Source organism: Schlesneria sphaerica (assembly GCF_044336245.1).
Lineage (GTDB): Bacteria > Planctomycetota > Planctomycetia > Planctomycetales > Planctomycetaceae > Schlesneria > Schlesneria sphaerica.
This window is the reverse complement of the sequence record NZ_CP172346.1, coordinates 1926079-1983749: the sequence shown is the minus strand read 5'-3', so window position 1 is coordinate 1983749 and position 57671 is coordinate 1926079. Positions and strand designations below refer to the sequence as shown.

The 57671-nt window shown below is 55.3% G+C and carries 34 protein-coding genes, 2 tRNA genes and 1 rRNA gene (1 of these 37 running past the window's edge); 21 read left to right on the top strand and 16 right to left on the bottom strand.

Annotated features, from left to right (window positions below):
- The 4 genes from ACGY09_RS07315 to ACGY09_RS07300 form a co-directional block, all read left to right on the top strand.
- Positions 1 to 1149, top strand: partial view of a zinc-dependent metalloprotease gene (locus ACGY09_RS07315; RefSeq protein ID WP_397571040.1) — the final stretch only. It extends 1569 nt beyond the left edge of the window; the window shows 1149 of its 2718 coding nt (coding positions 1570-2718); its start codon lies beyond the left edge, outside the window; the stop codon is at positions 1147 to 1149.
- 342 nt (positions 1150 to 1491) lie between these two features.
- Positions 1492 to 2850 (top strand): hypothetical protein, encoded by a 1359-nt coding sequence (locus tag ACGY09_RS07310; RefSeq protein WP_397571039.1) that lies wholly within the window; start codon positions 1492 to 1494, stop codon positions 2848 to 2850.
- A 141-nt stretch (positions 2851 to 2991) separates the two neighbouring features.
- The gene (locus tag ACGY09_RS07305; RefSeq protein WP_397571038.1) at positions 2992 to 3807 is read left to right on the top strand and encodes a hypothetical protein; all 816 of its coding nucleotides are present in this window, start codon (positions 2992 to 2994) and stop codon (positions 3805 to 3807) included.
- Between the two features lie 180 nt (positions 3808 to 3987).
- A complete protein-coding gene (locus tag ACGY09_RS07300) occupies positions 3988 to 4626 on the top strand; it encodes a flavin reductase family protein (RefSeq protein ID WP_397571037.1) in 639 nt (212 codons plus the stop codon).
- Positions 4627 to 4763: 137 nt separating this feature from the next.
- On the opposite strand, the gene ACGY09_RS07295 is transcribed toward ACGY09_RS07300, so the two are convergent.
- From ACGY09_RS07295 to ACGY09_RS07270, 6 genes are all read right to left on the bottom strand, one after another.
- Entirely contained in the window at positions 4764 to 6320 is a 1557-nt protein-coding gene (locus ACGY09_RS07295; RefSeq protein ID WP_397571036.1) for an ABC transporter permease, read from the bottom strand.
- 52 nt (positions 6321 to 6372) lie between these two features.
- Entirely contained in the window at positions 6373 to 6819 is a 447-nt protein-coding gene (locus ACGY09_RS07290) for an acyl-CoA thioesterase (RefSeq protein ID WP_373650939.1), read from the bottom strand.
- Positions 6819 to 8069 (bottom strand): glycoside hydrolase family 15 protein, encoded by a 1251-nt coding sequence (locus ACGY09_RS07285; RefSeq protein WP_397571035.1) that lies wholly within the window; start codon positions 8067 to 8069, stop codon positions 6819 to 6821. The genes ACGY09_RS07290 and ACGY09_RS07285 overlap by 1 nt, the downstream gene beginning before the upstream one ends.
- Positions 8070 to 8429: 360 nt before the next feature.
- Positions 8430 to 9368, bottom strand: a complete 939-nt coding sequence (locus ACGY09_RS07280) for an ABC transporter ATP-binding protein (RefSeq protein WP_397571034.1) — start codon at positions 9366 to 9368, stop codon at positions 8430 to 8432.
- 106 nt (positions 9369 to 9474) lie between these two features.
- Positions 9475 to 11670, bottom strand: coding sequence for a hypothetical protein (locus ACGY09_RS07275; RefSeq protein WP_397571033.1), 2196 nt, complete (start codon positions 11668 to 11670; stop codon positions 9475 to 9477).
- 643 nt (positions 11671 to 12313) lie between these two features.
- Positions 12314 to 12970 (bottom strand): HAD family hydrolase, encoded by a 657-nt coding sequence (locus ACGY09_RS07270; RefSeq protein ID WP_373650943.1) that lies wholly within the window; start codon positions 12968 to 12970, stop codon positions 12314 to 12316.
- 546 nt (positions 12971 to 13516) lie between these two features.
- Here ACGY09_RS07270 and ACGY09_RS07265 point away from each other — a divergent pair.
- The 3 genes from ACGY09_RS07265 (at position 13517) to ACGY09_RS07255 (ending at position 25519) form a co-directional block, all read left to right on the top strand.
- On the top strand, positions 13517 to 17386 hold the full coding sequence (locus tag ACGY09_RS07265; protein WP_397571032.1) for a secretin N-terminal domain-containing protein: 3870 nt from the start codon (positions 13517 to 13519) through the stop codon (positions 17384 to 17386).
- Between the two features lie 31 nt (positions 17387 to 17417).
- On the top strand, positions 17418 to 18563 hold the full coding sequence (locus ACGY09_RS07260; RefSeq protein WP_397571031.1) for a hypothetical protein: 1146 nt from the start codon (positions 17418 to 17420) through the stop codon (positions 18561 to 18563).
- 1295 nt (positions 18564 to 19858) lie between these two features.
- A complete protein-coding gene (locus ACGY09_RS07255; protein WP_373650946.1) occupies positions 19859 to 25519 on the top strand; it encodes a secretin N-terminal domain-containing protein in 5661 nt (1886 codons plus the stop codon).
- Positions 25520 to 25839: 320 nt separating this feature from the next.
- Here ACGY09_RS07255 and ACGY09_RS07250 read toward each other — a convergent pair whose 3' ends face one another.
- Positions 25840 to 26517, bottom strand: coding sequence for a hypothetical protein (locus tag ACGY09_RS07250; protein WP_397571030.1), 678 nt, complete (start codon positions 26515 to 26517; stop codon positions 25840 to 25842).
- Positions 26518 to 27362: 845 nt separating this feature from the next.
- On the opposite strand from ACGY09_RS07250, the gene ACGY09_RS07245 reads away from it, so the two are divergent.
- From ACGY09_RS07245 to ACGY09_RS07205, 9 genes are read left to right on the top strand one after another with little or no spacing between them, the layout of a single operon-like run.
- Complete coding sequence (locus tag ACGY09_RS07245; protein ID WP_397571029.1) at positions 27363 to 29057, top strand: GspE/PulE family protein; 1695 nt, start codon at positions 27363 to 27365, stop codon at positions 29055 to 29057.
- A 29-nt stretch (positions 29058 to 29086) separates the two neighbouring features.
- On the top strand, positions 29087 to 30295 hold the full coding sequence (locus ACGY09_RS07240) for a type II secretion system F family protein (RefSeq protein WP_373650949.1): 1209 nt from the start codon (positions 29087 to 29089) through the stop codon (positions 30293 to 30295).
- A 36-nt stretch (positions 30296 to 30331) separates the two neighbouring features.
- Complete coding sequence (gene gspG / locus ACGY09_RS07235; protein WP_373650950.1) at positions 30332 to 30802, top strand: type II secretion system major pseudopilin GspG; 471 nt, start codon at positions 30332 to 30334, stop codon at positions 30800 to 30802.
- Complete coding sequence (locus ACGY09_RS07230; RefSeq protein WP_397571028.1) at positions 30802 to 31434, top strand: Tfp pilus assembly protein FimT/FimU; 633 nt, start codon at positions 30802 to 30804, stop codon at positions 31432 to 31434. Before gspG ends, ACGY09_RS07230 begins: the two co-directional genes overlap by 1 nt.
- Positions 31434 to 31964: a hypothetical protein gene (locus ACGY09_RS07225; RefSeq protein WP_373650952.1), complete on the top strand. Its 531-nt coding sequence runs from the start codon at positions 31434 to 31436 to the stop codon at positions 31962 to 31964. Before ACGY09_RS07230 ends, ACGY09_RS07225 begins: the two co-directional genes overlap by 1 nt.
- A gap of 38 nt (positions 31965 to 32002) precedes the next feature.
- Positions 32003 to 33394: a hypothetical protein gene (locus ACGY09_RS07220; protein ID WP_397571027.1), complete on the top strand. Its 1392-nt coding sequence runs from the start codon at positions 32003 to 32005 to the stop codon at positions 33392 to 33394.
- Positions 33394 to 35016: a hypothetical protein gene (locus tag ACGY09_RS07215; RefSeq protein ID WP_397571026.1), complete on the top strand. Its 1623-nt coding sequence runs from the start codon at positions 33394 to 33396 to the stop codon at positions 35014 to 35016. The genes ACGY09_RS07220 and ACGY09_RS07215 overlap by 1 nt, the downstream gene beginning before the upstream one ends.
- Complete coding sequence (locus tag ACGY09_RS07210; protein ID WP_397571025.1) at positions 34994 to 36685, top strand: hypothetical protein; 1692 nt, start codon at positions 34994 to 34996, stop codon at positions 36683 to 36685. The genes ACGY09_RS07215 and ACGY09_RS07210 overlap by 23 nt, the downstream gene beginning before the upstream one ends.
- A gap of 20 nt (positions 36686 to 36705) precedes the next feature.
- The gene (locus tag ACGY09_RS07205; protein ID WP_397571024.1) at positions 36706 to 37566 is read left to right on the top strand and encodes a hypothetical protein; all 861 of its coding nucleotides are present in this window, start codon (positions 36706 to 36708) and stop codon (positions 37564 to 37566) included.
- A gap of 251 nt (positions 37567 to 37817) precedes the next feature.
- Here the strand turns inward: ACGY09_RS07205 and ACGY09_RS07200 are convergent.
- The 3 genes from ACGY09_RS07200 to ACGY09_RS07190 all read right to left on the bottom strand — a co-directional run bounded on the left by ACGY09_RS07200 (position 37818) and on the right by ACGY09_RS07190 (position 39148).
- Positions 37818 to 37891, bottom strand: a tRNA-Val gene (locus tag ACGY09_RS07200).
- A 34-nt stretch (positions 37892 to 37925) separates the two neighbouring features.
- Positions 37926 to 37998, bottom strand: a tRNA-Thr gene (locus ACGY09_RS07195).
- A gap of 229 nt (positions 37999 to 38227) precedes the next feature.
- A complete protein-coding gene (locus ACGY09_RS07190; protein WP_373650957.1) occupies positions 38228 to 39148 on the bottom strand; it encodes a DUF6263 family protein in 921 nt (306 codons plus the stop codon).
- Positions 39149 to 39770: 622 nt separating this feature from the next.
- Between ACGY09_RS07190 and ACGY09_RS07185 the strand changes: the two genes are divergently transcribed.
- Positions 39771 to 41309: ribosomal RNA gene (locus ACGY09_RS07185) — 16S ribosomal RNA — on the top strand.
- 1281 nt (positions 41310 to 42590) lie between these two features.
- Complete coding sequence (locus ACGY09_RS07180; RefSeq protein ID WP_397571023.1) at positions 42591 to 44225, top strand: hypothetical protein; 1635 nt, start codon at positions 42591 to 42593, stop codon at positions 44223 to 44225.
- A 246-nt stretch (positions 44226 to 44471) separates the two neighbouring features.
- On the opposite strand, the gene ACGY09_RS07175 is transcribed toward ACGY09_RS07180, so the two are convergent.
- The 4 genes from ACGY09_RS07175 to ACGY09_RS07160 form a co-directional block, all read right to left on the bottom strand.
- A complete protein-coding gene (locus ACGY09_RS07175; protein WP_397571022.1) occupies positions 44472 to 48146 on the bottom strand; it encodes an AAA family ATPase in 3675 nt (1224 codons plus the stop codon).
- Positions 48147 to 48315: 169 nt separating this feature from the next.
- On the bottom strand, positions 48316 to 49311 hold the full coding sequence (locus ACGY09_RS07170; protein ID WP_397571021.1) for a 3'(2'),5'-bisphosphate nucleotidase: 996 nt from the start codon (positions 49309 to 49311) through the stop codon (positions 48316 to 48318).
- A gap of 35 nt (positions 49312 to 49346) precedes the next feature.
- Positions 49347 to 50402, bottom strand: coding sequence for an Ldh family oxidoreductase (locus ACGY09_RS07165; RefSeq protein ID WP_397571020.1), 1056 nt, complete (start codon positions 50400 to 50402; stop codon positions 49347 to 49349).
- Positions 50403 to 50605: 203 nt separating this feature from the next.
- Positions 50606 to 51436, bottom strand: a complete 831-nt coding sequence (locus tag ACGY09_RS07160; protein WP_397571019.1) for a glutaminyl-peptide cyclotransferase — start codon at positions 51434 to 51436, stop codon at positions 50606 to 50608.
- Between the two features lie 119 nt (positions 51437 to 51555).
- On the opposite strand from ACGY09_RS07160, the gene ACGY09_RS07155 reads away from it, so the two are divergent.
- Complete coding sequence (locus tag ACGY09_RS07155) at positions 51556 to 52722, top strand: iron-containing alcohol dehydrogenase (protein ID WP_397571018.1); 1167 nt, start codon at positions 51556 to 51558, stop codon at positions 52720 to 52722.
- A 169-nt stretch (positions 52723 to 52891) separates the two neighbouring features.
- On the opposite strand, the gene ACGY09_RS07150 is transcribed toward ACGY09_RS07155, so the two are convergent.
- A complete protein-coding gene (locus ACGY09_RS07150) occupies positions 52892 to 53938 on the bottom strand; it encodes a TerC family protein (protein ID WP_397571017.1) in 1047 nt (348 codons plus the stop codon).
- A gap of 435 nt (positions 53939 to 54373) precedes the next feature.
- On the opposite strand from ACGY09_RS07150, the gene tsaB reads away from it, so the two are divergent.
- Positions 54374 to 55105: a tRNA (adenosine(37)-N6)-threonylcarbamoyltransferase complex dimerization subunit type 1 TsaB gene (gene tsaB / locus ACGY09_RS07145; RefSeq protein ID WP_397571016.1), complete on the top strand. Its 732-nt coding sequence runs from the start codon at positions 54374 to 54376 to the stop codon at positions 55103 to 55105.
- 32 nt (positions 55106 to 55137) lie between these two features.
- Entirely contained in the window at positions 55138 to 55707 is a 570-nt protein-coding gene (locus ACGY09_RS07140) for a M50 family metallopeptidase (protein WP_397571015.1), read from the top strand.
- Between the two features lie 68 nt (positions 55708 to 55775).
- Here the strand turns inward: ACGY09_RS07140 and ACGY09_RS07135 are convergent, their stop codons facing one another.
- The gene (locus ACGY09_RS07135) at positions 55776 to 57212 is read right to left on the bottom strand and encodes an efflux RND transporter periplasmic adaptor subunit (RefSeq protein WP_397571014.1); all 1437 of its coding nucleotides are present in this window, start codon (positions 57210 to 57212) and stop codon (positions 55776 to 55778) included.
- Positions 57213 to 57671 lie beyond the last annotated feature (459 nt).

Genomic DNA, 57671 nt, shown 5'->3' with positions numbered 1-57671 from the left:
CCATACGACTACTGGGCGATTGAGTACGGCTACAAACCGATCTCGGGTGACGAGAACGCCGAACTGGCAAAAATCGCCTCTCGCAGCGGTGAAAGTGGCCTCGACTTTGGAACCGACGAGGACGCAGAGTCCAACGATCCCGACCCCCTCACCTTCCGGTTTGATCTGGGCAAGGATCCTGTCGTTTACGCACAGCGCCAAATCGCCATCGTAAACGGACTTCTGCCGAAGTTCCTGGAGCGGACCGTCGACAACGGCGAGGGATACCAGCGCGCACGGCAGTCGTTTGGAATCCTGATAGGTGAGTATTACAGAACCATCCGCTTTGCTTCGAAGCTGATCGGCGGAGTGCACATTTACCGCGATCATAAGGGCGACAATCAGGCTCGTACTCCCTTTAAGCCGGTTGATGCAGCACAGCAGCGAAGTGCGACCCGATTGATCCTGGACCAGGGGTTGGTGGCTCACAAGTTCGACCCTGCCCTGCTGAATTCCCTCGCGGCAACCCGATGGCGACATTGGGGCACCTCCGAGATCCGCCGGATCGACTATCCAATTCACGACCAGATTGGGAGCCTGCAGGCAGGCATGCTGAGTGGATTGCTCAGTCCTCAGGTTTTGGCACGGCTTCAGGACGGGGAACTGAAGGTGGCACCTGGTGAAGACGTCTACACCCTGGCCGAACATCTCAAGACCTCTGTTGAGGGGATCTTCTCGGAAGTAATGTCTCCCCCTGCTGGCGAATACACGAACCGAAATCAGTACATTGGCAGTTTCCGCCGAAACACTCAGCGAGCCGCGCTGAAACGTCTGAGCGACATGGTTCGTCGCTCTCCAACGGATACTGCTTCGCAGTTGAAATTGCCCGAAGATGCACGGGTTCTGATTCGTGTGCTGCTGACCGATTTGCAGACGCGAATCGATGCAACTCTGGCGAAGGAAGATTTGAAGCTGGATGACTATACTCGAGCCCATCTGATTGATGCGAAACTTCGTATTAAGCAGACGCTTGAAGCTGAGTCAGAAGATTTCGGCAAACCTCAGTCTTCGGGCGGGGGCGGCAGCTTCCTCTTACTGGGGCAACCCAACGGCGGGAGTGGAAGCGAAATTGTCGGGGAACTGCAACTGGTCCCGGAAGACCAGCCCTGAGAATAATTCACCGCGAAGTGACGACTCTGGAATTTGCTTTATGAAAAGTGAAAACTGAAAACAGCCAACCTGACCGTAATTCTGCTCGGATCGGTCCTTTGCGCATTCGTTCTCTGGTTTACGAACGTTCCTCTGGGGATTCCGGGAGAATGGACATGGGAACGCGTACCGACTGAACCCGATTTACTGTTAAACCTTTGCGGTGGCGCCGTCGCTGCCGCATTTTTCATTGCTTACGTCGGGTTCGGGCTGCGTCGGTTTTCCCGTGATCGTATCTCGGTCGTTGAGAGCGGCGTCTGGCTGGCAGGACTTGTCACCGCGAGCTTCTGCTGGCTCTGGATCGTGCAAGAAGTCGCTCCCGTCAAAAATCGCCTCGGGAAATCGGCGTTCGTCCTCTACTACACCAACTCATCCGGCTATTACACCCGAGCCCGTTATGATGAGTCCGACCCTGCCAAATTGCTGAAGGGGTATGAGGCCCTGATGCGAGAAGGGGATGTTCTGCATACGGGGACTCATCCCCCAGGACTGTTTCTGGCATTTCACGGCCTGCTGAGAATCTGCGACAGTTCATCCGTGCTCGCTTCGTTTCTTGACGCGACTCAACCCGCTTCGTTCCGTGAGGCGACAGACGTTATTGCCGCGAATAATCTGAGGCGACGAGTGCCGATTCCGCTGGTCCCTCTCGACAAGCGGGTTTTGTGGCTGGCAACTCTGCTCGTCATGGTGTCCGCTTCGCTGGCCGTTGTTCCCTTGTTCGGTCTTTTGCGACGGACTTGCTCGCCGCCGATCGCATGGGTGGGGACATCATTGTGGCCCTCGCTTCCGGCACTGGCGATTTTTATTCCCAAGTCCGATGCCCTGTTTCCCTTGATCGGCCTGGTTCTCTTGTGGTGCTGGCTCACCGCCTGGGATAACAGGTCGATACTGCTTTCGCTCATTAGCGGTTTAGTGGCATGGCTGGGGATGCTTTGCAGTCTGGCATTTATTCCCGTTCTGATCCAGGCGTTCTGTCTTTCAATCGTTACTACTTTCATTCAGCAGCTGTTCCGGCGCGAGGACAACCATATTCCCGAGGACGCGAAGCATGTTGACGTGCGGGGATCAGCTCCGTTCGATTCTCGGAGATGGCTCTGCATCGCGACCGGAGTGCTTGGGTTCGTGCTGCCAACATTTCTGATGTGGGGCTTTGCTAAGGTCAACCTTCTTGTTGTCTGGTGGCTGAACTATGGCAACCATGCCGGCTTTTATGTTCAATACCCGCGCAGTCACTGGAAATGGCTGCTAGCCAATCCTGTTGAGCTGACATTCTCGTCAGGTTTCCCTGTCGTTTTTCTGGCAGCATCTGTCTTAAGTTGCCTCCGATTGAGTGAGTTCACCGGCCGACGGCGGGTTGACGTAGCGGAACTCGATCAGGACGAACGACAAAAAGGAAACGCGTCGGCGACAGTCATTTGCACCGCGGTGGTATGGGGGCTCCTGTGGCTAACTGGCAAGAATTCAGGGGAAGCGGCCCGGTTGTGGCTCCTGTTTCTCCCTTGGCTGGTCTGGCTGGCGGCCATTCAGCTTGAACGGCAGATGAATGGGAAAATGAAGTTCTTGCCGTCCGACTGGAGAGTCTTGACTCTGCTGGCTGTTCAATTCGCGGTCTCACTTCTCACGGTGACACGGGTGAGTGGCTTTCACTCGGACGCTGGATAGATCAATTGACACGACTCCAGTGGATTTTCTAAAGATCGCGCGTCGGGCTGTCGATAACCATTCATCTTCGGTCGGTTAAGGCGCAATTTCCGCCTTCTAATTACTTCCGATGGAGAGAAACACGTAACAAGGATGTTGCAAATGCTTCTCAATCGATCGTTGTATTGCCGACTTATCGATCATGGTTTGAATGTGGTGTCGAAGACAGAGCCACAGGATTATCCTTTTCCCCACGTTCTATTCGATGGGATCTTCCCTGACGATATCTATCGACGTCTCTTGAAGTCGTATCCTTCCGCTGAGCATTTCGTGAAGGCCAATCAGAAGCACCATTCCAACGAGTACGGCGGAAGCACTCGTCAGCGAATGTCGCTCTGTGAATCCGCACTGAACTCATTGAATGAACAAGATCACATGCTGTGGTCAACTGTTCGCGCGGCCATCAGTAGCACCGAGTTTCGTGACGCCGTGTTTCAGAAGCTTTCCACTGGGCTGTGCCGTCGGTTCAAGGTAAGGGCTGCAGAGCTTCCCACGATCCCGGCGTACCCTCGCGGTCAGTTATATAGCGAAACCGAAGGGTACCGGATTACTCCGCATCCCGACACGCGTGAGAAAATTGTCACGATGCAGTTTGCTTTCCCCAGTGACGACTCACTGGCGAGCGTCGGGACCGAATTCTACACGCGCAGCCTGAACCCGGCTCATTATCTGCGGGAACCTCGTGGGTTCACGATTTCCAAAACAATGCCTTTTCTGCCCAATCATGCTTACGCCTTCTCGGTGCTGAACGATCTGGGACTGAAAAGCTGGCACGGTCGCAGCACCATTCCACCAATGGACCGCGTACGAAACACGCTGCTCCATATCTGGTACGCTGAACCAGATGAGTCAGACAAGGATCTGGTCGCCTATCGCAAGTTTCTGGAAACACCCGTTCCCGTTCGCAAAAGCGCATAGTATGGCGCAGACGCCTTGTGAATCGATGGCGGAGGCAGCGCACGCAGCACGGTGACGCAATCGCGCCACTCCCTTTCTATCCTGCAATGAGCTCCGTCAGTCCAGGTGCATCACAGTATCACGTCGGTTGTAGCTCGTTCAGCTTGTCTCTTGCCGTTGTGATGCGTGAGGAGTTCCACCGTGTACTTTGATTTTGGCAAACTTCCCCCGAACGAATGTTACAAGCTGTTTGTTTCGACGATCACACCGCGTCCGATTGCGTGGGTCGTCAGCCAGTCCGGCGGGGGAACCTTGAATGCAGCGCCATTTTCGTTCTTCAATGCGTTTGCGGCCGATCCACCCGTCATCGGGATTGGGATCGGCAGCCACAAACGTGGGCGTCCGAAGGACACCAGGTGTAACATTGAAGAGTCGCGACAGTTTGTTGTGAATCTTGTCTCGGAAGATAACGCGAAAGCAATGAACGTCACGGCGATCGACTTCGACTATGGGGTAAACGAACTGGACGAAGCTGGTCTGACGCTGCTTCCGTCGACGTTGATCCATCCGCCCCGAATTGCAGAAAGTCCCGTCGCATTTGAGTGTGAACTGATCCAGTCGATCGCACTGGGCGAACATAGTGGCTTAATCCTCGGACGTGTCCTCGCCATGCATCTCCGCGACGACGCCGTCATTGACCCTGATCACCACTATGTCGATACACCAAGCTTGAAACTGATCGGACGAATGCACGGAGCAGGCTGGTACGCTCGCACGTCTGATCTCTTCAAAATGGACCGGATCCCCCTGGCGGACTGGAATCAAGATCGTCCGCGTTGAATCGCTCTGATCGATCGCACCCTTGGGCGCACCGACCGATACCATCGTGTAAGCTCGCCTGAGCGATGCGATAGCGAAGTTCTCCGAATGGGCTTTGCCTGATCTCTTGGACTCGTGATCGTGCTTAACTTGTGACGTCACCTGGTCGCTAGTGACTGAACCCGCAGCAGAACTCCCAGATGGCAGGCGCCGCAAATACCAAGGAAGCTCAAGGCCATGAAGCTCAGCAGAACATACTCATTCATGGAACCACCGAGCGGAATCATAATTACGGCTTCGAGCATCGCGACAGCGATATAGATACCGATGGAGAGCCCAATCGCCAGTGGAACTGCTCCCCACCGGGCGTAAAGCGAAATCAGCGCGGCGAGATGGCAAACCATTACGGAAAACAACGCGAGAACGACCATGCCAAGAAGAATCACATCAACCCTCTCTTCTCTCAACACCGAGTCCAAATCAGCGTTGAAGTTCGGACAGAGGGCAAGGGTCACTATCCCCAGCACAGGTGCTGGGAGCCAGTTCAGCAATGCTCCTTCGAGCTTTGAGTAGACGACCTTGTTGATCGAATGAGGGAGTAGCATCAGCGCCGAGAGCGTTTGGCCTCGCACTTCTTCCTGCAGAGATCGGGAGATGACACGTGCGGCATCGACTACGACGGAGACCCACAAGAGGAACAGAAAGAAGTAGAACCAGTTACTATCGCCATCGAACGCGAACAGCAGCAATCCTAGAATGCCGTAGTAGAAAAGGCGGAAACAGACTGCTGGGCCGCCGCCAGCGACAAAGTGGAAATCTTTCCATCTGAACGGGTGGGTCCACGGTCGCCCTGCGGAAAACGGAGAGTAGCTTCGATAACGCGATACAAATCCACGCGATGTCACTTCTGACGAGGGACTGCGCGTGGCGATCCCAAAGCAAAGCCACGCCAGGGCAGAACAGAAAATCCCCATCAGCACATTTGAAATCACCTGGATGCTCAAGGCGGTCTCGCCAAATCCGGTGGTCAGGATCTGGCTCATCTGAGTGAAAACAGAGACTCTCGAAATAGCTTCGACGAGCTGCCATCCGACCGTGGTCGACGTAGATCCACCTTGCGACATTTGCCAGTTTGCATGAACAAAAGACCAATATCCGGCAAGCATTGGGATGAAGAAATAGGCGAGCAATCCAATCACCATCCATGTTGACGCAGATTTGCTGTTGGGAGCCAGCGTTGAACAGAGTAGTCCGAACCCTGCCAGAAAGATCAAATAGGCCACGAGCGCTACGGTTACTGACCAGACCTGGGACTGCATGACGCCCCCCATCGTCACGGCCAGTAACACGAAAGGATACTGCGCGGCGATCAAGAGCATCGATTGCCAGAGTCGCCCGCCTGATTTTCCGGCCAGAATTCCAAGCGGGCTGATCCCCGCCATCAGCATCAATCCTAATGTGTCTTCTTCTTTTTCCTCGGTGATCGACGTGGCAAAAAAACTAATGCCCAGAAGCGTCATAAAAAAGACATCGAGATATGCGATGCCTGAGAAAAAGTGAAGTCCGGGTGCTCCGATCAGGAAGGACGTCAAACGCGTGTAGCTCAATGAAACGTAGATGGCGAGCAGAAGTCCCAATCGGGCCAGGTGGCTTGACCATGCACGAGAATCGATTCGCAACGAACGTTCCAGTAGAGCGAATGTCCCATCGAGCATGGTGTTGTCCTGGTTGTCTTAGAGCAGCCCTCGGCGAATACAGTAGCGAGCTTTACCTTACTTCGCGATCGGCTTTTACTGAATCTCCGTCCGGGATGATCTCAAAAGCTTGCGCAACCTCGGGGGGAATCCGTTTCGGTGAGCCTGTCACATAATCAATGTAGGCCCAGTCGCTGGCTGACCTCGCTATCACGGCCTGGTCCGAGACGCGGATCATCTCATAACGTCGCAGGGACGTGACTTTCTTCAGGTTTGCAACCCAGGTGCGCACGACGATTTCATCACCCAGTTGAGCGGAAATCAGGTACTCGATGTAGTGTGACCGGACAACCCAGCCTTGTCCGAGTTCACGATGGGCCTGCATCGACCAGCCTTGTGCCGACGAGTGTTCCATCGAAGCGGACTGCATCCACTTCAGGTAGGAGATGTTATTGGCATGGCCCAGATCATCCAGGTCCCGTTCAACAACGACGTGTTTCCATTCGAAGATGGCTGGCATTAGTTGGTTCCTCCGGCTGCGCCTGGTTCCGCCATCATGAATCGTAATGCCATTTTGAGATTGGCCTGTGTCCATAGTAAGGGGCAGATATCGTTCGGAACATATCGCCCCTGGTCACTGTAATACGATTCGGGGCATCGGTATGGACCTGACGAAGACCCTGCTGAAGTCAATTGACCGAGTGCGCGATTCAGATGTTCGATCTGCCGCTGGCGAGCCTCTTTCTCCCGGGTACGCTGGTACCGCAGCCCATAGTGAATCGACAGGATTGGGTCGAATAGACACCATTGGGCTTCCGTTCCGGGTTCCAGTAAGCGGTCCCGGTCGGCGAGGTTGTCGCTGAAATCGGCCGTCCGCACGGTGGCGGCGAGCTTCTCTTTGTAGTTTGCACACCAGTACGAATCGCCGATGTAGCGCCGGATTCCGTAAGGGCCAAGCAAGTTCGTCGTGACGTCTGCGACAATCTGGTCTGCCATCTCGTTTGAAACGAGGCGATAGGGGAAGATCAGAAAAAGCAACGCGGCATCATAGGGGCGATGCTTCAAGGGATCCGGCTGAATGCATTCCCGTGGCAGGATTGTTTGCAGAGCTTCCCTGCCTCTCGCTGGATACGACTTCCCGGAATACTCGGACCAGGCCTCTAACCCCGCCGTCGCGACGCCGATACTTGAAGCAGAGACCTTGCGAACTTCCTCCCAGTGCCCGCTATCTTCGTCCTCCCAGAATTCAATCGCCAGCAGGTAGCGGGCGATCATGTCCAGCAAGTTCTGCTGTGCCGGATTCCACTGGCAGACGTTACCGAGTCGAGAGGCGAGCCAGAGAAAGCCGCCGATGGCATCGTTCTGAGCGTGAGACCATTTTTCGTCGAGTTCACACAGGCGATCGCCGTCGAATCGGATATGTGGACGTGCCATGGGATCGCCGGGATCGGTTTTCCCGTCGATGATGTCACTGAACCGGTGGCGATGCTTTTCGAAGTACGTCATCAGCGACCGGGTCGCCGCGGCGGCTTTCTCAGTTTCACCCCATGTCCAGTGTGCGTGTGCGATGTGGACATTGTCGCGGACCCACACGTTCCGATAGCCGGTCAGCTCGAAATCGCCCCCCTCCCCAGCCGCGGCGGAAAAGAGGCCATTGGCGAGCGTCGGGAAGCGAAACGTCCCCTGCTCTTCCAGAAACTGAGTGAGCCGTTTGACCTCGTCTGCTGTGCAGTCCGGGGAAAGCTGAAGTGGCGGGAGAGGGTTCACCATGGCAACATCCTTGATGTCATAGTCTGTTTTTGAATTCCGTCGATGGGTCCTCGGTCGCTCGGGCAATCCCGAACATCGACGAACTGAGGGATCATATCCAATCAGGTAACGCCCGGCTGTTCGAGTCTCCGGGCCGCTCGATCCATGGTCTGGACGCACCGTCTCATTTGCGTGACTCGAACAAACTCACATTGGACTGACGCTGATTCCTCTGGCTGGTTCTTCAGGCCTGGGAAACATCCTTCCAAGGAACGCATCGTACCCAGCAATTTTGCTGCTGGTAAGACCGATCGGTGGATCGCGGCACCGGGTAGCGGGTCTATTTCGTCAATCCGAATTTGGTTCCCGGGGACCGATCTACTACTGCACCAAGCCCTTTGTCAGCGACATGAACGCGGTTTCCAGATTGACCTCTTCTTCCCGGAACAACGTCAAGTGGAACCCTTCCGAGATCAGCATCGTGGGCAGTGGACTGTAGTCGAACGTATCTGATTTCAGGGTGGCTTCGATGGTTCCCTTGACGATGTCGACCATTGAGACCAGTTCGTGTTGCTCGAGCAGAGCGGCGGCTTTCTCCATGGTCTTCCCGGGCTGCTCTTTCACCCGAATCTGAAGCATGATCTGCTGCCGTGCTTTCCGCATGACTTCATCGACATAGCCGTCGACGATCAGATTCCCTTTTTCGATCATGCCGACTCGCGTACAGACGTCTGCCAATTCGGGAAGAATGTGGCTGGAAACGATGACCGTCTTCTTGAGTTCTCCCAGTTTTTTCAGCAGGTTACGGATTTCGATTCGGGCCCGGGGATCCAGGCCGCTGGCGGGTTCGTCCAGAAGCAGCACTTGAGGTTCGTGCAGCAGGGTTCGAGCCAGTCCGATTCGCTGGGTCTGTCCACGAGAAAGCTGATTGACCATGGCGTCCCGTTTAAAGGACATGTCCACCAGTTCCAGCTTGTCTTCGCAGACCTTTCGGCGACCGGGGCCATTGATCCGGTAGGCGGATGCGAAAAATTCCAGATACTCGATCACCGTCATATCGTCATAGACACCAAAGAAGTCGGGCATGTAACCGACCATTCGGCGGATCTCACGTGGATCATTATAGATTGACTTGCCGCACACATAGGCTTCGCCGTAATCCGGGGCGAGCAACGTGGCCAGCATTCGCATGGTGGTCGTTTTGCCTGATCCGTTGGGGCCGATGAAGCCGAACACATCCCCTTCCTTCAAAGAAAGGTTGATCTCGTTGACCGCGATCAGGTGGCCGTAACGTTTCGTAAGCTGTCGGGTTTCAATCATGTGCTTCAGTCAAAGCGAAAGAGTTTTCAGGTCACACGCACGGACGAGATGTGGATCACTCAACGCCTCACGCCGTTTCTTGTGGTGCGAGGTTGAGGCTACCGGATCAATCAGGGACGACTCGTTTCAGTTCTTTCAGGACCTCTGTCGATTTTTCGACGGGAAGGATCAATCGGACAAACGATGCTTCGCTGTCTGGTTCCAGCGGTTGCTGATTCAGCTCGACTCCGGCGATGGGCTGACGCAGTCGACCAAACAGTACGGCACGTCCCAGTTTCAGCAGATGCGAACAATCTTCCTGGTTCAAAAGAAGGTTCGTCAGGCCCGTATAGCGATCGCCACTGACTTCATCGAAGAAGGTTAAGATCCGGACGACTTCAAACGGGTCGAGAGACAGCGTGTTATACGTCGATTGCTGCTGGACGATTTCTTTTGTCGTTCGCGATCCGAAACGCGCGGTTGCCATTGTCAGAATGCCGGTGAGATAGGGGCGCAGTTCTCGCTGGAATACGCTTGGCTGTTCAACTCGCCAAACCTGCTTGGGTGCCAGAGGAAGTGATTGAGCATCGTCACGAGTCTTCAAGTGACGATAGACCCGGTTCTGGAAGACGATCATCCAGTCTTCGATCGGTGTATCGAACCGGTGCAGAATCGTCCCCGTCAAACTTCCCGTAGCGGTTGCTTTCAGATTGCATTCGACCAGGTCTTCAACCGTTTGCAGGCTTTCACCCGTCAGAGCTTTTGAACTCCACTGCAGGACCGGGATGTTCGACAGTTCTCCATCGGCATGGTGTTCGTAAGCAGCACCCCGTTCCAGGCCGGAGGGGCGCAGCATCCCTCCAAACCCCGATTCGGCAACGCCGTTCCAGCTAACATTCGCCGGGGAAATTCCGGTTGCGGAGCTTGTGATGGGGTGGGGCAAAATTTTGAGCGACGATTGCGCCGTCTGCGGACTGTAAAGGTTCACAAAGTACCGGCTTCTCAGTGTCGAAGACGCCTGATCATAGTTGATGATGTTGAGCTGGTTGGCTCGAGCGACGGACCCGTTTGAACTTGATGCCAGTAGTGCCGCACCGACGGTGACAGCGCAGGCGGTCAAAGGAAATGTGACCCAGGTGAGCGTAGGGCGTTTCAGCAGCCGGTGGACAAGTAGGTAGTCCAGGGGACCGATCAGCAGCAGAAGTCCCAGTAGTCCCCCCAGGACACTCCAGGGTGAAGTACGATTGACCTTTTCGAAATGGTCCTGAATGGCATGCAGTTGTGTTGCGACATCGGAAATGCCGGTGGAACTGAGCTGCGAACCACGGCTTCCCATTTTTTCAGCGAGTTCAGTGCGACTTTCGATACCGACCAGCCGGGCACAGAACGGATGCAGGGCTTTCCAGTCCTTGAGAGGAGCGGACGTGAGATCCATGGTCAGGAGGGTCACTGATCCCATGCCGTAGGGAAGACGGACCAGGAATGGAATCGAACGGCTGGATGCCAGTGTTTCTCCTGTCGGATACTGAACGTGAGGTATCGCCAGCGGTTCTGTCTGGGGAATTCGAATGTTTTTACCCGCGAATGACTCCAGACTGCCGAACTCTCTGACCGTCGCGGAAGACTCGCCAATCGTGGCAGGAACCCAGTTGAACAAACGCTTCCGAGCTGCCGCGACATCACGCGGAAATGAGATAGTCAGTCGCCCCCCGCCAGCCACCCAGTCGCGAATCGCCGTCGATTGAGCTTCTGTCAGTTCAACGGATCCACTGAGTACCAGCGCTGCCACTCCATCGTATGCGAGAGGATTCGTCGGCAGGTCTGCCGCGCTCACATTCGCCCACCGATGGTCACGAACGGAAGCGGATTCCTCTTTGTCAAAGTCAAATCCTGCCGGACTGCCGACGGTGACGACAAGCTTGGCTGCGGGACTGACGGCGGGTTTCAGCCAGGGGGCACGACCCGGCGTCCCGCTGAAGTCATTTCCCCCCTTCAACCGGACGCTGATCTCGCCATCCAGGCGTCCCGCTTTGAAGAGACCTTCAAGTTGATGGTCACCTGCATCGAGTGTGACGGGCGCTGCCTGATAAGTGACACGATTCCCGTCCGGATCGAGTGCGCTTACTTCCAGTTGGACTGCGGCAGATTCAGTGAGCGACACAGGGACGACAATCGGACTCCAGCGCCCGACCAGGTAATGATCATTCCAGCCGACACGAGGCTCCGAAATTGTCGGGGCAGACTCGGCGAATGACTCACGCGTGAGTCCTGACAAGAGCCCAATCGCAATGAAGAAGATGAACGTCTTCTGTTTAAACAGCACTGTTCGCGCTGATTCAGTGGGAACCCTCAGTCGATCACTGGCGATTCGTCCCGCTACAGAGGGGGCATTTATGAGTTGGCCGAAGAGACACGCAGGGGGGAATTCGGGGCTGCTACGGTGGAATGCCTCATGGGAAGAGCTGCAACATTCCGTTGCGTTCTCTGACAAATCACTGCCGGTCAGATCGTTATGAGACGAATCGCTGTGATGGGAAAACAATCGAGGCACCCAAAGTTTTTCGGCAATGGAGATAAGCGGACCGCGAACGGTTCACGGGAAGCACACATGATACGCTTCCACTCGCAGAAACGTGAGCGCACCGACCAGATTCTCATCCGGATCGAGGGCAACCAGATGGGGCGGTCTCGACCGACGCCCTCGGCGATGCACATCAGCCTAAAAGATTCGTATATTGTCTGAAGTCGTTGACAGTGAGCGTGTTATTTCGTTTTTCGAACCCTGTTCCACTGATCTTCACAGGTTCACCTGGAGTGTTTCTCTCACAATCGTTGATCAATCATGGTTCAAGGAACCAATGGACTCGCTCTGCTCGCGTGATGGGAAGACGCGAGTAGAGCAAAGTGGGCCATCGACCGCTCGAAGATCTGCCGCGCGCTCGACCTGAAGTCGCGGGTGCCCGCAGCTATGACAGGTCGCTGTAATCCTTCATCCACTTGATCACGTGCGAGCAGTCGCCGTACTCTTCGCGCGAAGCCATCGGGTTGACCACAACGCATTTCATCCCCGCTCGTCGCACCGCTTCAACTCCTGGGGGTGAGTCTTCGAATGCGACACAATCTCGGGGATCGACTTCAAGTCGCTGTGCGGTCAGGAGGTAAACCTCCGGGTTTGGCTTTCCGTGCGCGACGTCTTCACTCCCTAGAAAGACGTCGAAATACTTGCGAATCTGAAGTCCATCGACCGTGAACGCGATGTTGGTGGCGTCCCCCGCCGTGGCAATTGCCGTAGAAAGCGGTTGCTGACGAGCCCACTCCAGAAACGGGATGAGGCCGGGAAGTGGCGCGAGATGGGGGCGGAACAAGTCGCGATAGATGGCTTCTTTACGTTCGCCTCGCTCGAATCGCTCATGGGGCGTTGCATCAGGGAACAGCCGGCGCGTAATTTCCCCAATCGTGCCATACGCCTGTGCGAGGAGTTCAGTCTTGGTGTACTTCAGGCCTTCCTGCTCTGCCCAGATAACCCAACTTTGATCGTGATAGGGAATGTTATGGGTGACGGTTCCATCCATATCGAAAATAAGTGCCTTGGTTGTGGGCACGTCAAACGGCAGATTTTGCATTATTGCGTTGAATTCTCGAAGTTTTCGTTTTTACTTGGTCAAGACAGATGCAGTTGCAACTCCTATGCCTCCGCAGGATAGGGAGATCAAACGAAGGGCGAAAGGGGCAACCAACATAATGACAGAGCTGTCGCGCTGGTGGTTCAGTGTTCCAGGGATAGATCACCTCTGACTTCGTCGAATGAACGCCTTAAACTGCGATTTGGAGACAGGTTCCAACGGCATGGGCCGCTCGCTCTATTCCTGTGAAAAGCGGAATCTGGCGGACAATCGGTCAAATCCGTCGTGAATTTTGGATCGGAAGTTCAAGCGGGAAGGGTGGTGGCAGAAGCTGCTGGAGCCCTCGTCTGGTGGTGGTGCCTTTGGATCAGTTGGTATTGATCAAAGGGCAGGGCGTTACCTAGGATCCGCGCCTCCCAATCTCCCATCAATCGATTTATTCCTCATATCGCCAGGTTATTCCCTGTGGATAGACTTTGCACGCACCGAAACTGCGCGCCTCCAGCGCCCAGTAATCGTCGGGGTTTCCCTGCTTTTCCATGGGTTGTGACCCTTGGAGTATTCACGTTTTCGATTCTGGCATCAGGTTCGAGTTCCGCAGAGACTCCTGATGGACAGACATATAAGTCTTATGCCATCAAACATAAGTCGCTCTCCGAAGCCGAGACCGTCCTCACCGAGATGCTCGAGGGCTACGGAGAGGATGTCCAGATTGTCGTCGACTCCAAGTCAAACCGCCTGCTTCTAAGCGGTTCGGCAGCCATCCAGCGAATCGCGGCAGACGTTCTTGCGACCTTCGATCAGCCTCCTCCCGCCCGGAAGGTCGAAGATGCTGAACCGACACTCAAGTCCTATGCCTGCGCTAAGAACCGGTTGAGTCAACTGGTTGTGAGCCTGCGCGAGAAGTACGCAGACCGCAAAGGGATCCGCATTGCTGCTGACGCGGACGGTGCCCGACTGCTCGTCCTTGCACCACCTGAAATTCATACTGAGGTCGCGAAAGCCGTTGAAACTTCGATCGACGACGCGGACGATTCTTCAGAGCTGTTTGAGGAGGCCGCATCCGAGCAGGCTGCGCCGGTTTTTGTGCCCGCCCGCACTCGCCAGGCGAAACAGGCTGACGCCCCCCTCGTAGAGAAAACGGTTGTCAAAAAGTCTGCAGTACCCGTCGTCTCAGTCCCTCAAGACAAATCAGACCTCCATGAGGAGGACACTGATGGAGATAGAGATGAAGACGAGTACCACAAGCTAGTGCACGTGAGTGTAAGCGCCCTGGTCAGCTCCCTGCAGAAAATCCTAGGTGAACGATTCGAAGCGGTGAAAAAGTCCAAAACCGAATACCAGGTCACCGTAGACGACGAGATATCGTCCGTGCTGCAGTTCGATCGGCGGCAAAATTCCGTATCGATCACCGGAGAACGAAAGCTCACGCGTCAGTTGCTTCAACTGATCACCAGTGTGGATATCCCGAAGCAGACAGGTTCGGAGCTGACGAAGATCGTTCCCCTGGAAGCGATTGATTCAGGCGACGTCGATAAAATCAAGCAAGCCCTGCAATCGGAACCGCGTAGTGGCGGTAAAGGGAGCGAAAAGTCCAAAGGAAAGCGGTCATCGGGAAATCGCAAAGGTGTCAAGAACGCATCTTTGGAAGGTGAAACTGGCACGCTCAGCACGATCAGGCTGGTCGCGAACCAGATCGCCATTCCCGATGCACCCGCTCCCGGGGCAGGTGATGCACCGGATGGAAGTGGAGACACACTTTCTGATGAGATGGAGTCGCAACTGCGCCGACTCGGTTCCGATCTGGACATTGAAGTTCTGCCCGATCTGGACGCAATCATACTCCGCGGGAGCAAACCCGATGTGGAAGAAATGACGCGGATCCTGAAAGAACTGGAGCGGTTGAGTCAGGAAACAGAACCGACGATCGAGGTCTATGAGCTGAAGCACGTACGGGGAGATTCCCTCTCGCTTTTAATTGATAAGGTAAACCTGGATCTGACGGGTTCGATGCAGGGGCGAGTCACCGTGACACCGCTGGTGGTACCGAACTCCTTGCTGATTATCGGCTGGGGCGAGTCTGTTAAGTCGGTCCGCCAACTGATCGAGAAACTGGACCAGCCCGTTCCTGCCGATGCTCAGTTTCAGGTTTTCCGCCTGAAGCACGCTGACGTTAGCCAGGCACGTACGACGGTACAAGATTTCTTCACGTCCCGTACAACGCCAGGTGGCGGTACGGGAAACTCGGCCAACCAGGGGCTGTCACCCAAGGTTCAGGTGACGGTCGATAATCGTACCAACTCGTTGATCGTGCAGGCGGCTCCGCGTGACATGGCAGAGGCGGCCCGGCTGATTGAGGAACTGGACGCTCCCAGTGGGGCGGTCGTCCACCAGGCTCGCATCTTTACCTTAAAGAATACATTGGCAGGTGACCTGGTCACGGTAATCCAGTCTGCGATCGACTCGGCCCGAGGGGGAACAGGAAACGCCGCCGCTTCACAGAAAGCATCGACGCTCGAGTTTCTTTCCATTGATAAGGAAGGGCGTCAGGTCCAGAAATCGGCCGTTTTGAATGATGTGAAAGTGACGGCTGAACCCCGCACGAACTCATTGCTGGTCTCCGCCCCTCCGGAAAGCATGGAACTCATCGCATCCCTGATCCAGCGACTGGACGAACCATCGTCAGATGGTGCCCAGATTAAGGTGTTCCGGGTCATTAACGGTGACGCAGTCAGTCTGGTTCAGATGTTACGGTCCCTGTTGCCACCACCGACAGGGCCTGCAGGAACACCTCAACTTGCGAATTCGCGTGATGAATCATCACTGGTGCCAGCTCGATTCTCAGTTGATTTGAGAACGAACAGCATTATCGCGACCGGTTCCAGCGGTGACTTGCGCATCATCGAAGCCCTGTTACTGCGACTTGATCAAAAAGATATTGAACAGCGGAAGAACACCGTTTATCGACTGAAGAACGCGCCTGCAGAGGCGGTGGCGCGTAGCGTCAATGACTTTCTTCGCAGTGAACGGACCGTGAGTCAGGCTGCTCCTGGAGCGATCAGTCCCTTCCAGCAGATCGAAAGTGAAGTTGTCGTCGTACCTGAAGCCGTCAGCAATTCGCTGATCATCAGCGCGACCCCGCGCTTCTACGATGAAATTGCCGTCCTGGTGGAAAAACTCGATGCCGAACCGCCTCAGGTGATGATCCAGGTCTTGATTGCTCAAGTGACGCTTAACAACACCAACGAGTTTGGAGTGGAACTTGGTCTGCAGGACTCGCTGCTATTCGATCGAAGTCTGCTGGGAGGACTTGTGACCACAACCAGCACCGTACAGCAGTCGTCTCCTTCCGGAATTCTGACCTCAACCACGCAAAACATCCTGGGGGCTACGAATACACCCGGTTTCCTCTTCAATGGGCAACCACTGGGGAACAGCGGAGCACCATCGGCATTGGCGAACTCAGACCAAGTCGGAGGGCAGGGGGTCTCCAACTTCGGGGTGGGGACTACCAATGCTCAGTTAGGATATGGAGGACTAGTTCTCTCCGCCAGCAGCGAAAACGTCAGCGTGTTGATCCGGGCGTTGCAGCAGTCGAACCGGTTGGAAGTGCTCAGTCGGCCTCAGATTCGTACGTTGGATAACCAGCCTGCGTTCCTGCAGATTGGAAAGCGCGTTCCTCGTATTTACAACGCGTCCGTCACCCAGGTCGGTTCGGTTAACGGCGTGTTACTTGAGAATGTCGGTTTGATTCTCGGGGTGACACCGCGTATCAGTCCGGAAGGGATGGTGGTCATGGAAGTTGATGCCGAGAAGTCGGAAATCGATGTCGTTGATCCTGGTATCCCTGTGTCGGTGTCGGCAAGCGGAGCAGTCATCCGGTCACCGATCTTTAATATCACCACAGCCTCAACGACGGTGAGTGCGAACAGTGGTGAAACCATCATTATCGGTGGATTGATCACGAAAAGTAACAACGACACTGTTCGCCGGGTTCCCTATCTGTCCGACATTCCAGTGCTGGGGAACCTGTTCCGCTACGACAGTTCGATCGCTCAGCGGACAGAGCTGTTAATCATTCTGACACCTTACGTTATCCGGGGACCGGAAGAGTCAGCCCGCATCAAACGGGAAGAGGCCGCCAAGATGCATTGGTGTGCGGGTGATGTGGTGGACGTCTATGGACCAGGGATTATCAGTGACGATCCGGGGCCCTTCCCCGAGGCGGATATCCCGGTGATTTATCCCGATTTGAATCCACGCGGGACCATCATGCCGCTCGAAGTTCCTCCTGGACCGACTGATCCTGAACCGCTGATCCTCGAAGACCAGGAAGACCAGACTGTGAGTCTTAAGACGAAGAAGAGCAAAAGATCCGGGTTCTTTCCACTCGGTTCCCAGAAGAAGCGGAAGTAGTTCCGGGGACTGGTAGAGAGGAAGACACACAATGAATCGGCATCAAGTGACGCACAATATCGCGGTGGCCAATTCCAACATGGCGCGGAAAATTGATTATCGGAAATCCCGTTGCGAGCAACCGAACCGTGCATCGTGGCGACGGTCAATTCGATACGTTTCGCTTTCGGTGATCTTGGGCGGACTGCTCTGTCTGATCGGCGGCTGTACGGTTTTCGATTTGAAGAAACGAATCCCCTGGATGGACTCTGATGAGATCACCCTGCCCACGCGGATAACGACACTGTGGTCGAATACGATCCTGAATCAGCTGGGAAAGAAGGGGGTGCGTGGATTCGGTGGAAGGATCATGTTCCATGGCCGTGACAACGAAAAGCCGGTTCGCGTTGAAGGGACGCTGACTGTTTATGCCTTTGACGAAACCGTCCGCCCCTCCACAGTTCCGGAGCGGAAATTTGTATTCACTCCCGAGCAGTTCGAGAAACATTACAGCAGGTCAAAACTGGGTCATTCGTATAGCGTCTGGCTACCATGGGACGAGGTGGGAGGAGAGCCGCGACGGATTACGCTACTGGCTCGCTTCGAACCGGTGGATGGTCCGATGGTGATGTCTGAGAACTCGCTTCAGATTCTGCCCGGAGTCGAACCGGTACCCTACGACGATTCGGCGTCCGACGATTCCGACGAGGAAATTATGCATGCTGGTCATCAGAAGATTTCGACGGAAGGAGAGAAGAGCAACCGATCCGAGCGGCCCGCTGCGGAAACGATCGAACTTCCACCGGGATTCATGCGTCGATTTGGGCGTCAGGACGAGCTGTTCCCCGTCAAGATTCAACAGGAACGCTCACTGCCGACGTCGCCTGCTGCGGTGTCGCAGCCGACGACTGGACCGGTAGAAGTGGTCGAACCTCCCCAAGACCCGGTCGCTGACCCCAATAATCCCAATCATAATGGGCTCACGGACTCCAGATACCGGGCCGCTAATCCACAGCAGGCCTTGGAGGAACGACAGAAGGAACTGTCAAGTCATTTTGGACGGAAGAAATCCCAGGTTCAAAGAGCATCATATGCTCGATCAAAGCTCGCTCCTCCTCCGAGCCGACAACCCCCCTCAGGTACACCGTCTCTCCTACCACAGTCGTCGATATCTGAAGTGAGGGGTCAAGTTGAGTAAGGTGTTGAATATGACGACGCAATCCTCTGTTGATGTCTGCCTCGGTTCGAGGGGCATGAGCAAATCCCACCACCATTTTGGGTTCGTACATGCGAGTTCGTGAGGCTGCAGTGCGGGTCGGATTGATCAGAGTTTCAGGGACACGACGCTCACGCACTTCCAGTGCTGCTGGCTGACCAGGCAGGCCTAAGGGAATCTGTACCGCTCCGACCACCTTGCGCGCGTCGTTCGTATCCTGACCGACAAAGTCTGACGATTTCCTGTTCCCCCTCATGAACCGAGCATCAGGCGTCGCGACTCCGATGACGCTGGGGCCAACCGGACCTGCGTTGGAACCGATCCCTGGCGCGGGGGTCGGTCCGCCGAAACTCCCGCCCCCCGCGTTAGTTTGAGGCTGCAGTGATTGTCCAAAACTTCTTTGACTGCCGAACATCTGCGCCTGTGCGGAAGAACAGACACAATGACAGACAGTGAGGGTGGCGGACATGATGAGCAAAAAACGATTCATGGCTCGATATTTACCTTCTGACCAGCATGGTGTGCAAAAGGGACTGCAATGGGGTTTATGACGCGGACTCGCGAGTTGATGCACCCGTGAATTCGTTCTGACTCCGCCATTATAGCCGTCCCACGGTCTCGTGAATAACTCTGATACAGGACAGGAGTTGCAACCTGAGCCTGTTGGTAGTCTCTGGTGTCTTGCTCGTTTCGCCCTGGTAAAGTTGGAATGTCTTTCAGGGATTTCGAACGACCATCAGTACCGGACCTTGATCTTGAATCAGCCGCAAGAAGCATCGAGAGTGAAGCATGGACCCAATTCGTCATGCACTCCCCCCTGTCTGAGATTCGGAATCGGGGGCCCCAGGGCTGAAGTGATCCTGCGCATACCCAAGGGTGAATCCGGATTTGTTTTATTGAGGTTCGTTAATCTTTAACGCAAACTGATTAAAATCAGGAATGCAGGCTCGCAGGTTCGGTCAAGAGGATCGAGTTCACACTGACTAGGGTCAGTGTGAGTCTTGGCCGATGATCGAATGAAATGACTGGTGAGGTCATGTTCTGGAGCCGAACTGAGTGTCAAGTTGTTTGCATTGTTGGACTTGGTTGGGGGCGAACGCTTTTGCCCGCCAACGCATCAGTTTCTGCCGATTATGGTAGAAATCGATGCCCAAGAGCCCTGCCACTTTCCTGAATTGCGAGCGTTTTTGCTGATGAGTGAGTGCATTCCCGGTCGCTGCCACACTCGGCTCCATCCCTTCGGAGGTTTCACAGTGGCGCATCATCGAAATCCTGGCATGAAGTCGTCGGCCGCCGCGACGGGATTCGTATTAAGTTTGCTGCTGGCTTGCTCGACGCTGGCTGCACAGGAACCTGCTGCGCCTGTGACACCTGCTTCCAGCTACCAGCGGCTGACCGATCCGCGGGTGGCAGAAACCCTCAAGCTCTCCGACGATCAGCGAGTGCAGATTGCCAATCTCATTACGCAACGGGCCGAGGGACTGGCAAAAGCGGGGCCGGACGAACGGGCTGAGCTCTTGGCGCAGAGCGAGAAAAGTCTCGAAGCCGTTTTGACGCCAGAGCAGCGCTCGCAGTTTCTGAAAGAGATGGCTGAGCCCCGGCTTCGCTTTAATTTCCGGTTCCAGCGGTGGTCCGATGTCCTGGAGTGGCTGGCAAAGCAGTCTGATCTTTCGCTGGTCCTCGATGCCCCGCCTCCCGGCACATTTAACTATTCCGATACGAAAGAGTACACCGCGACCGAGGCGCTCGACCTTCTGAATGGCGTCCTGACGACGAAGGGCTACACACTCATTCGTCGGGGCCGGATGCTGATGGTCATTGATATTCAGGATGGTGTGCCCGATGGCCTGGTTCCCACAATCCCCCTGAGCGAGTTAGATACACGCGGAAAATTTGAACTTGTTACAGTCATGTTCCCCGTCGGAGACCGAGACCCGCAGGCAGTGAAGACCGAGATCACTCCGCTTCTTGGGCCGTTCGGCAAGAGCGTGCTGCTTGCGCAGTCACGACAGATCATTGTGACGGATACAGCCGGGATTGTGCGGGCGATCAGCCGCGTCATCTCATCAATGCCTCAGCCTGAACCCGAGCGGCGTAAAGATCCCCCCCCGTCGCCAGTACTGGAGGTGTACTCAGTCCGGGCTGCGGACGGAAAAATTGCTGAAGACGTGCTGACGAAGATGTTTCCGTCAGCGAAAATCGTTGCTGATTTGAAGGCGGAACAGATCAACGCCTTTGCGACCCCTGCCGAGCAGTCTGCCATCAAGGCCGTGCTGGAGCAGATGCAGACTCACAATCCCCCGGATCGGCGTCCCACTTTGGAGGTTTACCCTGTCCGGGATCAGGACGCAGCACAGCTTGTCCCCAACCTGCTGCTCGTCGCCCCGACAGCGCGGATTTCCTTTGACGCGCGTGAACGTCAAATTCTCGCTTTCGCCAATCCCGCTGATCAGGCCAATTTGAAGGCCGCAATCGAAAAGCTGGCAGTGTCAGGACCGGTCGATCGAAGTCGACAACTGGAAATTTACCGTTTGTCAACGGCTGATCCCGCGACCACGTTCACGTTGCTTCAGGGACTGTTGCCACAGGCGAAATTTACACTCGATCCTCTGACGCGCAGGATTGTCGCTGTTGCGTCGGTTGATGATCATAAAGCCATCAAGGCTGTGCTCGATCAGATCCAGTCGACAGCCGAGGGCCCCGATACCGTCCGGCTGGAATTCTATCCGCTTGACGAACCACTCTCGGCGACAGCGATGTCGCTGCTGGTTTCACTGGCTCCGAAAGCCAAGATCGTTGCCGATACCGAGGCCAAACGATTGCAGGTGTTGGCGACGGCCGCCGATCAGGCTGTGGTCAAAGAGAATCTGGAATCGATCCTCAAGGGGCGGCCTACCGTCGAAAAACGGAAGTTGGCCGTTTTCAAGGTCATGCCTGAACAGCGGGCACGCTTTCAGGCCATTCTTCCGACCCTCAGCGCCGACTTTCCCGACATTCGCGTGGTTGCGGACGGGGAACCAAACGAACTGGCCATCTGGGCAAAACCCTCGCAGCACGAACTGCTTCAGGGTTTGATTGACTCACTTGCAAGAGAGCCAGTTGAAGGGGAAGAAACTCAGCTCGTCGCTCATCCACTGAGGTCTGCCGATCCTGCAACCGCGACAACAATCCTCAAGACGCTGGTACCTCAGGCGAAGGTTTCGCTTGATGCCGTAAATCGTCAGGTCGTCGTTATTGCGACGGTGAAAGACCAGAATGCCATCAAGGAAACGATTGAAAAACTGCAACCGGGCGATCTTGGACCTGATACACCCGTCCTTCGATATTACCCTGTCGACCAGCCCTTGAATGCGACGACACTTGCCGCCTTCGCGAGACTCGTCCCCAAAGCCACAGTGACCCAGGACGTGGATGGCAAGGCCTTGCAGGTTGTTGCCACGACAGCCGAGCAGGAACTGGTAAAGAAGTATCTGGACGAAGCGCAGAAAGGAATGCCGGTCGCTGAAAAGCGGAAGCTCTCCATTTACAAAGTCGTGCCCGCTCAGCGAGCCCGTTTCCTGACGCTCCTTCCCTCAATGGCGTTGGAGTTCCCTGATGTCCGCGCCGTTCCCGACGGAGAACCAAACGAATTGGCCATCTGGGCAAAGCCATCTCAACATGAGGTTCTGAAAGGGCTGATTGAGTCGCTCGCGGGTGATTCTGGCGCAGGCGACGAGGTTCAGTTGGTGACGCATCCCCTCCGTTCTGCGGATCCGACGACCGCGACAGCAATTCTCAAGACGCTGGTTCCCCAGGCCAAAATTTCGCTCGATCTGGTGAACCGGCATCTGGTGGCTATCGCGACTACCGAGGATCAACAGCAGATCAAATCCACGATCCAGAAACTGCAACCGGGTGATTTGGGGCCGGACACACCGCTGCTACGCTTCTATCCACTTGAGCAGACTTTGCCGACGTCCGCACTGGCCGCATTCTCGAGACTCGTTCCCAAAGCGACGGTCACTCAGGATTTGGACGCCAAGGCACTGCAAGTCGTCGGCACGTCCGCCGAGCATGAACTCATCAAGTCACACCTGGATGACGTTCTCAAGGGAATGCCTGTTACAGAAAAACGGAAACTGTCCGTATACCCGGTTACTCCTGCTCAGCGCGTTCGTTTCCTGGCAGTGATGCCCACTCTGCGTGGCGACCTGCCCGACATTCGTGTGGTCACCGATGGTGAACCCAATGAACTGGCGATCTGGGCGAAGCCTTCTCAGCATGAATTGCTGAAAGGAATCTTCGATGAACTCGTTCGCGAGACACCCGTTACGGAAAAATATCAGCTTGTCTCGTATCCGCTGAAAGCGGCTGATCCGAACACCGCTTCCACTGTACTTCAGACCCTCTTCCCGGGCGCGAAGATCACAGTCGATCTTAACGGCAACCGACTGCTCATCTGGACCCGAAGTGCGGACCACGTTGAGGTTAAGAAGGCGATTGAAGAGCTCGACAGTGACGAAGCCGGAGAACGCCGGGACAAAGTCGTCGTTTATCCGGTACCGGAAATCGACCCGGATGTCGCCGTTGGCTTGCTGCAATCCGTGCTTCCGAAAGTCCGGATGATGAAAGACACCAAAGCGAGAACGATTGTCGCGTGGGCCAAGAAAGCCGATCACGAGACCATTTCGCGGACGCTTGCGTCAATGCGGACATCCGCCGATGGGGACCAGAAACCTCGTCTCAAGTATTTCCCCCCGGGAAAATTTAATGCGGCAAGTGTCATCGATGTGCTGCGAGTTGCCATGCCGACCGTTCGGATTGCTGTCGATCCAAAAACTGGCGGACTTGTCGCCTTGGGAACGGTCGCAGACCACGAACAGGTGGAGTCGGCGATTTCGCAGATTACATCTCAGGCAGGGGCTCAGGCGGCTCAGCTTGTGACGTACCATCTGCCTCGAGCGGGGGCATCCTCTGCATTTCAGATCCTGTCTCAGGCAGCGCCTGATGCTCGAGTTGCTTTGGGCCAGGATTCGAGCCATCTGCTTGTCTGGGCAAGGCCCGATGATCACCTGATCGTCCAGAAGATTGTGGAACAGCTCGAAGCCGATTCGTCCGCGAAAAAGAAGTTTGAACTCCGGCCGTACACTCTGAAGGCGACCGGGGCAGGTACCGTGATTCCGCTACTGAGTCGAGCCGTTCCGAAAGCCACTCTGAATATCGGCAATACGCCCAACAAGCTGATCGTGTGGGCCGTTCCCGAGGATCATGCCATCGTTGAGCAGGTCGTCAAACAGTTCGACGCCGTGCATGCCCCGGACACGACGATTGAGTTCTATGATATTCAGAATATCGACTCGGATTCGGCGCTCCGTCTTGCTCAGGCAATGTTGCAGAAAGATTCTGTGGGGACGAATGTATCAGTCATTTCCGGCAGCAACCAGTTGTATGTCGAAGCCAGGGCTGAACAGCATGAGATGATTCGCGACGGCTTGAAAAGGTTGAAGACGTCGTCCGAGGCTGGCTTCGAAGTCTTTCAACTGGAAACAGTCGACCCCTCTTCGGCGGAGGTGATGATTCGCCGGATGTTCGGTGGATCCCGATTGTCTGGCCCTGTCGTTGAACCTGATTTTGCCTCACAGAAGCTTTTCGTCCGCGGGACCAAAGAGCAGATCAAGCGGATCGAAGAACTTCTCGAGAAAATGGGCGAAAAGGGACTTTCGCGTCAGGAACCAGCAGGTTCCCCAACGATGCGCGTCGTCCCCTTCGGGGGAGACACATCTTCGGCACTCAAGGAAATTCTGCGGATCTGGCCAAAACTCCGCTCGAATGAATTGCGGATCATCCCTGGTTCGGACCGAGGTTCGAATCTTCTACTTCCAGGTTCGGGGCTCAAAAAGCAACCTGCAACGAGCGACAAGCCTGTCACGAACGATGTACCACTTGGTACCAAGCCAATTCCTGCAGAATCTCCCAAGCCGAAGTTGCTCAAAGAGCAGATTGATGGTGCGGACGACCAGGATGAAGAAGAAACTCTCGAGGACCTCGGCGACGACGAGGGGGCAGAAGAGGAAACCCTGAAGTCAGGCAAGTCCGCAGCTCGGCCAATTACGGTTCCCCGTCAGACGACCGACGTAGTGTCGACGCAAGGGACTGTCGCACAGGTCCAGGCTCAATCGACCGAGCCGCCTGCTCCGATTGTGATTTTGCCACGTGAGGGTAGTGTCACAATTTTCTCTGAGGATCTGGAAGCCCTTGAGCAGTTCGACAAGTTGCTGCGAGTGATGTCGGGGCCTCAACAGACGACGGGACGGGGATTCTCGGTCTATGGGCTGAAGATCGCCGGGGCCACACAGGTCGCTGAAACTTTGCGACAAGCCTTACGGTCACAGTCCGGTGGTGGATTCCGCTCTGGCGGAAGCGGTCCTACTGTCGTGGCAGACGAACGGCTGAATGCCATTATCGTGCATGGTAGCCGGGCAGATCGGGCTTCAATCGAAACCTTGCTGGAGGTGCTCGATTCCGCGGATATGCCCGATTCGCGTGCAGCCAACCGACCGAAGCGGGTCAGTGTCAAACATGGATCCGCAGTTCAGATTGAGCAGGTTCTACGGCTTGTTTATAAGTCGCAGCTCAGCACCGGTGGTGGACGGAAGGAGCTACCGATCCCCTTTGGTTTGGCACCGGAAATCGCGGCGACACTCCAGCAGTTGAATGCCATGAACTCAGGTCCCGTGCTGTCCCTGAGTGTCGACGAAGTGACCAATTCGATTGTCATCATGGCGCCAGCAGCAATCACCGAACAGGTCGCTTCGCTGATTCATGAACTCGACGAGGCTTCGCTGACAGAGAACTCACGCGGTATCAGCATTGTGCCGCTCGAACGGATGAACTCCTCCAAGACGCAAAAGGTTCTGAATCTGATCCAGGAAAAGTCGCGCCGGCGCGATCGGCGGTGATCCTGTCGGTCGCCGCTGCTCCGTACCGAACGGTAACCGGATGTCGTGCTAAGCACCCCACAGGCGGAGTCTCCCAAGGAGCGAGTATCCGCCTGTGGGGTGCGAACCATTCGGCATCGGATCTTTTTGACGGATTCGAACGTAGCGCGAGTGGGCAATGCGCGCTCGTTTAAGGACTCACCGTCGTTCCGGGAATGACTTCCACGCTGGTGGAAGTATTCGAGGGCAAGGTTCGGAGCGCTGGTCGCGTCTTGACCAATCCGGGGAAAGAAGGTTTCCAGCCTGAGAAAGGGATTGCAGCGTCTGCACGTTCTGTTTGGTTATTTGGACGTGCCCGATTTGCGGACGCACTCTTTCGCTGTCACAACTCCATCACCATTGGCATCCAGATTGGCGAAATCTTCCAGCTCCGCAGGGATGCTGGCGGGACTGAATTCTCCCGCTGTTAACTGTCCATCGCCGTCCACGTCTTTCGCAATAAACCATTCAGGCAGTCCTTGCGGAAGTCGGTTGGGGGGAACGAAAAACTTCAGGTTTCGTCGCCGTTCATTGAGAGATGGTTCTGCGTCGTCTGCATCAGCGTCACGTCCGATAACGCTGACACTCTCTTCCGCTTCGATTGATGGGGCCGGTGCAGACTTCACAACGGGTCCCATCGGAACGCCAATCCGCTTACGCCGACCGTAATCGATGACCCACTCGATCAACTCATCTCGATCAATCAGGCCGTCTCCATTTGCATCAATCAGGTCCGGTCGCCCTTGTAACTCCTGCCACTCCGTCGTCTGAAGCACGCCGTCTCTATTGTGGTCGTGGCGAGAGATGAGATAGGTCGCATACCGACTGATTTTGGGAGGGACGGCCGCGGATGATCCAGAGCGGGACATCCTTGGCTGCCGGGGAGTTTGTGATTCCGTCGGGGGCGATTCTGCCGCGACAGGCGTCGAAGCCTCTTCGGGCTGGCCGATCGCCACCAGCGGCGTCAACACCACGATCATCCACAACACGTGGCGCCTGAACTGGCGTGTGAACGAAAAGCAAACCATTCTGGTCGATTTCCGACTAGGGCTGATTCGAAGTTCCGGGATGAGCAATAGGGTGTCGAAATGCGGCATCGCCAGCGGCTCATGTGAACTCGGGGATTACCATTTCAGGAGACTCAAAGCAACTGAAATCAGCCCATTCCAGCGATGTTGCAGAAAATTGGCTCGCCCGATCCGTTACATCGGTCGACAGCAAAGAAAGACGAGTTTCGGCTGGAATTCTGGACGATATAGTCCACAGGAACAGGATAGAAGGGTTGGATTCGTTCTTGTTGATGTGATGGAAATTTTTATCTCTTAGTCACTTATAGCGATGAAGAACTCTCGCCCGTTACGTTGAGTCACGTCGCGATTGGAGAAGAGATTGAGACGGATCTTCCACCGGATCGGGGGTAAACCTTGACGATCGGCTAGGCTTTACCTACGATTAGCGTCACACCTAAACGGATTTTGATGGATTTTGTTTGCTCGTCGGCTCGAATGAGCCGGTAAACGAACTGCTTTAACTTCAGTGATAGACGTTTTTACCCGCCTTACTCCCGCCAGCTATTTGCAACCTACCTGAAATGATCAGAGTTCCCGCCTAAGGCTAGAACAACAGGAAACTGTTTTCGCAAACCGTGTGCCGTTGACTTGATATCGACGGAAATTGGGCTGGTCTCATGTTTTCGACCCCAACCGCAGGACGCACTACCAAAAGTTGATCGTTAAAAACTTCGCCTCTGACACGGGGCTTGGTTTTTTAAGTTTGGTTGTGTCAACCAAGCGTTCGACTGCTCGTTTCTCTCGAATTGAATGCCATGATGCACGGTGCCCAGCTTGTCAGCGGCTCAAGGCTACTTGACGCTCACGAGTTTCAAATCGCGCGAGAAGCTCAGAAAAGCCACGGCTCCCTGGAGAAGGTTGCCGCGTCGCTGGGCTTTGCTACTGAAGAACTGGCAGTTCAATCCGTCGCCGCGACGTTGGGTCTCGACTTCGTTGATTTGTCGACGATTGAACCCGAGCTTTCATTACTGCAAGGCTTTCCCGTCAAGTTGATTCACCGCTACGGGGTCTTCCCCTTGCGACAGTCCGATACCGGTCTGGTGGTCGTGACCGGTAATCCCTTCGATCTTCAGGCACTGGATGCTGTCAGTACCGCTGCTGGTTGCAGCGTGGTTCCTGTCGTCGCTCTTCCCTGGGAAGTGGCGAAACTGGTGAAGACGCATTTGGGTGTGGGGGCCGAGACGATCGACGGCCTGATCGCCAATACAGAAGACGAAGATGGCGTCGAAGTTCTGGACGAACTCGAATGGGATCGTTCCGAAGCTTCACAGATGGCTCAGGAAGCGTCCGTCGTTCGTCTTGTGAACGAGATTCTCTGCGAAGCCGTCGAAGCCCGCACCAGCGATATTCATCTGGAGTCGCAGGCAACGGGCGTCAAAATCCGATACCGAATCGACGGTGTTCTTCAAACACAGCCGATGCCGCCGGAAATTAATCGGTTTCAGGCCGCGATCATCAGCCGCCTGAAAATCATGGCGAAAATGAACATTGCCGAAAAACGGATTCCGCAGGACGGCCGTATCAAGCTGAAAGTTTCAGGCCGCGAAGTCGATATCCGCGTCTCTGTCATCCCCATGCTTCACGGCGAAAGCATCGTGATGCGTGTGCTCGACAAAGACGCCATGAAGTTTTCGCTTCGTGGCATCGGGATGGAAGACGACATCTACGAAAAGTTCCGCCGTGTCATTGCGTTGCCACACGGAATTGTACTCGTCACCGGTCCAACCGGGTCCGGTAAAACAACCACCCTGTATAGTTCGCTCGCGGAGATCAAGGACGAACAGACCAAGATCATCACCACCGAAGATCCTATCGAATATCAACTTGACGGAATCAATCAGATCCAGGTCCATGCGAAGGTTGGCATGACCTTCGCCGCCAGTTTGCGAGCGATCCTGCGACACGATCCCGACGTTGTACTGGTCGGGGAAATTCGTGATCAGGAGACAGCCGAAAACGCGATTCAGGCCTCACTGACCGGTCACCTGGTGTTCAGCACGCTGCACACCAACGATGCCGCCGGGGCCTTCATGCGACTGGTGGATATGGGTGTCGAGCCGTTCCTTGTCAGTTCCACCATCGAAGGGGTGATGGCCCAGCGCCTCGTGCGAACGCTCTGTAAATCCTGCCGCGTTCCTTATACCCCCGCACCGGAAGAGATTCCCGCAGATTTCACGATGGATGATGTCACCGAAAGCTCGCCGATCTACACGAACGTCGGCTGTCGGAGTTGCCGCGGAACTGGGTATTCAGGGCGAATCGGCATTTACGAGTTTCTGGAAGCAAACGACGAACTTCGTCAGCTGGTCGCTGAGGGGGCTTCATCAAGTCGTATCAAGCAGTGTGCCGTCAAGGCAGGAATGCGGACCTTGCGGCAGGATGGCTGGAAGCGGGTCAAGCGAGGGCAAACCACGATTGCAGAAGTTCTTCGAGCCACGAAAGCAGACTGACGACTGAAAACGTAACTGGGTAACTGACCATGCCGGAATTTGCATACGTCGCGCGGAATGCCTCGGGAAAAGATATCTCGGGCGTCATCACCGCCGGAAGCAAGCGAGATGTGTTCTCGCTGCTGAAGGAACGCGCGCTCTTTCCGGTTCGTGTCGAGGCGGCCAGAGAACCGCTCCGGTTACTGCCCAAAGCCAAGCGAATCAAAGCGGAGCTGCTGGCCAACAATCTGACGCAACTGGCTGACCTGCTGCAGAATGGCGTCTCGCTGATGGCGGCACTGGACGTACTTGTCGAACAGGCGTCACATCCGATCCTCGCTGAAGTCCTCACAGACGTTCGAGACAAGGTTGCCGAAGGGGTTCCATTCGATCAGGCGCTGGCCCGGCACCCCGAGATCTTCGGCGAACTCGCCATCAGCATGGTTCGGGCCGGATCGGAAGGAGCCTTTCTCGAAGACGCCCTGAAGCGAACCGCTGACTTCCTGGAAATGCAGGAAGAGATGAAAGGGCAAGTCGTCGGGGCAATGGCCTACCCGGCGTTTCTCGCTGCGGCCGGAACGGTCGTGACCGTCGTCCTGATTGTGTTTTTCGTGCCGAAGTTTGCTGAGCTGTTCGCCCAACTGGAAAAGGGGGGCGGCTTGCCGGGACCAACAGTGGCACTCCTCTGGATCAGTGATTTCCTCGGTAACTACGGGCTGTTTCTCGCCGCGGGGGCCGTCGCTCTGTTTTACTGGTTACGCAAGCGACTGCAGACAGACGCGGCCCGGCTGGTGATCGATCGGTACAAAATCAAGTTACCCGCGATCGGTCCCATCTTTCTGTCCACGGCCCTGTCCCGCTTCTGCCGCGTGCTGGGGACACTGCTGAAAAATGGAGTTCCGCTGCTGCGAGCCCTGGAAATCAGCAGCGATGCCACTGGTAACCGCGTGCTGGCACAAGCAATCAATGACTCTGCCAAGAATATCTCGTCCGGTGAGACCCTGTCGCGTCCGCTGCGGGAATGTGGACTCTTTCCAAAGCCGATCATGGCCATGATCAGCATCGCCGAGGAATCGAACAACCTCGAAAAGGTGCTGATCAACGTCGCCGATGGGATTGATCGGAAGATCGGTCGTCAACTGAACATTATGGTCCGGCTACTGGAGCCGACCATGTTGCTCGTCATGGGGACAGTCGTGCTGTTTGTTCTTACAGCCCTGCTGCTGCCCGTGTTCGAGATGAGCTCAACAATGGGTTAATCCCCCGGATACTGCTTTTTCTAGATGGAGGTTGTGATGGTGAAAAGTAAGAGAAGTCAGCAGCCAGGACGAGCTGGCTTTACGCTGGTTGAAATGCTCGTCGTGCTGGCGATTCTGGTGCTGCTCATTTCGATGGTCGGACCCCGAATTCTGGGTAGTAAGCAGAAGGCGGACGTCAACGGCGCAAAAACCCAGATCGGCATGCTGATGTCCGCTCTGGAACATTACGTCGTCGATATGCGTGAGTATCCCGATACCGAAATTGGGCTGGCCGCACTGATCGAAGACCCATCGAAAGATGAAGAGACCAAGTCAAGCTGGGACGGCCCCTACCTCAAGAAGTCGCAGATTCCCAAAGATCCCTGGGGACGTGACTACCAGTACCAGTTCCCTCCGACACACGGCAAACGAAAAGAACCGGAAATCTGGTCGCTTGGCCCTGATGGTCAGGAAGACACAGAAGACGACATCGTGAGCTGGGACGCTGAAGCAAAGGATGGAGCTTGATGATGAAGTCCACTCAACAACATTCCCAGCGCCGCGGTCATTCGATGATGGAAATGGTCGTCGTGATGTCCGTCCTGGCGAGCATGGCTGCTTTATCGTGGCCGATGCTGAAGTCGCCAATGGATAAACTGCGTCTGCAATCGGCAGCGCAGGAAGTCTCTGCGGCACTGTCGAAAGCCCGCTTGAAAGCCATGCAGTCAGGTGAGGCGCAGGTCTTTCGCTTTCAGTTGCACACGGGAAAATTCCAGGTGAAGCCAATGTCGCTCGACGATACTCAAGCGGGCGGCCTGTCGGACGTCGAGTTGTCCGCGAGTGAGGCATCGCTCGACGGGGCCGAACGATCTCCGCTCAACGAATCGACGGACCTTCTATTGGAAGAACGAGAGCTTCCTGAAGGGATACGATTCGAAGTCGCCGTCGATACGGATGAGAGCCTGCCGGAAATCGGCAACACTTCTGTCGAAAGTGAAGGGATCGAATGGATTGATCTCGCAATTTTCTATCCCAATGGGGGAACGACAAACGCTGTCGTCGAGCTGCGCGGTGAACCTGATTTCCGCCTGGATGTGAAGTTGAGCGGTCTGACGGGTGCGGCCAAAATTGGAGAAACGCGGCGACAGGAATTGAGATAATGTCGACGTCCCGACGCGGCTTTTCGTTGATGGAAGTCCTGCTCGCAACGAGCATCCTGCTTGGCAGTTCCATCGCACTGATCGAGCTTGCGACAATCGGTCGCAAGCAGGCTCATGCCGCGTATGACCTCAACATCGCCCAACTGCTCTGTCAGGCGAAAATCGACGAAATCCTGGCGGGGATTGAGCCGGTCAAATCGATCGAATCGGCTGAACTCGAAGATGATCCGGGGTGGTTCTACTCTGTGGATGTCGAGCCTCTCAGCCACCTGCCACGACTTTTGTCCGTTTCTGTCACTGTCTTTCAGGGAACAGAGACCATTGCCCGCCCCATCCGGTTCACATTAGTTCGCTGGGTGCCTGACGACCTTGCCGATCCGGATAACCTGACCGGCACAGCAGGGACTGGGTCTCAGTCAAATAGCGATACCTCGCCCTTACCGTTCACGGGACGGCAAGCTCTTTCCCCATCTTCTGGGGCCAGTTCCGGACCCTCCTCGCGTACATCGCCACGTCAGGTGGCACCGTGAGGTTGTCTCGTTCTCACACAGGGAATGACGAAGGTCCGGTGCGCGCCGGTTTTACCCTGCTGGAAGTGCTGCTCACTTCGCTACTGGCATCCGTCGTACTGATCGCGTTGTGGAGTCTCTCGGATATTTACCTGAGGATGTTCGCGACCGGCAGGAAGAAGATTGAAGAGACTCAGATTGTTCGCGGAGTCACGGCTCAACTGGCCAAGGATCTTGCGCAGATCGCCATGAATTCCGACGACGAGGGCGGCTTCTCTTCGGGGCCATTGATTCCGCTCTTTAATGGTGGATCAGAATCCTCGTTCGACCCAGCCATGGCAGGAGCGGCAGCGCCGGATTCCTCTGCCCGAGGACGCTTCGGAGGAACCCGGCCCGGTGCGCTTCAGGAAAACTCCGCTGGTCGTGACTTTAACGGCCAACGCTCGATGTCCCGCAATTCTGCTTTGCCAGATGCGGGAAGAGATGCCGGACCTGGTGCGGCTCGCTCTCGCGGTGCTGGTGGGTTGGGCGGTGAATCGCCGGGAGTGTCAGGTCGCCCGCTGGGGCGGAATGAACTGGCGGGCTCTTCCTTGTCAGGCCAGAGGAACTCGTCCAACGGTCCGGTTCCTCCGTCACGCGACAGCTTTCGAAGCAGTAATTCTTCAACGTCGAACGCTGTCGGAGAAGACCCTTCGGCAGAGCAGCTCGTACCGAAATTCGGTCTACTCGGCACGAGCCGGTCGCTACGCCTGATGATCCTGCAGGCAGATCCAGCACAGACTCAGGGACCAACTGATCTCACGGAGGTCTTACCGCTTCCGGGGCAACCTCGAGCTTCGTTTGCCACCGAATTGAGGACGATCCAGTACTCTTTCGCTCTGCCGACGGAGGCTGCAACGACAAATGAAGCGCAACATCCCCCCGGACTCGTTCGTCGGGAATGGTCTTGGGAGACCTGGGCGGGAATCCACGCGCTCAGCTCTTCGGTCCCTTCGGCTGAGGTGTCCGACTTGCCCGATTGGAATGCCGAGGACGCGCTTGCCTTTGAACGCGGTCGTGATGTGCACCACCTCCCGCAGGTGATCGGTATCGAGTTTCGCTATTTCGACGGACTGGATTGGGATTTCGAGTGGGACAGTGAAGAACGCGGAAGTCTTCCGGTGCTCGTCGAAGTCCTGTTGAAAGTCAGCACGATTGGTGACTCTGCCGGCACGACTTCGATGGTCGCGGAGGATGCGGAAAGTGAGGATGGGGCCTCTTCGACTGAAGAAGGCGTTTCCTCGAGCTGGTCATCGGCTCCGGGAGCCGTTTACCGGCAACTCATCCATCTTCCCTTCGCCGCCACCCCCGCCGATCAGGCTGACCCCTCCGGAAAACCTTTAGGGCTGCCGATGGCACCGGAAGTTGCCGGGACACCAGCCGTCTCGCCTCCCGCAAGGAGTCGACCGTAATGAGAGATGTGAAGTCTGATTCAGGCGGAAGGCCCGTTTCGAATCCTGTCAACTCGGTGACAGCTCGGCGCAACGGAATTGTGCTTGTTGTCGTCATGGTCGTTATCGTGATGGTGAGTCTGGCCGGATTTGGTTTTGTCGCGTCGATTTCACACGAAAACAAAGTCGTTCATCTGCGTGGTGAGCAGATGCAGATGGAAAATGCTCTCGCCTCTGCAGAGGAGTTTCTGAAACTTTATCTCTCACTTCCGCCCAATCCCGAAGCGACTTCCGATACAGATCTGGTCGAGCAGGAGCTGATGCGGGGCGTTGTCGTTTCGGATGAAGCGAGACCCAACTCCCGTGTACGTTTCACCGCCATGGCTCCTCACTACGACGACGGAACGGGAACGAAGTGGCAATACGGTATGCTTCGCGAATCAGGGAAGCTGGATTTGAGAAAAGTCCTGCAATGGGAAACGGAGATGCCCGGACAAGGGCGTCAATCGTTGATGACACTTCCCGGAATGACCGAAGCCATCGCCGAGGCATTGCTGGACTGGATGGACAGCGACTCGATGCCCCGGTCGGCAGGGGCCGAAGGGGACTATTATTCGTCGCTGACGCCTCCCTACTCCGCTCGCAACGGTATTCCCCTGTCACTGGAAGAATTGCTGCTCGTTAAAGGAGTGACACGTTCGCTGCTCTACGGAAGTGATACCAACCAGAACCACCGCATCGATCTCGATGAACAGGCCGCGGGGCTGGATCCCGTACAACAAGATGTGTCGGGTGGGAAGCACATCCCCTGGGTGGAACTACTGACTTTGTACAGCGACGAACGGAATTCCTCGTCTTCAGGTCAACCGCGAGTCAACTTGAACCAGATGGACCTCAGTCAGTTGCATCGCCAGTTGTCGAGCGCTGTCGATCCCGAGTTCGCCAATTTTGTCGTGTTATACCGTCAGAATGGACCAGGTCCCGCAGGAGGGCGACCCATCGAATTACGGTCAGTCCGCGTCGACTTCCGTATTCCAGCGCGTTTCTCGATACTTTCGCTCGTCGATCTGATTCAAACTCGGGTGAGTGTCGCGGTCCCAGGAGGAGTCGCCGGCTCGGTCGAGAGCACTCTCTCAAATGAGGCAGAAAAGCTGGATGAAAGCCTCGGGAAAGTGTGGGATAGTGTGACCGTAGCACCTGAGCCGGTACTCAAGGGGTTGATCAATATCAATCTGGCTCCGGCAGAAGTTCTGCAGGCGATTCCGGGAATGGAAAAAGACTTGGCTGATCAGATCGTGACGTCGCGCAATTCGTCGACACAGAAGAGTCCCTCGCACGACCTGCACCCTTGCTGGCCGTTTACCGAAGGGCTGACGGATCTGGCCAGGATGAGGCAACTTGTTCCCTACATCACGGTGGGGGGGGATGTCTACCGGACGCAGTTGATCGCATTTTCCGAGGCGTCGAGACTGTCGCAACGGGTAGAACTTGTGCTGGATGCCAGTCGTCGCCCCGTCAGGCGAAAATACTGGAAAGACCTGCAGGTGCTTGGTCGAGGATACCCCTGGGACGTGATCGACACCCCAGGAGGCATTTCAAACACGCAGACGGGAGCATTCAATGCAACGCCTTTTGGCAATTGATTGCAGCGAACGGGAACTCTGTTTCGTTATCGCAACCGCTGCAGGCGATCGCATTACGGTCGAATCCGCGGAGGCCGTTGAACTTCCTCGTCCCGCTGATAATTCCGTTCTTTCGAATGAGGACGTCGGTAAAGCCCTACAGGGGGCTTTAGGGAAGTACAAGCGGAGTGGCGCGAAAGTCCTGGTGGGGGTGGATCGATCCGCGGTCGAATTGTTCGAGCTGACCCTTCCCCCAGCATCAGACGCGGAACTGCCGGAACTGGTCATCAATCAGGTGACATCGCAGTCGGCCGGGGCGGCGGAAGGTGCGGTCATTGATTTTGTCCCCCATCCCGGCGCCGTCACCGAACCGCGCCAAATCACTGCCGCCGCGCTTGCGTCTCAGGAACTTACCAGAATCAATGCGGTCTGTTCGGCCGCTTCAGTGACCCCGGACAGACTGCTCGTCCGCCCCTACGAGACAGCCTCGTTATTCCTGAAGCACAATCCCCTTGAGTCCGGTTTTGCCCTGCTGGTGAATGTCATCAATGATGATGTCGATCTGATCGTTGTCGACTCACAGCGACCCCTGTTTTTCCGCAGCGTGCGCTTACCAGGAAAGCTGGGGAACGAGTCTGCTGAGACCCGACTGGTTCACGAGATTCGCCGGACACTGCTCGTTGCACCGCCCGAAGGCTCGGCAGCCCGCACGATCGATACGATCTACCTGCTCGGAACGTCATCCGATTACGAGCGAGTGCGGGAGCGGGTTTCCCAGGGAGCAACCACGAACGTCGAACTCTACGACCCTCTTTCGGGATTTCTTCCAGGAAAAGACTGGAAGCCACTGACCTCCGGGCGTCTGGTTCCGCTTCTGGGGATGTTGGTTAACGAAGCAAAAGGGGGTACGCACGCGATCGACTTTCTGCATCCGCGCCGGCCTCCGAAAGCGAAAAATCAACTTCAGCGGTACGCCGTCCTGGGGACGGTGGTCGGATTAATGCTGGCCGTCGCTGGATATTACCAGTGGGATTTGATTGCGAGTGCCGACGCGGAAAACCGTCGGCTGCAGGAAGAGCTCTCGGACCTGGAAAAACTGGTGAAGAAGACCGCCGAGAAGAAAAAGGTGATCGCCGCACTCGACGAATGGAATACCAACAGCATTGTCTGGCTCGACGAGCTACGAGACTTGTCATCCCGATTCCCTTCGGGGCAGGATATTGTCTTGCAGCGACTGACCATGTCCCCCGCACGCGGCGGCAAGGCGAATGTCGCATTTCAGGGACTGGTGCGAGAGCCGGGTGTGGTGACCCGAATGGAAGCCACACTGAGAGACGCACGGCACGAGATTCAGACCCCGCGCGTGGACGAGCGAGTTCAGGATAAATCATACACCTGGAACTTTGAATCACTGCTGAGTCTGTCCGCCGTCAAACCAAAGTCGACGGCCGAATCCGATGACGATGCTCCTAAGGGAACAGGCAAAAGTTCTCGCAAGAATGGGGCAGGCAAGAAAACCGAAACTCGAAAGTCGGCTAATCCCAAATCTCCCGCTCCAGAAAGTGACGGGGGCGCCGAGACGACTGGTCCGGCTGCCCCGGCCGAAGCCACCAACAACAAGAAGTCTGCAAAAGGGGAGAATGCTCCCGAAACATCCCCTGCTGGCGCGAGCGAGGGCCGCAAATCATGAACGACCTTCGAAAGAGATTGATGTATTTTGTTCTCGGCGCGATCGTCCTCTTCATGGGAGGGGATTACGTATTGAAGAACTACGTCGACGCCCCGTTGGAGCAACGGCAGTCTCGCAAAGAGCAACTCGAAAAGAAGATCAAAGGAAAGAAGAAGGAGCTGGCTGCAGCGAAGGAAGCTGCGGTCAAGTTGGCGACGTGGGAAAAGGCTTCGCTCCCCCGTGACACGGAAATTGCCCGTTCACTGTATCGCACCTGGTTGCTGGATCTGGTCGAGAAATCGAAGTTTCAGTCCGCCCACGTTGATTCCGGACCGGCGACAAGTCGAAAGGGATTCTACGACTCGCTGGCCTTCTCCGTGCGAGGAAAAGGAACTCTGCACCAGCTCGTCAACTTTCTGTTCGACTTTTATCAGGCGGGACACCTTCACAAGATTCAATCGCTCAATCTGACCCCCATGGGCAAAGGGGGAGGTGTCGATATCTCGCTGGCGATTGATGCCCTCGTGCTTCCCGGGGCGGAAAACAAGAACCAGCTCTCGCAAGTCGCGTCCAACAAACTGGCGTATCCTCAGCTTTCGGACTACGCCATTATCGCGCAGAGGAATCTGTTCGGGGCTGGCGGAGAGTCTGACGTTTCCCGACAGGCTTTCCTGACTGCGATCGCGCAAGACGGGGAGGAACTGGAAGTCTGGTTTACGCTTCGCTCTGAAGACAAACTGGTGAAACTCAGACGAGGAAGTCAGTTCGAGATCGGCCACTTCACAGGTTCGGTGGTCGATATCCTGGACGATGACGTGATTCTGGAATCCGTGGGCGAGCGATGGTTACTGTCGATCGGTGAATCCCTGGCAGAAGCGACGGCCTTACCGCTGGAATACTGACGTTTCTCACGACCTACTGAGCGAGTGAGCGGCCCACCACTGCGCTTCGACGACATAACGTCAATGGTCAAATTGCGTTGTGATAGGAGAACCGAGCCAGGCCGACGAATCCGTCACCTGCTGCAAGGTTTTCCTCTGCACAGAGAAGCGATAAAGGCTTGTGGCGCGTCGGGGCGTCCCCTCTGCCCAGATCAACGAAAAAACCCTTGGAGTTCGGCTTGTTTGCAAGCAACTCCAAGGGTTTCGAGTGATGGGCGATGAGGGATTCGAACCCCCGACATCCACGGTGTAAGCATGGCGCTCTAACCAGCTGAGCTAATCGCCCCTGACTCGGTCAAGGCCAGATGAATCTGACCAAGAGCCACCGCTCGGATTCGAACCGAGGACCTATGCTTTACGAAAGCATCGCTCTGCCAGCTGAGCTACGGCGGCCGGGTTAGGGAGGAGAGATAATAACAGAATACGTCGTCGCGGCAAGACTGCACAGCATGACTTCATCTGCCAATATTTCGTTCGGCACCAGACACCATCTCTGCCTCCACTTAATCCCGTTTTCCATCGGCCGCGATGCCACACTTCCCTGAGGTATTTCGGCTTTGGATTCGCTGCAGGGGCTGGAATTCTCGATGACCGGCAGAGGGCGTTGATTAAGCAGGTCAAGTCAGTTTGGTTTCGCGCTGACCGGTTTGGCTCCGACTTTGGCCGGGGTCCTTGCGGGAACGAGTTTCTCCAGCATTTCGCCCTGAGCCTGCAGCAAGGTTTGGGGGCCGAAGGCGCCGATCACCTTTTCGTCAATTTTGAGAGAACGCGAAAGGATTTTCCCCTCCTTCAAATCGAACTCGATTGTTCCTGACGGGGTCTGCTGAACAATCTGCCGCAGAATGTCCGGATCATGCATGGGGACACGGAGGCTGGTTCGAAAGCGAATCGTTGCGATATCGTTCTCGACTTTCGCGAGTTCGTAGACACGAATCAGTCCCAGGTCCTGGGTTAGATTGTTGCCCACCGACACGGGGGTGTCTGATTTCTCGCTCCACTTTTCGCCAATTTTGACGGCCTTTTCCGGGAAGACGACCAGACAGTTGATGGCGGGGTCGGTTTTCTCGGCGGCCTCAGCAAATTTCTTGGGGACGTCGTTGACCAGCAGCGTCACCTTGTTGAGTCGACCGTTGGCAGAAACCTGAAAACGGGCAAGAGGCCGCCCAACGGTTCCGGCGAGGCTTTCAAACCCTTTGGGAATGACTTCATCTTTTGTGCTGTCATAGCCCACAACGCCCGATTCCCCTGTTTGGGACGCCATTCTGACACTTTCCACGACGGGCTCGATTACGGCACTGCCATCGTCGTCAACGGAAATCACCCGAAACGATCGGAAGGTCTGAGTCTGCTGGATGGCGAGCGCCTGGTTCGATCCCGACTGCGTCGTCAGCTCCGCCCGGTCAGACTGCTCGTAGTGGAAGAACTGGCCGGGCTTAAAGTGATAGACGAGTTGGAACGTCGTCTCGTCCGCAGCGGCAACGCCCGAGAGGCCGAAAGCAAATCCCAACAAAGACAAATACATTCGCAGCCGCTGATTCGACATTCGCGCCCTCCTGGCCTTGTCGTTCATGATGGACGATCTTCACGCGGGGGCGGCCCCCGTGTGACAACAGCGCCTTCCCAGCACTCTATATAGAGAAGACGGTAGCCATCGTAATTCAACCGGCGGAATGTGCCGAGATCAGTTTGCCTGGCGGTTCGGCGCCTCAGTTTGGCGGCGGCGGCAATCGGGCCTTCAGGAAGACCTCCTTCTTTCCCAAAGTGGCAACTCCTCTTCTGGGTTCTATCTTTCGCACCCTACCCAAAACGACCTCGTTTCGGGCCGAACCGGGAAACAAAAACTTTGTGAAAAAAAGAAGGGCCTGAAGGTTGACGGTCAGATCGCCGATACATACAATCTCCCTCCCGCAGCAACGCAAGTCGCGACGGGAACTGATCTTTGAAAACATGGTTGGAGAGATTTTGGGAATCAGTTTTGTTCGTATGATGTGGTTGCTGGCCGTATGAAGACCTTGTCTAACAAGTCCTTTAAGGCTTGTGACAATACGATCAGGAAAGTCGAAAGACTTTCACATGATCAGTCAACGTGTGGCCAGCGGACAAACCCAAGTTAACATTTTCGTGACGACAAAACGTAAGTTAAGTTGTCGCGTTTCTGAAAACAATACTCAAAGGGTTTGATCCTGGCTCAGAATGAACGTTGGCGGCGTGGATTAGGCATGCAAGTCGAGGGAGAACCCGCAAGGGGGACACCGGCGAACGGGGTAGGATCACGTAGGTGACGTACCCCCAGGGCGAGGATAGCCACGGGAAACTGTGGGTAATACTCGATAATCTTCCTGGTCGTGATGATCGGGAAGCAATGGGTGAGATTCCACCTGGGGAGCGGCTTACGCAGTATCAGCTAGTTGGTGAGGTAACGGCTCACCAAGGCTTTGACGCTTAGGGGGTGTGAGAGCATGGCCCCCACCACTGGCACTGAGACACTGGCCAGACACCTACGGGTGGCTGCAGTCGAGAATCTTCGGCAATGGACGAAAGTCTGACCGAGCGACGCCGCGTGCGGGATGAAGGTCTTCGGATTGTAAACCGCTGTCAGAGGGGATGAAGTATACGAGAGCTATCTCTTGTATTTGACAGAGCCTCAGAGGAAGCACGGGCTAAGTTCGTGCCAGCAGCCGCGGTAATACGAACTGTGCGAACGTTATTCGGAATCACTGGGCTTAAAGGGTGCGTAGGCGGTTATCTAAGTCAGGTGTGAAATCTTCCGGCTCAACCGGAAAACTGCGCCTGAGACTGGATGACTTGAGTGAGGTAGGGGTGTGTGGAACTTCCGGTGGAGCGGTGAAATGTGTAGAGATCGGAAGGAACGCCAGCAGCGAAAGCGGCACACTGGGCCTTTTCTGACGCTGAGGCACGAAAGCTAGGGGAGTGAACGGGATTAGATACCCCGGTAATCCTAGCCGTAAACACTGAACACTGGAGGACGGGGGCTTCGGCCTTCGTTCTCGTAGCGAAAGCGTTAAGTGTTCCGCCTGGGGAGTATGGTCGCAAGGCTGAAACTCAAAGGAATTGACGGGGGCTCACACAAGCGGTGGAGCATGTGGCTTAATTCGAGGCAACGCGAAGAACCTTATCCTGGGTTTGACATGCATGGATCAACCTGATGAAAGTCGGGCCACACTCGCAAGAGCGGAACATGCACAGGTGCTGCATGGCTGTCGTCAGCTCGTGTCGTGAGATGTCGCGTTAAGTCGCTAAACGAGCGAAACCCTTATCCTTAGTTGCCAGCACGTTATGGTGGGGACTCTAAGGAGACTGCCGGTGTCAAACCGGAGGAAGGCGGGGATGACGTCAAGTCCTCATGGCCTTTATGCCCAGGGCTGCACACGTGCTACAATGGGGCGTACAAAGCGCTGCAAGCCTGCGAAGGCAAGCTAATCGCAAAAAGCGTCCCTCAGTTCGGATTGCAGGCTGCAACTCGCCTGCATGAAGCTGGAATCGCTAGTAATCGCAGATCAGCATTGCTGCGGTGAATGTGTTCCTGAGCCTTGTACACACCGCCCGTCAAGCCACGAAAGCGGGGGGCATCCGAAGTCGCTGCGTGAACCGCAAGGACACAGGTGCCGAAGATGAACTCCGTGATTGGGACTAAGTCGTAACAAGGTAGCCGTAGGGGAACCTGCGGCTGGATCACCTCCTTTCTAAAGGATATTGGTCAATTGCGCCAGAGACACACGTGGTTCGAAAGACGTCAGTCGATCGAACAATACACGGTGACTCAAATCAATAACAAACAGTCCGCATCATTCGACAATTCTTGATTCTCAACTCTCCAGCCTGTTCATACAAAAAGCCACCATCGCGTTTATTCGTGATGGTGGCTTTTTCGTTTTTCGTCCAACCCATCAGAGCTGTTTCGGCAATTTCCAGAGTGTCATTCTTGAAACCCTGGAATGACCATTGGCCGTAGCCGGGATGCAGATAGTGGAATGTGGAATGCCGCTCCGCTTCGCGTTTCCTCTTCGGGGTTGGTCCGACGTTCTCTTCCCAACGCGGTAAAGAAAGAGACCCGCGTCTACCGGTACTTGTGAAGAAAAGGATCCCAGCCACGCGGGCTGAGCGAGTTTCTCCATTCTTCGGCTGGGTCGGCTGTTCTACACGTCGCACGGACTTTCTTCCTGGCACCAAATTGCTCGGGTCTTCTTCACAGAGTGTCTTAGTCAACGCGTCCTCTGAGTCACCGGGCAGGCATTTAACGTCGGAAAGTTTCCGCAAAAGAGCAACACCCCTCCGTCCATTCCCGAAGCACCGGATGCGAGTCGGAGGATGCTCATTCGGAAATCCTGGATCCTGAGTCGTGGGTGGGGGACCTCTTGTGCTGCGAGCACGGGTAGCCCGGCGGCCCTGGCAACCCGTGCAACACCCCTTAAGTACGCTGAACGTATTCGTCTTTGCGTAGGATTCGACTCCTCTTTCGGAGGAGCTGACCACAATCGAGCAAGCTGACTGAGACAACACCCGAGTGCGGGCATCTCCGTGTTGAAGAACTGAAACGCTGGACATTGATTTGGTGCAGATTGGTGGAGTTCGCTATCGCCAACTCTGTCAGTCACCTTGCTCGCTGTTGGTTTACCAATACGTCTTGAGGGCGCTGCTAGTCCGGTGGGGCACAGTTCGCGGCGGTATTCAACTGTGTCGAGTCTCGTATTTGAACCGAATCGGAAGATGTTCGTGCGGACGGGACTTTTGGGGGATTCACGCACTTGGTGCATTGTCTTCGTCGCCAATTGGACCTTGAACGCTTTTCGGATCGTATTCGGGGTTCATTGTGGACGTTGTACAGGTTTTCCCGTCGCAGTTTGCGACGAGTTGGCTGGCAGCAATTTCGTATTGGAGCATGTGGCGAATTTGGATAGTGTTCTCCTCGCGCGATGGCGCTTCGCGCGTTCTGGATAATCCGCTTGAGAAAGGACGCTGAAAACATGCCCATTGATCAAAGTTCTGGACGTCAGCCCTGGTCTCGCAAGGTTCGGCACCAGCTTCTTTGCGGGTTTGTCTTCGTTGCGCCGTGCCTCTGGTCGACCGAGGCATATTCACAACGAAACCTTTCGATTCGTCCTCCTCACTCGCGGGAAAGTATGCGAGGCTTCATCGATGATTACACCAAATCCTTAGATAGTGATGCTGACTTCGATCTGCCTCGCGAGTCTGGATCGATTCAAGCCGTAACGCCGTCATTCGATATCAAGCAACTGCGTCCGCTGGTGCGGAAGTTCTCGGATACGATGACGCAACTGAGCTACGGGTTGAACGAGGAAATGGGAAGAATTCCCGGCCTTCGGCAGAGTAATACAGAGGCACTGCGGTTGAGCGCCACAGCTGTCGTCGTCAGCAAGCACGCAGAAAAGCACGGTGCAGATCCACTGCTGCAGGAAGAGATTCAGCAAGTGGATGCAGACTGGCGGGAATTGGCTTTTCGACTGGAGCGGATCCCCGGACTTTCGGTTGAGTCTAAGGATCATATGAAAGTCCTAAACGAAACCAGTCAGCGGATTCGTCAGGTGATTGGCATTCAGCCCCAGTTGAACCGCCAGCGGCTTCTCTTGAAGGCGGCCTCGCTCGTGGCCGATCTGGAAGGACTTCAAGAAGACCTGGCGACGGAGTTAGGGAACGGTGAGGACGCTCAAACATATCGACGCTCCGTCAGTCGGCTTCGACAAATCGCATTGAATCTGGTCACGGTTATTCGTGACGATCGTTCAGAGTCCAAGGTGATTGTTGAGGCCTACAAGCAGTTTGAAACATTGTGGGGGCCCGTCGCATCCAAACTGCAGGAAGAAGAAAATCGTTATATCGATCATGGGATTCGACGTGTCGCGGCGGCAACCAGTGAAATTCACCAGCTCCTTCTCTTACCGCATAAGATGGACCAGTCGCAGTTCATTCAACTGTCGTCATATCTGAGAAAGGACATCGACGAGTTCTTCGAACGGACGCCGCTACTGCTGGTCATGCAGCTGCCGAAGGCCAAGCAGGCCCTTTCCGTCGCCGAACAGTTCTATAAAGTCTGTAATGAGTTCTCTTCAGCGGTCGACCAGGGACAGGGTGAGAAGGAAATCACCGCCCTGTTCCGCAAGATCGAGCAGGCCGAACGCTCGTTCATTGATGTGTTTCAGGAGGTCGATAGTGACAAAGCCGTGGCCGTATTGAACCGGATTCACCGAACTGTCAATACTCTGCGGACTTCTCTGCATCTTCAGCCAGATGATTTCGACTACCGGGCAGCCGAAGAACTGGCTGCGTCGATTCAGCACTTCTCTGAACAAGTCGATCAGGTCACTCGTCGCTGGCTCAATCAGGACCGCCAGCCGTACACACAAACCTGTCTCGAAGAAACACAGAAGCTAACTCGGCAAGCCGCGCGGATCCACGATCATCTTCTCAGCGGCCGGTCTGCGTCGTCGCTTGAAGGCGACGTCACTGAGTTATACGAGACATGGCGTCGCGTCTATGCATATATCGTAAAATGTCAGACCGAAGATCGACGCACCATGGGACGTATTTCTTCGAACCTGACTCCGGCGATGGTGCAGCTTCGGACGATGATTCTCCAGTAGGTTGAATCACACCTCAGAAAACATGAGGACAAGGGGGATTTATGGCGAGCAGCATCGCACGCCACAAATCCCCTGCTCTTTTGTCGTTCCGTATCACTCGCATCCCGATTAAGACAGGGGATGATTTCTTGAAACGTCGCGTTTTTCAGTGAAGCACGAACCGCAACGATCGTCTGCCGGAAGCAGCAGCGGGAATGTTGCTGAAAATGCTTCTACGACATCGCTGGCGGAGTTTGGCTCGGCGATTCAGACTCCCAGACGGTGAATGTGACACTCCGAGGCGAGATGTTGCCGGACGATATCGAGCAAGTGTTCGTGGTGGGTGAAAAAAATGATCTGGCGTTGTTGCGCAATCCGCGCCAGCAGCCGAAGTGCTGCAGTTGAGCGGGCGTCATCGAACTGAATGAGAATGTCGTCGATGATCAGCGGCAGGTCCTTACGCGGCTCTACCTCAAGCTGCAGACTGGCGAGTCTCAGTGCAAGGTAAAGCTGGTCGCAGGTTCCTTCGCTCATGCCATCGACTGGGACAGTCTGTGTCGAATCAGCCTTACATCCGACCAGCAACGGCTTGCCGCTGGCATCTTCTTCAACGCGCAAGCCAGTAAAGGAATCGAGGGTGAGCTCGCGAAAAAATTCGCCAGCGATCTTCAGGACCGGAGCTCGCGTTTTTTCACGGTAGCTTTCTATTGCGACTCGCAGAACGGTACTGGCAAGCTTCAGGCGAATGTAGTCCTCCGCATCGCTTCGGATTTGGGCCAGGTACTGATGCCGTGTTTCTTCGGCTTCAACGGCACCGGTCCCCGCTTCCATTTGTTTCAGTTGCAGGTTCGTAGCCCCGAGCTGAACGTTGAGTCGATCTCGTTCTGCGTTTGCGTGTTTGGTTCCCGTTTCGATCTCATTCAGTCGGTTTGCGAGGTCTTCAGGAGACTGTTGACGAACTTCTGACAGGAATTCATTCAGATCCTGTCCACTTGCCAGTTGGATCAGAATCTCTTCAACCCGCTCAAGTTTTTCCCGATGCTCATTGCAAGCACGAGACGAACGTTCAATCGATTCGAGCTGATGCAGTGTCTCCTGAAGCAGGTCTGCGGATTCCTGATCAGTGGCTCCAGGTGCGGGCGGAGCGAATCCCGCGATACGACACAGTTCTACTGTCAGCGCGTGTGCCTGACTCCTCAGTCGCACTGCTTCTTTGCGCTGCGTATGCGCCTGCTCAATCTTTTTCAGTTGTGAACTGCGTATCGTCGCTTCACGTTGACATGCCACCAGGCGCTCGTGAAGCGTGCGGACTGCCTCATGAGTGGCAGCCGAGAGTAAATCGGGAGCTATTTCGGAGCAGAGGGAATGAACATCTGCCTCAAAACGTTCTATGTCGTCGTCGATCCCTTTGATTCGAGATGCGAGTTGCTTTGCTTGCCTTTGATGGTCGGCGAACTGGTTCAAGATTTCGAGATGTTTCGTCGCCGCGTCAGGCGTCGTCTCTGGTGGCAGCTGCAGCAGTGCCATTGCTCCGTGCCATTGTGTTCGCCATTGTGTCAACTTGCTCTCGAGCTCTTGCTCACGCTCATCGAGTCCGGCGAGGTCCATTTCTGCACGGCTGAGCGAATCCATGATCTTTCGGCGTGAAGATTGGAGTTCTTCCGCACGTGATAGTTCCCCTTCGGCTTGCAGCAGCAACTGCTTCAAATTCGGAGACACTGCCGCCCAGTCTGACCTTTCGCGACCCGGCGAAGAATCACTTGCTTCTGCGGCCTCGTCCCAACCGAAGGAAAGCTGCGGTGTCTGTGGCGACGTGAGAGATGGACGCGAACCGAACTGCGATGGTTCTGAATCGGTCGCTGCGGATCGAGGTGAAGTCTTTTCCGGCTCGGAACGCAATAGATCACTCAACAGCTTCACGTTCACGCGGATTCGCTGTTCCATCGCTTCGACTTCGATGCGTCGTCGTCGAAGCAGATCGTGATTCTTTAAAAGTGTTTCACGTCCTGCTAACCAATATGGCATCTCCGCAGGACTCGGCACTGGCTGAACCGTGGCTGGCCAGTAAGACTGCCACTGCTTTTCCAGTTCGGAACGTACGTCCTCCAACTGCGTGAGCCGATCTAGCGACTGGTGCAATTGATTCTGTGTCTCTTGCAAGTCCGAGAGTGCGTCTGCGAGCTGTGCGACGCGGTCTGCTTCCTGCCTCAACCGATCGGCAACGGTATCAGCGTGGGTTACCAGTTCTTCAAAGCTCTGGAGTGATCCGGCATTGGGCAATGCTCCCGAAAGTAGACTGTCGCGGATCTGTTGCCAGGCCACGTCTCGTGTTTGTCTGGCTTCCTGAAGGTCCGCTTCAGTGGGAACCTGAAATTCGACGCGGAGTTGGTTGATCTCCTGCTGGAGCGTTTGAATCTCTACGTCGTGTCGAGCGATGAGAGACCGGGCTAAACTGTGCTCGTTCTGGTTGGTTTGGAAATCGCGTTCAAACTGCTTCACAATCTCGCTTTCAGGAAGCTTTAGCGACGCAAGCGTTTCCAATCCTGACCTGGCGGATCCCAGTTGAGTGAGTTGTTGTTCAATCTCAAGCTGAAGGGTGGCGACTTCAGTGCGAGTCTCCATGAGGCGGGACTCCAGGTCACCCTCCCCTTGAATTGTGCGGAGCACCGTCTTCATGTGACTCAACGATTGTTCGGGAGGCAACTTGGAAAGTGCGCCTCGAAGCTCCTGCGTTTGCTCACCCAGTCTTTTTCGTTGTGCCTGCGCATCACGCTGGGACTGAGTGACAATCGCCAGTTGATTTCCCAGCGTCGCAAGTTGCGTCTGAAAGCCTCGTTCCAGAGTAACTTCGACCGAGAGTGACTCGGATCCGGTTCGTCCAATGGAGCTGAGAATTTGTTCCATCAACCGAACGTGTTCATCTTGCTCTTGTTTCAAATGATGCCGGTCGCGGATCGCCTTCTGGCTCGAACCAGATTCGGCCATCAGTTTCGAAATCACATCGGACCGGCCGAGGAGATCGTCGGAGAGTGAGAGGGCAGCCAGCTCCTGCTCAGCAGTCCTGATCGACTGCGCTGCAGAACTCGCGTATCCCTCTCCCTCTTTCAGCAGGAGTAATCCGTTTTGACGCTTCGCCCCGAAATCAGAAGGAAGCCGAGGAACATCCTTCAGAGATGCCATTGATTCCTGAAGAGTGTCGTATTCTTTTGCGCGTGGAATTGCCTGTTGCCATCGCTGCAGTCGGCTCGATTCGGTTTCAAATTCCAGGAGTTTGGTCTGGAACTGATGAAGTTCAGCCTCGATCTGACATTTCAGGCGGTGGGCGTCTTCCCATTTCGAGAACGGAAGCTGGCGCACGCGGACGTCATCGTTCTTTTGTTGCCATTCACTGAGAAATACGTTCAGACGCTGTTTCTTGCCAAGGGGCTTAAAGATCTCGGCAGCTTCGTCTGTCAGTCGTTTTTTGACTGAGTTCAGGTCCATCACGCCGGAACCGGTTGCAAACAGAATTTCCCCCAGATCACCGGTGCCCACGGCGATCTGATGTCCACCCGCCGTCAGTTGCTCGTAGTCAATTCCATAACGCTGACGGAAGGTCTTCTCGTCAATTCCGCAAAGCATCTGATCCCATTGCAGGGGATCAATTACAGTGGTGTCGTCCGCAGCTCGAAGCGAGTCATTGCGTGACTTCCTTCGAATGACTTCAAGCTGCATTCCGGCTCGGTTGCAAACGATGCCGCCGACACGCAAGTTCGGTTTCTTGTGCACGAAATCGTCAGCAGTCCGTTCGTCGAAACCGAACAGAAGCTGGCGGATTGCCCGCAAGGTCGTGGTTTTACCCGCCTCGTTTGGGCCGAACACGAGATTGAAGCCTCGGTCCAGATTCAGTTGTACGTTCGTAAATTTTCCGAACGCCAGCAGATCGAGTCTTGAAAACCACATGCGGATTCCGCCCTTCTCCGTCCTGCCCGATGCATGCCTACTGCGACTGCCACAACTGCGTGAGCAACTTATGTCTCACTTCATAACACGCGGGATTCCCTCAACATGGATTGCTGCCCACGGAATGTCATGGCAGTTGCGATTCCTCTCATGCAGTCGGACTACGGAATCAACCACCTGCCTGGCTGGCAGCGGTAACCGCCTGCGCCGCAGCAAGAATCGTCGCCTGCAAAGCTCCGTTCGTGACGATCACCCCGCGATTCTCTCGAAGCTCACGCCCTTTAGAGAAATCGAGCGGCTTGCCTTGCAGGTCTGACACCGTACCGCCCGCTTCCTGGACGATCAGAACACCACCAGCATGGTCCCAAATTTTTTCAAAGTAACCGGTCTTTGCGGGGAGTCGCAAATAAATGTCGGCTTCGCCTCCGGCAACGAGGGCATACTTTGCCTGGCTGTCGATCCGAACAGGCGACTCGGTGATTCCCAGACGACTGGCGATCTGAGCGGATTCGTTGTGTGAGCTATGACCTGATTCATACGATTCGCAGAATCGTGCAGCAGACGAATCGGTGGTCTTCGTAACGTGGATTTGCCTGACTTCTGCTGACTCGTTCAATTGCGTTGCAAAAGCACCGACACCTGCAACCGCATAATACAGGGAATCACCTGAATTGTTAGTTGTTCCCAGGTTCGGACATCCCAGGATCCCGACTTTCAGTTGACCATCGACGATCAGCGCCAGCGAGATGGCGTACTGCTCTTTACGCAGGAATCCCTTTGTTCCATCGATGGGGTCGAGTGTCCACTGGCGAGGGGCGAATTCCTTTGAACCACCTCGGTCGATCCAGTCACAGATTTCGTTGTGCGTTGCCGTCTGGTAGTGCGCATTGATCAGCGCATGAATTTCACGCAGGAATCCTTCATTCTCTTCCTGGTGCAGTGCCATCGAATCTTCCTCCGCAATGATCGGATCGGCGGGGAATGACTGACTCAGTCCATGGCAGATCACTGCCTGACTGGCAAAGTCGGCGACAGTGACAGGGCTGTTATCTTTTTTATCGAGAACTTCGGGCGTGATTGCCGCCTGGACGACCTGGCAGATTCGGGCAGCGCTACGGACAACGGCCAAGCCTACGCGTAATTCATCCTCATAAGGATGAGACATATTCAGAATCCTATTGCACTGGAGTGGCGAAATATTCAGACAGCAGGGACAGCGACATTCAGTTGGTGAGCGAGATCGACAAGAGCCTGCCAGTTCCCCTCATCGAGTGGAATTCCGGATGCCGTTCTCGACTGTCGTGTCTGTCTTTCCGGATCTCCCGGAAGCATGATTGCGTCGACACCATCAATCCGCGGGACTTCGCGAACGTAAGTCTCGAGTTGCCCAATCTCTTTCTGCAGATGCTGGGTGCCGCCAAAGAACTCGGGGTTAATGACCCAGAAGACGACGCAATTGCCTAACGGCGGAGGTGGGTTGGGTGTGGAACACTGCCCTCCGGAAAGTCCTCCTGCCATCATCTCAATCATAAATGCCAGGCCGAACCCTTTGTATGCCTGATCGCCGCCCAGGGGGAGAATCGTTCCTGGAGGGTTGCCATAGAGCTGGTTGGGATCCGTTGTTGGCTTTCCATCCGGATCAAGGATCCAGCCGAATGGTACAGGTTGTCCCGCGATTTTCTTAACTCTTACTTTGCCTTCCGCGGTGGCACTGGTCCCGATATCGAAAATAAAGGGCCCTTTTGAGCCCCCTGGCACGCCGATGCAGATCGGGTTGGTTCCTAACCGGGGGCGCTTGCCACCGACGGGTGAAACGCGTGGTGCCGCGCCGTGGTTGTTGGCGATGACCATCGCCGTCAAACCATGCTCGGTTGCCATCTCAGCGTACTCACCTAACCGACCGATATGACAGGTGCGACGGAGTGTTCCACAGGCGATTGCTGAGGTCTGACACTTGGTAATGAGCCGCTTCATGAGGTCCTGCGCCAGGACTTGTCCCAGACCCCATCCGCCATCACAAACCAGAGAGCTTGCCGACTCTTTTTCAATGGTCAGTTGCGCGCTGGAATTCAATGACCCATCTTTGACTTTGCCGATATAAAACGGGATTCGCATCACACCGTGTGAATCATGCCCCCGCAAGTTTGACTCGACAAGACTTGCCGCGACAACGTCAGAGTCGGGGCGGCTGACGCCAGCGGCACAAAAGAGTTCAGCAGCGAATGCGGTCAGATCGGCAGGCTTCAGAACGGGCAACGTGACACCTCTTCCCAAGAGATTCCCAAGAGAAATTCTTCAGCAGAATAACTAGTGTAACAGAGGAGAACGACATGACAAAACCCAGGATGGGGGCGTGAGGGGCAATGGTTCCTCACCGTTTCTGCGTGACATAACCATGTCAATTGCTGCGGTCGGGTGCCACTTCTCTTCGGCACTCGGTGCGCGTTTGACTCTGTCGATCACTTTTGTCCGACGGTGATTTCGAACAGTTGTGGCCAGTTCTTTCCCGTCACGAACAGCCGCTTCTTCTGGGGGTCGTAGGCGATGCCGTTCAGCACTTCTTCGTTGCTGGTACGCTGGCTTCTGGGGTAAAGAGTAGATAAGTCGATCCAGCCGAGTACCGTGCCGTCCTTCGGTGAAATACGGACGATGTGGTCTTCGTACCAGACATTTGCCCAAATCTCGTCGTTGACATATTCCAGTTCGTTCAGGCGACCGATCTTCTCTTTATTGTCCCGACGGTGAACGTTGATTCGTCGAGCGACCTGAAACGTTTCAGGGTCGAGGAAACGAATCGTTGCCGAGCCGTCGCTCATGATCAGGTGTTTGCCGTCGGTTGTCAGGCCCCACCCTTCTCCGGAATACTGGAACGTCTTTTTGACATCGAACGTGTCGATGTCGTAAACGAGACCGATTCGATTCTGCCAGGTCAGTTGGTAAACCTGATCATTGAGGACCGTGATTCCTTCGCCAAAGTAGTGGGAATTGAGAGGTGCAATCTGTTCCACCTTGCCCGTTCCAAGATCGACTCGGCGTAGCGACGATTCCCCTTTCTGCCCTGTACCTTCCAGTAACTGCCCGTTCGCGAACACAAGTCCCTGCGTGAACGCCGTACGGTCGTGTGGATAGGCCGCGACCAACTTGTATCCCCAGACTTCCCCTTTGAGAGCCCGCTTGGATTGTGCGAACACGCTGATACCAGCCACGCTGCTGACCAACAACAGCAGCACGATACCCCAGCGGGAATTTCGTGTCGGCGATCCAACTTTGGGAGTTAATTGTCCCGACATTACAGCATCCTTTTGGGCCGCCAGAATTAGCCAGTTCCTGCTCAAAAATGTCATCCAGAATAATGTCGCAGTCAGAGGCGAAGACGTCCAGAGAGTTTTCAGGTATCCTTGTTCCTACCATGAACTACGATTTTTTTTCGCCAAATCAGATTACGTTCGGTTGGGGACGTCGAACTGAACTCGGGAAGCTCTGTGCCAGTCTCGGTGAGCGGGTCTTTCTCGTTTCCGGCAGTCGCACTCTCGAGCGACGTGGCCTGATCAACGAACTCCAGCAGGCGATCGCCGCAACAGGGCTGACGGTTCACCAGTTCGAAGCGGCATCACACGAGCCGGAAGTCAGCGATGTCGATGCCCTGGTTGCTTCGTTTCTGAAGCTTGAGCCGACCGATCGGGATGTCGTTGTCGCCATTGGTGGAGGATCCACGATCGACCTGGCGAAAGCTGCTGCCGCGTGTGCCACGAACCGGCAGAGTTCCAGTGTCGTTGACTTTCTAGAAGGTGTCGGGCGGGGATATCAAATCTCGGAACGTCCCCTGAGCGTCATCGCTGTTCCGACGACTGCTGGAACGGGAACCGAAGTCACCAAGAATGCGGTGATCTCGTCCTACTCACCTCCTTTCAAAAAGAGTCTTCGCAGTGACCACATGATTCCCCGTGTGGTACTGGTCGACCCCGAACTGACCGTCAGTCTGCCTCGCGAGACCACGGCCTATACCGGAATGGATGCGATTACGCAGTTAATCGAATCATTCATTTCTCGTCGAGCGGCTCCCATTCCCCAGGCACTCGCCTTGTCTGCACTGGAGAAGGCGTTGCCCGCACTTCGGGCTGTCGTTCAGGATGGAACGTTGCGTTCCGAGCGGGAAATCATGTCCCACGCCGCACTCCTCTCCGGGATGGCTCTCGCCAACTCAGGACTTGGATTCGCGCACGGAGTGGCTGCTGCGTTGGGTGTCCATTGCCGTGTTCCTCACGGACTTGCTTGTGCTGTCATGCTTCCTGCGGCGCTGCGCGTGAATCAGCACGTAAGTGAGAAACCGTTGGCCCGACTTGAGGCACTGTTCGACCAGAGTCATCCAACGTCTGAAGCGTCCGCCGCAGCGTTCATTGCCCGCATCGATCGACTGTGTCACGAGATCGGCATCCCTGCACGATTGAGATCCATCGGGGTGGAAATCGACCAACTCCCTGCCATTGCCGTGAGTTCGCGCGGGAACAGTATGAACGGGAATCCGCGCGACGTCAGCGACAGTGAAGTTCTTAGCATCCTTCAGCAGCTTTGGTGACGGGCATTCTGGATGAATGGAAGTCTGTTCACGGCTTCCCCGCCTCGTTTCAATTCGGGCGAAATTGTGCTCGCGCGCCATCGCACCAATGCTTAAGCGCGTCTCCGGTTCCAATGATGACCATCTCTGCCAGTCGATAAAATTCTTCAGGCAGATTCGAATGTAGAAATTAGGCGGCGGGGGACTCGTCGAGTGTTTCCTCGGCCTTCGAATGGTCAGGGAACACGAACGAGGCGGCGACACCACCAACGAGCGTCAGAATGATGATGGCGAACGAAACGCCATTGATCATTGCTTCCGTCTCTTCATTCTTATGGAAAAGATGTTTTTCCAGCAGCATCTTGGCTCCAACGAAGCCAAGAATGATGACCAGTGAGTATTTCAGCAGGTGGAACCGGCCCATGAGGTCAGCCAGTGCGAAGTACAGACTCCTCAGCCCCAAAATGGCGAATACGTTTGAAGTGAAGACCAGAAACGGGTCGCGTGTCAGCCCGATCACGGCAGGAATGGAATCGACTGCAAACACCAGGTCGGTCGTTTCGACCATCAAGAGTGCGAGAAAGAGCGGTGTTATTGCGAACCGGCCATCCACACGTGTGAAAAAATGATCTTCGACGAACTGAGGATGAAGACGGCCCCGCAGCATGCGGATCAGGATGTTTTTCTCGAAATCCACTTCGCTGTCTTCGCCCGAGAACAGCATCTTAAGAGCGGTGAAGATCAGGAATGCACCGAAGATATACGTCATCCACTCAAATCGTTCGATCAGAGCGACGCCGGCGAAAATCATGACAGCCCGCATGACAAGCGCACCCAGGATCCCCCACAGAAGGACTCGGTGCTGGTATGCCCCTGGCACCTTGAAGTACGACAAAATCAGGGCAATGACGAAAATGTTGTCGACGCTCAGCGATTGTTCGAGCATGTAGCCCATGAAAAACTGGACTGCGGCTTCCCATCCTGAGTCTGGAAGACCAGTGGCATCGAAGGGGACATTCGGATCTACCGGAGGAAGCACACCCAGGTTGAACCAATGGTTGTCGTATGCAAAGTAAACGAAGGCGGTGAACAGTAGCGCCAATACGAAGTAGGCCGCAGTACGTATCAGGGCTGTCTTTGCGGTCAGCGCCTTCGCTTCACGAGAAAAGACACCGAGATCAAATGCGAGGATCATCAAAATCAGCAGCACAAACGCTGCCCATACTAACCCCGTCACGCGATTGCCCCTTTGTCCAGATAACTGGTCGTCAAATTCCAATTCAGCGGATCTGGCAGAAATTCGATTCTCGTCGAGACATCGTAATCGGGCCAATCCATCGTTCATCAACTATCGGAGGCAGTCCCGCCGCATGCGGCGATTGGACTGCCTCCGGTGGTCGAGAGTATAGCGTCAGCAGAGAAGCTTGCGCAGCCTGCTAACGGAAAAGAGGGACTGGCGGATCAAATGAATTCGACGATGGCCGGAGTATCGCCGATTCGCAGTCCCAAACAAGTCCAAACTCTGACCGACTTTGCCGTCCATGCGAAGTCTAACGTGTGTCAAAAAGTGGGAAAGTCAGAGCGTGATGGAAGCGTGTGCTCGCCTTTTCGACCGATGCGCCGCTATTCTACCCTGCGGCTTGTCTATGAACTCGGTTGGCAATGAACTTCGATGCTCGTCCTCGGAATTGAAACAAGTGGTGTAGACGGGTCGGTGGCCCTCACCCGCGATGGTGAACTGCTCGGCGAACGGCGTTTGAATCAGGCGGGGCGCAAGCATGCCCAAGGGTTGATTTTCGAAATCGGCGAAGTTCTACGCGAACAGGGACTTGCACCACGCGACCTGCAATTGGTCGCCGTCAGTCGTGGACCCGGTAGTTTTACTGGGCTGCGAGTCGGGATGGTTTGTGCCAAGACCATTGCATACGCGACAGGGTGTCGCTTTATCGCCGTCGACACGTTTGCCGCTATTGCCAGCGGAACGCCGGACCACGCTTCGCCCCTTCATGTTATTGAAGATGCTCAACGAGACGATCTGTTCCTGGGGGAATATTCCCGAGATGCACACTCTCAATGGCACCAGACGTCCGCCATCCGGATTGTATCGATCCCGTCATTTCTCGATCTTTGTCAATCGCCGATCACCGTTACGGGACCGGGACTGAAGAAGCTGGATCGGGACGATCGAATCCTGGAAAGTCTGCCCGTGACAAGGATCCCGCTCGACCAACCCCCTGCACGCGTGATCGCGGAAATTGGACGATTGGAGATCGAACGAGCGGAACTGTCTGGTGAAACTGCGGACACCGATTTCTGGTCAGCATCCCCCTTCTACCTCCGGTTGAGTGCCGCTGAAGAAAAGCGGGCGGCTCAGGCGGGCGCAGCACCGCCGATCAGTCCTTGAATCCCGGTGGATTTTGTTTATGGGACCAGCCGATGAGTCGATTTCATCAAGCACTTCTCATCGGCTCAACAATTCTCCTTTCCTGGTTTGGTATGCAGCAGGTGCATGAACTGGGGCACGTCGTCGGGGCAATTTTGACGGGTGGAACCGTGAAACGAGTCGTTGTGCATCCTGCAGCAATTTCTCGTACGGACCTCGCGACGAATCCCAAACCACTGCTGGTTGCGTGGGCGGGCCCCCTTTTCGGGGCGGTTGTTCCGACTTGCTTCTGGGGCATGCTGTCCCTGCTTCGGGTCCCCGGAACTTTCGTAATGCGGTTCTTCGCGGGTTTCTGTCTGATCGCGAATGGAGCCTACATCGCATTCGGATCGCTGCTGCGAATTGGGGATTCGGCTGACTTATTGAGCCACGGGGCTCCAATGTGGCTGTTATGGTTTTTCGGCGCGGTTACGATTCCTCTTGGACTTCTCCTTTGGAATGGGCAGGGAGTTCATTTCGGGTTGGGAGCTACTCCTCACCGGGTCAGTCCACCGATTGCCTGGGGCACTTTTTTCGCATGCTTTGTGGTCCTCCTGGTGGGAGTGTGCATCGGCGGCAACTGAGCAGTCGAGATACCGCCTGAGCCTCACCAATCGCGATCTGGTTTTTCGCCTTGAGAGCCGCACGAGGGTTAGTCCTCGGGTTCCAGCAGGAATTCTGCTTTCAAAATATTTGTACCGGAACTCACGACGCGGTCGTCGGGCGAAATCCCCTGCAGGACTTCGCTCCAGTTGTCGACGCTCAGGCCGATCGTGACATCTTTCACCTGGTATTGCTGAGGGCCGGTTTCAACAAAAACAAACGTCCGTCCGTCGTTCGATGCAATGGCGGACTGAGGCAGTGTCAGACAATTCCGTTTCGGACCATCGGGGATCAGGACCCGGACAAACATGCCCGGCCGCAGTTTTCCTTGCGAGTTATCGATCTCGGCGGTGAGCGGAACCGCACGCGTATCGATTGCCACCTTTCGGCCGATAAACGCGACCGTTGCAGGGAGTGTCTCACCGGGTAGAGCAGGCGTCTGCACGGAAATCGATTGCCCCCGCGTGACAGCCAGCGATTTCCAATCCTTTTCGCGAATGTCGGCCTGCACCCAAAGCCGTGAAGTGTCTGCGATCTGGAATAGCCCCTGCGACGTTTGTACGCGTTCTTTAGGGGCCAGCAGAATCTCCTCGACGGTTCCCTTAAAAGGAGCCTTTACGGGCCAGGTGCTGAGAGTCTCTTCCCGGTCAAAATCTTCCAGCGTTTCGTAGGGTTGACTCACGATCACGCTGAGCCGTTGCCTCGCGATGACCAGTCGTCGCTGGGCATCATTCATTACTGATTCCGCTTTCAGATGCCGCTGCTTGACGTCGAAAATCGCTTGTTCGCACGCCGCGAAGAACTCGGCTGTCGTCGTATCTCGTGCTGATCCCGTCTCCAGGGCCATCCGGATGCTCACGGCTCCGATCTCGCTGGCAGGCTTCAAATTGCTGCTCAGTTTTTCTGCCAGTCTCATTCTTGAGTAAGCGGTCAGGATCTGCTGACGAGCTTGACCAAGTTGCTTGTTCGCAAAGTCTTTCTCCAGATCCTGAATATCCTGAGGCGTCTTCAATCGTTCCACCAATTCCTCCAGGTTGCCTTGAATCGAATGCCACCAGTCATGCTCGCTGACGGCCTGTCCAAGGTCGGATTCCCGCAGTAAGACATCCGCACGGCCTTCGCCCAGTTGAGGGCTGTCGACAATCGCGATGACCTGCTGTTCTGAAACGCGGTCTCCGACTTTCACATTGATCTGCTGAATCAGTCCGTCGAACGGAGATTTGACCTCAACATGACGAGTTGCGTCATAATCAATACGACCAGGGACGGTTCGTATCGGTTGAAGTTCGCGGAAGGATGGTTTCTCGACCTCAATTTGAGCTGCGCTGAATTTTTCCTGAGGCAGGACGACGACATCCTGCTGCGGGGCGGGTTCGCTGCTGGCATGGACTTCCTGGGGCGCTCTTTTGGCCCAGAAGGAAATACCGACAGCACATGCCGTTATGAGTAGTGCTAATCCGACGGTGATGGCTGCGAAGCGTTTCATGGCGGGTCTTCAATTCAAACAGAGGTTTGATTGGATGTTGTGGGCTCGCTCAATCGTTCACACTTGGCAAGGACGATTCAGCGGACACACCCGGAGCAAGTCGAGACTGCATCAGGGCTACTGATCGGAGCAGGTTAAAACTCCGTGGTCCCTGACGCGTCTCAAACCTGTGCCATTAACAACGCAGTAGGGAAGTGTTACCTGGAATAACAAGAGGTCTGGTGATTGCGCGGTATCGGATCAGAGTGCATTCGGTGAGGTCGATCGAATACACGACATATTCGCAAAAATTTCCACCAGAAATCATCCCGGGAAGAGAATTCTGCCCCGTAGGAAGCGAGACTATCGTGTCGGCGGATACCGATTCACGACTCGGTTGATCGGCTTCGCAGTCTTTGTCGAAGGCATGGTTCCAGCAGGGGAGGATCCAGTGGAAATGCCAGCCGAGATCATCCTCAG

What these genes read in the sequence shown, in the direction of transcription:
- ACGY09_RS07305 (WP_397571038.1), top strand. Translation starts at nt 2,992, where the DNA reads ATGCTTCTCAATCGATCGTTGTATTGCCGACTTATCGATCATGGTTTG.
- ACGY09_RS07140 (WP_397571015.1), top strand. Translation starts at nt 55,138, where the DNA reads ATGAGTCGATTTCATCAAGCACTTCTCATCGGCTCAACAATTCTCCTT.
- ACGY09_RS07295 (WP_397571036.1), bottom strand. Translation starts at nt 6,320, where the DNA reads ATGCTCGATGGGACATTCGCTCTACTGGAACGTTCGTTGCGAATCGAT.
- ACGY09_RS07155 (WP_397571018.1), top strand. Translation starts at nt 51,556, where the DNA reads ATGAACTACGATTTTTTTTCGCCAAATCAGATTACGTTCGGTTGGGGA.
- ACGY09_RS07260 (WP_397571031.1), top strand. Translation starts at nt 17,418, where the DNA reads ATGAATCGGCATCAAGTGACGCACAATATCGCGGTGGCCAATTCCAAC.
- ACGY09_RS07250 (WP_397571030.1), bottom strand. Translation starts at nt 26,517, where the DNA reads ATGATCGTGGTGTTGACGCCGCTGGTGGCGATCGGCCAGCCCGAAGAG.
- ACGY09_RS07255 (WP_373650946.1), top strand. Translation starts at nt 19,859, where the DNA reads ATGAAGTCGTCGGCCGCCGCGACGGGATTCGTATTAAGTTTGCTGCTG.
- ACGY09_RS07160 (WP_397571019.1), bottom strand. Translation starts at nt 51,436, where the DNA reads ATGTCGGGACAATTAACTCCCAAAGTTGGATCGCCGACACGAAATTCC.
- ACGY09_RS07135 (WP_397571014.1), bottom strand. Translation starts at nt 57,212, where the DNA reads ATGAAACGCTTCGCAGCCATCACCGTCGGATTAGCACTACTCATAACG.
- ACGY09_RS07205 (WP_397571024.1), top strand. Translation starts at nt 36,706, where the DNA reads ATGTATTTTGTTCTCGGCGCGATCGTCCTCTTCATGGGAGGGGATTAC.
- ACGY09_RS07225 (WP_373650952.1), top strand. Translation starts at nt 31,434, where the DNA reads ATGTCGACGTCCCGACGCGGCTTTTCGTTGATGGAAGTCCTGCTCGCA.
- ACGY09_RS07230 (WP_397571028.1), top strand. Translation starts at nt 30,802, where the DNA reads ATGATGAAGTCCACTCAACAACATTCCCAGCGCCGCGGTCATTCGATG.
- ACGY09_RS07245 (WP_397571029.1), top strand. Translation starts at nt 27,363, where the DNA reads ATGATGCACGGTGCCCAGCTTGTCAGCGGCTCAAGGCTACTTGACGCT.
- ACGY09_RS07175 (WP_397571022.1), bottom strand. Translation starts at nt 48,146, where the DNA reads ATGTGGTTTTCAAGACTCGATCTGCTGGCGTTCGGAAAATTTACGAAC.
- ACGY09_RS07240 (WP_373650949.1), top strand. Translation starts at nt 29,087, where the DNA reads ATGCCGGAATTTGCATACGTCGCGCGGAATGCCTCGGGAAAAGATATC.
- ACGY09_RS07285 (WP_397571035.1), bottom strand. Translation starts at nt 8,069, where the DNA reads ATGGTGAACCCTCTCCCGCCACTTCAGCTTTCCCCGGACTGCACAGCA.
- ACGY09_RS07270 (WP_373650943.1), bottom strand. Translation starts at nt 12,970, where the DNA reads ATGCAAAATCTGCCGTTTGACGTGCCCACAACCAAGGCACTTATTTTC.
- ACGY09_RS07215 (WP_397571026.1), top strand. Translation starts at nt 33,394, where the DNA reads ATGAGAGATGTGAAGTCTGATTCAGGCGGAAGGCCCGTTTCGAATCCT.
- ACGY09_RS07280 (WP_397571034.1), bottom strand. Translation starts at nt 9,368, where the DNA reads ATGATTGAAACCCGACAGCTTACGAAACGTTACGGCCACCTGATCGCG.
- ACGY09_RS07290 (WP_373650939.1), bottom strand. Translation starts at nt 6,819, where the DNA reads ATGCCAGCCATCTTCGAATGGAAACACGTCGTTGTTGAACGGGACCTG.
- ACGY09_RS07170 (WP_397571021.1), bottom strand. Translation starts at nt 49,311, where the DNA reads ATGTCTCATCCTTATGAGGATGAATTACGCGTAGGCTTGGCCGTTGTC.
- gspG (WP_373650950.1), top strand. Translation starts at nt 30,332, where the DNA reads ATGGTGAAAAGTAAGAGAAGTCAGCAGCCAGGACGAGCTGGCTTTACG.
- tsaB (WP_397571016.1), top strand. Translation starts at nt 54,374, where the DNA reads ATGCTCGTCCTCGGAATTGAAACAAGTGGTGTAGACGGGTCGGTGGCC.
- ACGY09_RS07190 (WP_373650957.1), bottom strand. Translation starts at nt 39,148, where the DNA reads ATGTCGAATCAGCGGCTGCGAATGTATTTGTCTTTGTTGGGATTTGCT.
- ACGY09_RS07210 (WP_397571025.1), top strand. Translation starts at nt 34,994, where the DNA reads ATGCAACGCCTTTTGGCAATTGATTGCAGCGAACGGGAACTCTGTTTC.
- ACGY09_RS07180 (WP_397571023.1), top strand. Translation starts at nt 42,591, where the DNA reads ATGCCCATTGATCAAAGTTCTGGACGTCAGCCCTGGTCTCGCAAGGTT.